Below are 57,671 nucleotides of genomic sequence, written 5' to 3'. Positions count from 1 at the left end.
ATGCCCCCAAGCCCGGCCAGCCCGAGATAAAGGAAAGGTTCGCGCAAAACTTTCAGGATGTCCTGACTTTGCGGGTTCATGCCCCGGCCATCAAGCGGGGCGACAGTTGTGCGCAGGAACGGATCGGCGTCAATCAGTGTGACAACACCAAGGATGGCAATCAGGAAACCGACAATGGAAAGAGTGTTTTGGCAAAATCGATTGTCATTGGCATCTGTCGGACCAGATGAGGCCAAGTAGCGCAATTGAACGGCAAGCAGAACATTCACCAGCGAAAGGGCCACAAGCCACAGCAGCATCGCGCCGCCATCTGGCGTAAAGGCCGCCCCGATCCGATAAAGCAACGGTGTGGAAGAATGGCTGACGCCTGAAACGATCGGCAGGGTGAAGTCGCTTACGATAAATGCGTTTAGCAGTGCGGCTTCAACAAACAACGCCAACAGCATAATGACAGCGGGCAGCAAAAACAGATTGGCCGGTTGTGGGACAGAGGGAAAACCGCTGTCCTCAACACTGTCTGAAAGGGCGGGGCCGGTTGCCGAGGCGGTTGCGTGTTTGGGGGCGATCATGCGCATGGACGACCGCAGCCAAAGCGGGCTGAACAAGACAGCCTGTCCAATCCCTGTGACTACCATCAGAAGCAGGGCAAAATGTCCTAACTCTGCAAGCATATGCGTCTAAGGCTTCCCCGATAAGTTTACCTGCAACCTATTGCCTGATCTGAGGGGGACAGATCAAGGGACAATGGTCGAAGTTAAGTTCTTCTTGTGCGTATGGTTGGGCTTTATGGCGGCAGAATGTGGCTTAATTACGCATTTGTTCTGCGTTTTTGGCTTCGATTTCTTCCCAATAACCACTTGCCTTAAGGGATGCTGCAACTTCGGGGGGCATGTAGTTCTCGTCATGTTTGGCAAGAACTTCGGATGCGATGAATGTGCCCTCGCTGCTCATATGGCCTTCGGCGACAACGCCCTGACCTTCGCGAAACAGATCGGGCAAAATGCCGCGATAGGACACCGGAACCGATTGCGCCATATCGGTCACAACAAAGGCGACTGTCTGACCGTCTTCAAGTTTGGCAACCGATCCTTCGACGACAAGTCCGCCTACGCGCAAACGCTGATCGGGGTCGATGGGGGATTTTTCGGCGATTTCGGTTGGGCTGAAGAAGAAGACCACTGAATCTTCAAAGGCCGTCAGCATCAGTGCCGCCGCACCACCAACCGCCAGTAAAATGGCACCAATGGCATACATGCGTTGACGTTTGCGGATTTTTGCGCGGGAAAGGGACACTGCAGTTCTCCGGTCAGGATGCCTTGTGGGTCTTTTGGCTGCGGCGTGGGCGACGTGATTGCAACACTGCTTCAAGCTGATCACGTTCAATACGGCTGCTGTGCAAGCCGCGCAAAGTGGCGATCAGCAAAACAATCATCGCAAGTGCAGTAATACCGTAGCTTGCCCAGATATAGCTGCCATACCCCCCCATTGAGAAGAATTCACTCATTCCTTGGCCTCCGCATTGTGACCCGCATCATAGCTTTGCTTGCCGGTGTTGGTTTGCGGGCTTCGGTCATCAAACATGCCTGACAGATGCAGGGCACGAATGCGCCGTTCATTCAGCTCAAGGCGAACGCGCAGGATCAAAACCACAAAGTAATAGGCGGTGAAACCAAGGATCATCAGGGCAAGTGGCAATTGCATGCTTGGATCAACGGCCGGACCGTCCATGCGCATGATGGAAGCTGGTTGATGGAGCGTATTCCACCAATCGACAGAGAATTTCACGATCGGCACATTGACCGCACCAACTAATGCCAATGCTGATCCGGCTTTTGATCCGCGTTCGGGATCGTCGAACGCATTCACAAGCGCAATATAGCCAAGATAAAGGAACAACAGGATCAACATGGATGTCAGGCGTGCATCCCACACCCACCATGTGCCCCACATCGGTTCACCCCAAAGCGATCCGGTAATCAGGCAAAGGGCGGTAAAAGTTGCGCCAATCGGGGCCGTTGCGCGTGCACAGATATCCGCCAGCGGATGTTTCCAGATCAGGCTCATCGCACCGCAAACCGCCATTCCGACATAACAGAACAACCCCATCCATGCGGCGGGCACGTGGATATACATGATCCGCACGGTATCGCCCTGTTGATAGTCAACCGGTGATCCGATCAGGGCAAAGTAAAGTCCCGCGGCAATAAGAATTGCGGTCAGAACCGACAGCCACGGCAGGATCGGGGCAGTCAGGTTCAGGAACACGCTTGGTTTGGCGAAACGATGCATCTTTTCTTATCCTCGGTGCGGGAACCCGCACTAGTTCATTCCATATTGTCGTTGCGTTGTCTTATTCCATGGCCTGTCTGACGGCATGGGCGGTGGCAAACGGTGTGGCCGTCAGGGCCAACAGCAATATCGCAGCCATGATTTGCAGTTGCGCGGTTGCCGATATGCCCAAAAGTGCTGCCTCAACCGCACCGGCACCAAAGATCAGAACCGGAATATAAAGCGGCAAGACCAGAAGCGATACCAGAACACCTCCGCGCCGCGCACCCAGAATAAGGGCCGCGCCAATTGCCCCGATCAGGCTAAGGGCCGGGGTGCCCAACAACATGGCAGTGATCAGGGTTATGAAACCATCCTGATCCATATTGAGCATGACGGCCATCAGCGGTGCGGCAATAATCAGGGGCAGGCCGGTTGTCAGCCAATGGGCAAGAACCTTGCCCAGGACAAGAAGTTCAAGCGATACCGGCGAGAGTGTTAAAAGTTCCAGCGTTCCGTCTTCGTAGTCGGTTTGAAACACCCGTTCGAGAGACAGCATTGCTGCCAGCAATGCCGACACCCAGATGACACCGGATGCAATGCGCGCCAGAATATTGGCTTCTGGCCCGACCCCGAAGGGAAACAGGGTTGTGGTGACGATAAAGAAGGCAACCACCATGACCGAATCAGCGCCCTGACGCAGGGCCAGACGCAAATCCCGTTGCAAAATGGCAAGGAAACCATTCATTGCGCGGCCTCCTTTGACGTCAAGCTGGCTTGTGTGTCGGCTTGTTCGTCTTCGAGTTCGGAATGTTCGGCCAACCATTCGATCATCGGAATGGCAAATTCATCAAGATCAAGAATGCTTGGGCTTTCGATATCAAGATCAGTATGGGTCGAATAGATCACGATGCCGCCGCGCGCCCGGAACGCAGCAATCAATTGGGTCAATTCAGCGCAGCTTTCGCGGTCCAGACCGACGGTTGGTTCATCAAGCAACCATAGATCGCTTGGCCCGATCAGGACACGGGCAAGGGCGGTGCGCCGTTTCTGTCCGCTTGAAAGATATCGTCCGTTCACGCGCGAAAGATGATGGATATCAAGGGCATCAAGGGCGTGATCAATTGCCGCGTCAAGATCGCGCACACCGCGCAGTTGCCCCCAAAGACGTAAATTGTCGCGTACCGAAAGAACCGGCTTGATGGCATCCTGATGTCCCAGATATTGGGTGCGTGTCTGATGGGCGTTGCGGTCATCAGCGATGTTTTCGCCGTTCCAGCAAAGGTTACCTGAACGCGGGCTTAACAGTCCGGCCATAAGCCGCAAGAGGCTGGATTTCCCGGCACCGTTGCGACCACGCAGCATAACGGCGTCACCGGATTTGGCCGTAAAGGACAGACCACCAAATACCAGTCTTTCGCCGCGCAGGCAGGTCAGATCAGAACCGCTAAAATCAGCCATGTAACCCGTTAGATTGTCTGAAATCCATTCCGTAACACGCCAACATATAACGCGTCACAACGCATTATCCACGCAATAACCGACATTTGCGCAGATGGCATTGTTTCAAATCAATCCAAATAACGTTTCCTGTGGTGTCGAAGGCGCGCATCGACCATCAGATATTTGGCGTTATTGAATGCGGTTTTGGCAGAATGGATGGGGGGGGGCCGCCTAAGCGACCTTAAAACCGGATCAAGGATGCAGCAACGATCGGGCCACCGCGCCCGTCCTGAACCAGAACGGCAATGCCGCCATCGGTGGGCGTCGTCATGGCAAAGGGAATTTCGCGGCGGGCCCCATCCCAATGACCAAGACCAATCATTTCGCGCACAACATTGGCATGCACCAGACGTTTTCCGGCATTTTCACCGGATAAAACATCGCGTTGGTGTTCGTTGTCAAAGCCAACCATCCAGACAAGAGATGTGCTGGCAGCTGATGATTTTTCCGACCGCACAAGTGTGACGGTTCCTTGCGCAGGTTTGGTGGTGTCGCTGTTGGACAGGTCTATGTCCACGACATCAGGCAGGGGCGCAAGCGACCTGCTGGTGGCCTCGATTCTTTGTTTTGCGGTTGCGCGTACGACGTGATCACCATTGATGATGACTTGTGGCGTATAGACATATCTTTCGCGCATATGGTTGGCATATTCGCGCTGCCGTGCGCTGTAAAAGGCATCAGAAAACGGGTCTGTCCAGCCAAGATAATTCCAGTAATCGACATGGTAGGATAGCAGCAACAGATCGTTATGTTCCTGATTTAACTCATGAAGAACACGATCGGCAGGCGGGCAGGAGTTGCAGCCCTGTGACGTATAAAGTTCGACCACTGCGTGCGGGACGATGCTTTGGCCCGCATTGAGGGGGCCTGAAACTGCGATTGTTGCAAGGGCAATGACGCCAAAAAGGGAAGCCGTGGTTTTCATGCTTCCATGATGCCTTATCGGTGTCATCAACCCCTAATCACAAGGCCTTGAAACCGTCGGGAGGCGCAAAAGGGTGGATTTTTGCGTTTAAGGCGGAATCTTCGATATGAGATTGCCAAAAATTGATGCTATTAGCAGCGCACCAATCGGAACCTATCTGAGGGAACGGTCCAGGGGCAAAGGTCTAGGGTCAGGCCCCATTAATTTGGTTTGAATGGCAGACGTTATATTTGTGAAGTCCAAGGAAAAGCCCGCCGGTCGGGCTGATATCCCCGGCCAAGGGGTTTGACGCGGGAGTTTGCAAATATAACGTCTGTCCTTCGGATTCACCGGATTTGCACGGGCTACTTTGTCGCAAATCCTTGAAAGATGTATATCTTCCTGCGGTTTTGCTTCGTGTATCCGCACAAATCCGGTGAACCATTCGAACTAAATTAATGGGTCCTGACCCTAATTCACCTTTGCGTTTAATGAAAAAACAGGAGCTGGCCTGTCGGCGGGAGCATTTTCCGGCAAGGTCGGTCCGAAATGAGGTTTACAGGTTAATGATAAAACGTGAACACTGGGGCTCACGCCTTGGCTTTATTCTGGCGGCTGCGGGGTCGGCTGTCGGTCTTGGGAACATTTGGAAGTTCCCATATATGGCAGGTGACAATGGCGGTGGTGCCTTCCTGGTCATCTATCTTGCGTTGGTCTTTACCATCGGTCTTTCAGTCATGCTGGCGGAATTCGTGATCGGGCGCATGTCCGAAAAAAATGCGATTGGCGCTTTTGTCAAACTCAAGGGTGGTCTTTGGCCTGTCGTTGGTATGTTTGGTGTGGCGGCTGCCTTCATCATTCTGTCGTTTTACAGTGTTGTTGCCGGTTGGACCTTGTCCTACATGATCAAGGCGATTACCGGTGCGCTGGCGATTGAGGACCCGGCCGCACTAGGCGACATTTTTGGCGGGTTCATTTCCGATACGACAACACCGCTGATCTTCCATGCCGTCTTTATGGCAATAACCGTCTTTGTGGTTCTTTCCGGTGTTGGTGCGGGCATTGAACGGGCTTCCAAAATCCTGATGCCTGCGTTGTTTGCGCTTCTGATCATTCTGATCGTGCGTTCGGTAACGCTTCCGGGCGGTATGGAAGGTGTTAACTTCCTGCTGTCGCCGGACTTCTCGAAAGTTACCTGGACGACGGTTTCCGATGCGTTGTCACAGGCGTTCTTCTCGCTCTCGCTTGGTATGGGGGCGATGATTACCTATGGTTCCTATCTGTCGAAGAAGGAAAATCTTCCGGGGTCGGCTGGCTGGGTGACCCTGCTTGATTCGTCCGTTGCCGTGATGGCAGGTCTTTTGATTTTGCCCGCTGTGTTTGCCTTCGGTTTTGATCCGAGTGCCGGTCCCGGCCTGACCTTTATCACGCTTCCGGCCGTATTCGCGCAGATGCCGCTTGGCTCGTTCTTTGGGTTCCTGTTCTTCCTGTTGCTGGCAATTGCGGCCCTGACGTCGGCGGTTTCCATTCTTGAAGTTGTGGTGGCCTACTTCGTTGATGATCGTGGGCTCAGCCGTAAAACGGCGGCCATGATTATCGGTTTTGTGATCTTCGTTCTTGGCATTCCCTCGTCACTTTCGATGGGTGTGATGGCCGATGTTGAGATCCTGTGGGGCAAGAACTTCTTCGACCTGATGGACTTTATCAGCTCAAGCCTGCTTTTGCCGATTGGCGGTCTTTTCATCTCGCTGTTTGTTGGCTGGGTTGTCTGGGGCCAGGCCAAAGAAGAAATCGCAGCTCACAACGGTGTTGCACCGGTGTGGCTTGGTGTCTGGGGATTGATCGTCAAGTTCATCGCGCCGCTTGCGATCGCCTTTATCCTGCTTAAAGGTCTTGGCGTTTTCTAAGCCAAATCCAAACAGACAGATCAAACACGAAGGGCGGGGATTTTCCCCGCCCTTTTTGCTTTAGACCAAAGCCGATTTTGCGATTTTGCTGATGTCTTCTGGTGCCATTGGGCGTCCCAGGAGATAGCCCTGTATCAACTCACAGCCCGCATCGCGCAGAACATCAAACTGATGGTTGGTTTCGACCCCTTCGGCAATACAGGTCTTGCCAAGGTTGTGCGCCATATTGAGGATGGTGATCGCAAGTGTTTTGCCCTCGGCGCCATCTTCAATGTCGGATACGAAACTGCGATCAAGTTTGATGACATCAAATGGCAATGTACGCAGATAGCTCAGACTCGAAAAACCGGTTCCAAAGTCATCAAGGGCGATCCGCACACCAAGATTACGCAAACGCTGCAACTTGGCCCGCATATCGTCAATGTTGCGCATGAACAGGCTTTCGGTGATTTCGATTTCCAGCCGGTCGGCGGCAACGCCCTTGTCGACGATGATGGTGCGCAGCTGTTCGGCAAAATCCATGGAGCCATAGAACTGCTGGACGGACACATTCACCGCCAGGCGCAGATTGTGCAAACCTTCCTGACGCCATGCGACCAACTGCTTGCAAGCCGTACGGATCACCCAGCGGCCAAGCTCGCCAATCACACCCATTTCCTCGGCAATCGGGATGAAGGTTGAAGGTGGGATCGTTTTTCCCTCGGCTGTGGTCCAGCGCAGCAATGCTTCAACACCGGCAATCTCACCTGTTTTGGCATCAAATTGCGGCTGATAGACCAGATGCAGATCTTCATTGTCAATTGCGCGGCGCAGAGCCGTTTCAAGTGCAAGGTCGGCACCCTTCTGGCTGTGCAGATTGACACTATAGAGCCCGACCCGGTTGCGTCCCTGTTCCTTGGCCTGGATCATCGCAAGTTCTGCACAACGCATGATGTTGCTGGTGTCGTTGGCATCCTCGGGGAAGGATGCAATGCCGATGCTGGCCGAAAGATAGACATCCTCGCTCCTGCGGGTCAGATGTGCTTCGCCCAGTCGGGTCAGCAATTTTTCGGCGATATCGAAGGCTTCCTGCTCGGTATTCACATGCGGCAGGATCGCGGCAAATTCATCGGCACCAACACGCGCAACAACGGCGTCCTGACCAAGTTCGCGACTGATCCTGCGGGCGACTTCAACAAGAACATCATCGCCCGTGTTATGCCCAAGAGCATTGTTCACGCGCTGGAAGTTATCGATATCAAGCATGGCAATGGTCAAAGGGCGTCCGACCCTGCGCGCGCGCCCGATATGAAGGGACAATAGTTCCGAGAACCGACGGCGGTTGGGCATGCCGGTCAGTTCGTCGGTAAAGGCAATCCGCAGGACATCCTCGCGGTTCTTTTCACGGCCGCTGATGTCGGTGAAAATTGATGCGTAGTGTGTGACGGCACCTTCTCCGTCACGCACGGCCATGATCGACAGCCATTCGGCATAAATCTCGCCCGACTTGCGGCGGTTCCAGATTTCACCTTCCCATTTTCCGGTACGGCTCAGATCCGTCCAGAGCTTGTCATAGAATGCCTTGTTCTGGCGCCCCGATTTCAGGATGGATGGCGTTTTGCCAATGACTTCCTCGGCCTGGTAGCCGGTCACACGCGTAAAGGCGGGGTTGACGGCCTCGATCTCGCCGGTGGCGTTGCAGATCATCACGCAATCTGGTGAATTTTCGATCAGCTTGTTGGCAAGAGCAAGCGATTGGAGCGCTTTGGTCAGTTCGTTGCTGCTGTCATTGGCCAGATTGCTGAGATGAACCAGATAGTCCTGTTCGATGAATTCCAGAAGGTCGGCAAATGACAAAACCCCAATGGTTTCGCCATGATGGTTATGCACAACGAGGTGACGGAAATTGTCACGCATCATCAGGTTGCGCGCATCATCAAGGTTCATGTCCTGCTGGATGAAAGTGACAGGGCGCGTGGCAATATCGCCCGCCGTCAGGTTTTCATGCTCATCTGCCAAATGACGCAGGATATCGCGTTCGGTAATGATGCCGGTTTGCAGCTCTGCCGGTAGATCTTCGGGGAAACCGGAAATGATCGCACTGTCACATTTTTCAGAATGCATGCGCTGGCGCAGTTCCCAGACGCGAATGTCCTTATGTGCAAATACCGTCGATTGGCGCACAGCATCGGCAACATCATTGGCGATGAACGGCTTTTTATCACCAACGTGCCGGATCAGGTCAGTCTGGCTGACGATCCCGACAAGGCAACCTTCGGCGTCAATGGTCACAAGGTGGCGCACGCCGCGATCACGCATACGCACGATCGCAGATTGCGGGGTAGCGTGGACTGAAATGGTGTGAACCGGTTCGGACATACGTGTCGAAACCGGTTCGGAAAGTGCTGCGGCAGTCGTGGCAGGCAAAGAGAGCAAATCATGTTCGGTAACAATACCCACAGGCTTGTTGGCGACCACAACGATGATGGAACTGCTGTTGGCGCGACGCATCTTGGTGATGGCTTCGCCAAGGGACGCCTGTGGGGAGCAGTTCAAAACTGTTCCGGGTGAGAGTGTACCGACCGTCAGACCAGACGGGCGTCCGTCCGTGGATGTGGGGCGCATCATAAGGGTTTGCTCTGCTGGATTGTTCTTGTTCGCGTCTATTCTTAAGGGCTGACTCGTGGGAGCACTCCTAACAGATTACGCGCTCTTAAGAATTGTTCTGGATCAAGTGTGCACGCGGTGATTGAACATCTCCGAGAGATGCAAATTGAAAGAAAATAACATCTCAACGGAACGCGGTGGGATGTCGAAATGTTAACCTGAAATTTCAGGAAGAAATCAGGCAGCTTTCATCAAAATGTCGTGCTTAACACGACGTGCGCCTTACGGGTTGAAGTCACGAACCGCAACGCCACTCGCCTTGAGGTATTTACATGCGGGACTTTGCTGTAATTGGGCAACGTGCTTAAAGTGCACCATGACTCAGCACACGATAAACACCGAGCGACTATTGCTACGAGGCTGGAAGCCTAGTGATCACGCACCATTTGCGGCAATGTGCGGTGATCCCGACGTCATGCGCTACATTGGTAATGGCAAGACGCGAACTGCGGACGACGCGGCACGATACATCGCATCATTTGAGAAAGAGTGGCGCGAACGGGGCTTCGGATTGTTCGCTGTCGAATCCAGAAAAACCGGTGAGCTCATTGGCTTTACAGGATTGTCTTGGCCGGACTTCTTGCCCGAAGTGTTTCCATCCGTCGAAATCGGTTGGAGATTTTCGAAGCTCAGCTGGGGGAAAGGTTACGCAAGCGAAGCAGCGGTCGCCGCTCTTTCATTCGGCGTCAATGAGCTTGGCATCACCGATATTGTGAGCATATACCAAATCGAGAACAGTCCATCGGCGCGCATCATGCGAAAGCTCGGCATGATCTTTGATCGAAGAACGATTGACCCAACCTGTGAACGCGAGGTCGAGGTTTATCGTCTACCTCGGCAATAAGTTTAGGTGTGGGCATTTCACCACATTGATAGGCAATGCTCTACATTTCCGACATTTCTGGTCGAGCTTGACAGTTTTCTCAAAACAGTTGTCCACATAAGAAACACCCCGCCAGAAATCCGGCGGGGTGTCAGCATTTAGCCAGTGAATTCAGATCGAAATCAGGCAGCTTTCATCATGTTACGCAGAACGAACTGCAGGATGCCGCCGTTCTGGTAGTAGAGAACTTCGTTCTCGGTATCGATACGGCAGGTGGCGGTGCACACTTCGGTGCTGCCATCTTTGCGCGTGATGCGAACCGTAACGTCCTGCTGCGGAGTGATGCCATCACCGATGCCCAGAACGTCAAAGGTCTCCGAACCATCCAGCTTATAGGTCTCGCGACCTTCGCCGTTTTTGAACTGCAGCGGCAGAACGCCCATGCAGACCAGGTTGGTACGGTGGATACGCTCGAAGCTTTCCGCGATCACAGCTTTGACGCCAAGAAGGTTGGTGCCTTTTGCTGCCCAGTCACGCGAAGAACCGGTGCCGTATTCCTTGCCGGCAATAACCACAAGCGGAGTGCCTTCGGCCTGATAACGCATTGCAACGTCATAGACCCAGCCCTGTTCGCCCGACGGATAATGGACCGAAATACCGCCTTCGGTGCCCGGTGCCATCTGGTTGCGGATACGAATGTTGGCAAAGGTACCGCGCATCATGATTTCGTGGTTACCACGACGTGCGCCATAGGAGTTGAAGTCACGAACAGCAACGCCGTTTGCCTTGAGGTATTCACCTGCCGGGCTTTCTTCCTTAATCGCGCCGGCCGGAGAAATGTGGTCGGTGGTGACAGAGTCACCCAGGATCAGGAGCGGACGTGCGCCATGAACTTCAGAGAAGTCACCCGGTTCTTTCGCCATGTTGACGAAGTACGGCGGGTTCTGAACGTAGGTGGACTTGCCATCCCACGCGAAGGTTTCGCCTTCGGTGACTTCAATTGCCTGCCAGGGCTTCGGACCTGCAAAGATGTTGTCATAACGATCTTTGTACATCGCAGCCGAGATTGAAGACGCAATGGTGTCTGCGATCTCTTTGTTGGTCGGCCAGATGTCTTTCATATAGACATCGTTGCCGTCTTTGTCGGTACCAAGCGGATCCTTGTCCAGATCGACCTTGAGGTTACCGGCAAGGGCATAGGCAACAACCAGCGGCGGGGAAGCAAGATAGTTTGCCTTCACGTGCGGGCTGATACGACCTTCGAAGTTACGGTTACCAGACAGAACAGCCGTTACCAGCATGTCCTTGTCTTCAATGGCACCGGCAATCGGGGCTGCAAGCGGACCGGAGTTGCCAATACACGTGGTGCAACCGAAACCAGCGATGTTAAAGCCAAGCTGATCCAGATAATCCTGAAGGCCTGCTTTTTCGAGATAGTCGGCAACAACCAGCGAACCCGGTGCGAGCGAGGTTTTCACCCACGGCTTGCTGGTCAGGCCAAGTTCGACAGCTTTTTTCGCCAGAAGACCTGCTGCGATCAGCACGCTCGGGTTCGAGGTGTTGGTGCATGAGGTGATCGCCGCGATAACGACGTTACCGTCTTTCATTTCGAAGTTTTCATTCGAAACCGGAACAGAACGATCGGCATCAACACCCGGAGCCATTTCAGCAAAGGTGTTGTTGAAGCTTGATACGGCATCTTTCAGCAGAACGCGGTCCTGCGGACGCTTCGGACCCGAAAGGGCCGGCTCGACGGTCGAGATGTCCAGCTCAAGCGTTGCGGTGTATTCGGCTTCGTGTGCCGGATCACCCCACATGCCCTGTTCTTTGGCATATGCCTCGACAAGGGCGATCTGTTCTTCGTCACGACCGGTCGAACGCATGTAGTTGAGCGTTTCGTCATCAATCGGGAAGAAACCACAGGTCGCGCCATATTCCGGGGCCATGTTACCGATGGTCGCACGGTCCGGCAGGCTCATGTGTGCCAGCGCATCGCCATAGAATTCGACGAATTTGCCAACAACGCCTTTTTCACGCAGCATCTGAACGACACGCAGAACAAGGTCAGTTGCGGTGATGCCTTCTTTCATGGAGCCGGTCAGCTTGAAGCCAACGACTTCCGGGATCAGCATCGAGATCGGCTGACCGAGCATTGCTGCTTCGGCTTCGAGACCGCCAACACCCCAACCAAGAACGGCAAGGCCGTTGACCATGGTGGTGTGAGAGTCGGTACCAACCAGCGTATCCGGATAGGCAACGGTTTTGCCGTCTTCGTCTTCGCCGGTCCAAACGACCTTTGCAAGATGCTCGACGTTCACCTGGTGGCAGATACCTGCCCCTGGCGGAACGATGCGGAAGTTGTTGAACGCATTCTGGCCCCAACGCAGGAAGCCATAACGTTCGCCGTTACGTTCGAACTCGACTTCCATGTTTTTGTCGAGTGCGTCGTCGGTACCAAAGAAGTCAATCATGACCGAGTGGTCAATGACCAGATCAACCGGTGAAAGCGGGTTCACCTTCTGGGCGTCGCCACCCATGTTGACGACGGCATCGCGCATGGCTGCAAGGTCAACGACGGCGGGAACGCCGGTGAAGTCCTGCATCAGAACGCGGGCCGGACGATAGTTGATCTCGTGGCTGCTCTTGCGCTCTTTGAGCCAATCAACAACAGCTTTGACATCGTCGGTTTTTACGGTGAAATCGTCTTCGTAACGCAGAAGGTTCTCAAGAACGACTTTCAGCGTGAAGGGAAGTTTAGAAACGTCGCCGAATTTCTCGGAAGCAACTTTGAGGCTGTAATAGTCGACGGACTTGTCCCCGACTTTCAGCGTGCGGCGCGTTTTCAGGTTGTCTTTGCCACAAATGGACATCAGACCCTCCTCAAGGTGGTTAAAGGGCTTGTCGTGACAAGACACCCCGACCGTCGGAGCGCCGAGCGGTGGGCTATCTGTGTTGCGTGACGCGGGTCACGGCTCATATCTATGTGCAACGGGGTTACACCACAAATCCCTTGGAAAGTCCAGACCCGGAAAAGGGGTATTCCCGAAAATCCGCTGATCACAGCATATTGCCAGCCCGAACAAATTTATGCGCCCTGACCCTAATCGATATGTGGGGGCACTTTTGACCTTTCAATGGGGGGCGGCGGATCCGAGTCTGTTTTTCCCGCAACATACGTGGCTGAGATCTTTCAGCACTTAGGTTGCCTGTCTTGCGGCGTCGTTCTTGCGATGTCGTTTGTTGATAGACGAACCCGACTCCAAGGCGGATTCGAGTGCCCGGATCGTTTGTTCAGGTTTCAGACCCCGGTGTAGAGCCAGAAATATTGTGCAGTGCGTAATTGCATGAATTTTTTGCGATGCGGTGATGTTCGGGCCGTGGAAACAGCCGCGCTGCCAGATAACGCTACGTAATCAAGGGTAGAAAGACAGGTGCTGTTTGCCGGGTATTAATTGTGCAGTGCGAATTTGTATAAAACAGCCAATCCCTTGTGGATCATTGCATTGACGGGATATGCTGAAATTGGTACTTAAATGCCTATTAAATGTACCAAGCCCGGTTTCCGTAAGGTCAGGGTGCGATAAAAATCAGGTACATCATCAGGGAAACTGAACAGCGGCTTGCAAAAATATTGCTCGATGAACCGAAAATGCGGTTCTGCGGCATTTGCGGTCCAAGTCAGGGAGGAATGCGACGCATGTCGTCACAGAGTCCTATTCTACAGATTAACGACGTGTCGCTTGTTTTTGGCGGTGTGCGGGCGCTGAGTGATGTCAGTTTTTCCGTTCAGCCCGGCGAGCTTTTTTCGATCATCGGTCCGAACGGTGCCGGTAAGACATCCATGCTGAACTGTGTGTCGGGGCGTTATACGCCGACAACGGGGTCGGTATCCTTCAACGGGCAGGATGTTACCGGGCTTAAACCCAATGACCGTGCGGAACTTGGTATTGGTCGCACGTTCCAGAACCTTGCGTTGTTCGGGCATATGACGGTGCTTGATAACATCATGGTTGGTCGTCACCACTTGCTTAAGAACAACTTCCTGAACGGACCGCTTTATTGGTTGGGCGGGGCGCAGAAGGAAGAGCTGGAGCATCGTCGCTTCTGCGAAGACGTCATCGATTTTCTTGAAATTTCCCATATCCGCAAGGCCACCGCCGGTACGCTTTCCTATGGCCTGCGTAAGCGGGTCGAGCTTGCCCGTGCCGTGGCACTGCGTCCGGATCTTATTCTGCTGGATGAGCCGATGGCGGGCATGAACCTTGAAGAAAAAGAGGACATGGCACGCTTCATCATCGATCTGAACGAGGAATGGGGCATGACCGTTGTCATGATCGAACATGACATGGGCGTGGTCATGGATATTTCCAACCGGGTGATGGTTCTGGATTTCGGTCGCAAGATTGCCGAAGGCTTGCCCGACGAGGTGATGGCCAACAAGCATGTGAAGAAAGCCTATCTCGGCGAAGAAGATGACGACAACGATGATGACGAGCAGGTAGCCTGAGCATGAGTAGCAATATCCCGGAATATGCCGACATCAAGTCGCTTGATAGCTTCCCGAAAGTGCTGGCCTACAATGCGCGCAACTGGCCCAAAGAAGTTGCCATGCGCGAAAAGGAATTCGGCATCTGGCAGGAATTTACCTGGCAGGACTATAACGACCGCGTCAAATGGATGACGCTTGGCATGCGCTCGCTTGGCCTTGGCGCGGGTGACGTTGTCGGCATCATCGGCGAAAACCGCCCGGAATGGGTCTGGGCCGAAATTGCGGCACATGCCCTTCGTGGGATGTCGGTTGGTCTGTATCAGGACAGCCTGCATGAAGAAGTCGCCTATCTGATCACCTATTCAGGTGCGCGCATTCTGATCGCCGAGGATGAAGAACAGTGCGACAAGCTGATCGAACTTGGCGATGACATTCCGACGGTTGAACACATTGTCTTTTGTGACCCGCGCGGCATGCGCAAATATGACGATCCGCGTTTGCTGGATGTCGAAAAGCTTTATGAGTTGGGGCGCGAGCTCGAAGAAAAGAATCCGGGCACCTACGATCAGATGGTTGCCGATACCCGTGGCGATGAATGCGCGATCCTGTGCACAACGTCGGGTACAACATCCAAGCCGAAAATGGCGATGCTTAATTCCGGTGATTTTCTGGATCACTGTGCAGCGTACCTTCGTGCCGATCCGAAATATCCCGGTGATAACTATGTCTCGGTCCTGCCTCTGCCCTGGATTATGGAGCAGGTCTATGTGGTCGGGCAGTCGCTGATCAGCCGCCAGATCGTCAATTTCGTCGAAGAGCAGGAAACCATGATGGCCGACCTGCGCGAAATTGGTCCGAACTTTGTACTGTTGGCACCGCGTGTTTGGGAAACCATCGCGGCCGATGTCCGCGCACGGATGATGGATTCAACACCATTCAAACAGAAGATGTTTGATTTCGGCATGGCATTGGCGCGCACCGCACTTGATAACGGTGGTCATTCAAAGATGGCGGATGTCATTTTGATGAATGCGCTTAAAGACCGGCTTGGTTTTTCCAATCTGCGCTCTGCGGCAACCGGTGGGGCGGCTATTGGCCCAGAAACCTTCAAGTTCTTCCATGCCATGGGCGTGCCGTTGCGTCAGCTTTATGGTCAGACTGAGCTTTGCGGGGCCTATACCATTCATCAGCCAGACGACATTGATTTTGATACCGTGGGCGTTGCCTTTGATAATTCCGAAATCAAGGTGATCAACACCGATGAAAATGGTGTGGGCGAAATTGTTGCCCGGACATCGGGCATGTTCACCAGTTACTTCAAAAATCAGGCGGCCTATGACGAGGACGTCCGCGATGGCTGGATGCATACCGGGGATGCCGGGTATTTCAAGGATGAAAACAAACATCTTGTCGTGATCGACCGCATGAAGGATCTGGCGGAAACCTCGACCGGGGTGCGTTATTCGCCGCAGTTCATCGAAAACAAGCTGAAATTCTCGCCGTTTATTGCCGAGGCAGTGATTTTGGGCAAGGACCTGCCGTTCCTGTCGACCATGATCTGTATTCGCTATTCGATCATGGCCAAATGGGCCGAACAGCGCGGGATTGCCTTTACCAACTATACCAACCTTTCTGCCCAGCCGCAGGTCTACGACATGATCACCGAGGAAATCCGTGAAGTGAACAAAACACTTCCGGAAGCCCAGCGCATCAAGCGGTTCTTGCTGCTCTATAAGGAACTTGATGCCGATGACGGTGAACTGACCCGCACGCGCAAAGTGCGCCGCGGTGTGGTTGCCGAAAAGTATGGTGACATCATTGAGGCGGTTTATGCCGGCAATGAGAAGGTTGATATCGATACCATGATCACTTTCCAGGACGGGTCAAAAACCCGCATCCAGACGAGTGTGAAGGTCGTCGATCTTGACGATGACAAGGCCGCACAGACGGCCCCGAAAGCCGCCGAATAAGGCAGCAGCAAAACTGTGGCCCCGATCAGGAGTGATCCGGATTGCGGGCCGCCATTACAGGGATGGCAACATGAATTTCGAACTTCTGTTCCAGCTTCTGCTGAACGGTTTGATTGTCGGGACACTTTATGGCGTTGTCGCCATGTGTTTTGTCCTGATCTACAAATCGACCCAGATTGTTAACTTTGCCCAGGGTGAGTTTCTGCTGATTGGCGCATGGGTTTGCTATGCGTTTCTGGTCGAAATGAGTATGCCATTCTGGCTGGGCTTCCTGTTTACGCTATTGTTCATGATGGCGTTTGGCATTGTCCTGCAGATGGTGGTTTTGCGCCCGATGATTGGCGAACCGATCATTTCCGTGATCATGGTGACCATCGGGCTTTCGATTTTCTTCCAGGCCGCAACCAAGTGGATTTTCGGGGCGACAACCGCGACCTATCCGCAGGTGTTTGAAACCCGATCTTTGAACGTGTTGGGGATGCAGATCGAGACGGCCTATATCATGAGCTTCGTGATTTCGCTGTTCATCATGGCCGGGTTCTACTGGTTCTTTAAATACTCCAAACTTGGCCTTGCCATGCGCGCCACCGCCTTTGATCAACAGGTTGCGCAAAGTCTTGGTATTTCCGTCAAAACCGTATTTGCCATGTCCTGGGCGATCTCGGCACTGGTGTCGGGGGTTGCTGGCATCGTGATCGGCATGGTCAACGGTGTGTCCTCGGCACTTTCCGTCATCGGGATCAAGGTGTTCCCGGCGGTCATTCTGGGTGGGCTTGATTCGATTGTCGGCGCCATCGTTGGCGGGGTGATCATCGGGCTTTTGGAAAACACTGCCGAGTTTGTCGATGGTCAGTATCTGCACTGGGGCAATCTGTTTTCGATAGCACCCTTCTATGTGCTGATCATCATCCTGTGCATCAAGCCTTATGGCCTGTTTGGCACCAAAGACATTGAACGTATTTAGGGCCTGTTGATGATCAGGATATCGCCGTGGTTGCCGCCTAAGGGCGCGAAATTAGGAGTGAGGACGCAGGACATGCTTGGCATATTCAAGGACGAGGGACGCGGGTTCGCGCCCTTAGGCAGCAATCCCTCTGGGACGGGGCGTGTTTTCCCATCTGCGGCGTCGCGGCTGGCTTTCGTGGGACCCGCCAGGTTGCGCCATCCACTTCTTGCTGGCGGAAAAATACGATCCCGCCACGACGGCATTCTGATTGTCAACAGGCCCTAAGGGACGAGGAAAAGAACTATGGCTGGATTTTCGCTACGTCCTTGCGGTGATTTCCGAACGACCTATCGGCAGGATACCCGCATTTTTGATACGACCTATATCCGCAATGCTGCGATGCTTGGCATCTTTGCGGTGGCTATGATCCCGTTTGTCCTTGATGGTTATTACGTCAATCTGTTCATTCAGATTTCGTACTTTGCCATCGCGGCACTTGGCCTGAACATACTTGTTGGCTTTACCGGGCAGATTTCGCTGGGTCATGCGGCGTTCTTTGGTTTTGGGGCCTTTGCATCAGCCTGGATCAACAATACCACCGGCATTCCGGTATTGCTGTCGATCCCGCTGGCCGGACTTATGACAGCTGCTGTTGGCATGCTGTTTGGATTGCCTGCCGCACGCATCAAGGGATTGTATCTTGCGATTGCCACGTTGGCGGCCCAGTTCATCCTTGAAGATTTCTTTGCCCGTGCAAACTGGTTTACGGGCGGGTCAAACGGTGCTGCAGCCAATCCGGTCAATGTGTTTGGCTATGAAGTCTATGATGATTTCAGCTTCTTTTATGTCTGCCTGTTCTTCTTGGTGGTGATGTATTTGCTGGGCACCAACCTGATGCGGACCCGTGACGGGCGCGCGTTCGTTGCTGTGCGTGACCATTATCTGTCCGCAGAAATCATGGGCATCAACCTGACAAAATATCGTCTGATGAGCTTTGCGATTTCATCGTTCTATGCGGGTATCGGCGGGGCACTTTATGGTCATTATCTTGGCTTCGTCTCGGCAGAAGGTTTCACCATTCTTCTGTCCATCCAGTTCCTTGGCATGATCATTATCGGGGGGCTTGGTTCGGTTAAAGGCACCCTGATGGGTACGGTCTTTATGGTGCTTTTGCCGGAAGTCATGGAAAGCGGTGTCAGCGCACTGAGCATTTTTGAATGGGCCAATTCGACGGCTGTGACCGACGGGCTGGCTTATATCAAGGAGATGGCAATTGGTCTGGCCATCATCCTGTTCCTGATCTTTGAACCGGATGGGCTTGCCCATCGCTGGCAACAGATCAGGGCGTACTGGAAGCTTTATCCCTTCTCGTACTGATAAATACCCCCGAACCCGGCCCGCTTATAAAAACAAAAGGGCCGGGATCAAAAACGGGGCGACCGGGAGGCTATCTTTGATGAAAACGTCCAAGGGAGACGTCGTTATGAAGAAATTGATTGCAGCAACCGCGATGGTTGCGACGGGGCTGTCGTTCTCGGCAGCGCAGGCAGATGACGATATGGTCTTTGTCGGCCATCTGATGGATATCACCGGCCCGACGGGCTTTATCGGGAAGTTCTATGCCGATGGTGTGCGTGACGCGCTGTCGTATATCAACATCAATGGCGGGATCGACGGCACAGTGATGGATTCAGAATCCGTCGATTATGCCTATAAAGTTCCCCAAGCGATTGCGAACTACAAGAAATGGCGTTCGCGCAATGAAATGGTCGCGATGCAGGGCTGGGGAACAGGTGATACCGAAGCCCTGATCAGCTTCGTTGCCCGTGACAAGGTTCCGGTCTATTCCGCATCCTATTCCGGTCACCTGACCGACCCGACGGCGAAGAACCCGAAAACGGCAAAGCCGGCACCCTATAACTTCTTCTATGGCGCATCCTATTCCGATGCCTGCCGGGCAATGGTTCAATGGGCCGCAGAAGACTGGAAACAGTCCGGTGGTTCTGGCAAGCCGATCTTCTCGCATATCGGGGATAACCACCCGTATCCGAATGCCCCGAAAGAGGCTTGCGCGGAATACGCAACAGAGCTTGGCTTTGAAGTAACCGCACCGGTTGTTGTTTCGATGAAGCCGGGTGACTTCAAGGCACAGTGCCTGACGATGAAAGAAGCCGGTACCAACTATGGTTACCTTGGCAATCTGGGCCCGTCGGTTGTGTCGTTGGTGAAATCCTGTGACACGGTTGGCGCAACCCCGAAATGGCTCGCCAATATCTGGGCGGGTGATTACGAAACGCTGAAAACCATTGGCGATGTGGAAAACTACATCTTCCCGGCCATGACCAGCTTCTGGTCGGACGAAGGCGTTCCGGGCATGGATTTGGTGCGCGAAATTTCCAAAGTGTCTGACAGCTCGGGTGAAGCGTTCCGTACGCATCACTACATCCGTGGCATTTGCTCGGCCTATTACATGAAAGAAGCCATGGAATGGGCAAAGGCAAATGGCGGGATCACTGGTGAAAACATCAAGGCTGGCATGTATGCCCGTCAGGATTGGGTGCCAGAAGGTCTGGACGGGGTGTGCATGGAAGCAACCTGGACGGCTGAAGACCATCGCGGCATCAACACCGTCAATATCTACAAAGGCAGTGCCAAAGGTGGCGAGGCAATGGTTGAAAAAGTAACAACCGTTACCCTGCCGCGCCGTGACGACTGGCTCGGCTACTAAGTCGGTCTGGTAAGACGAATGTCTCCCTGACTGTTCGGAGACAGGACATGAAACGCAAGATGCCCTGTCTTCGACAGCGGGAGATCAAAAAGAACTAATTCGAAAGGGACACCATGGCAGAGCCCGCCCGCAAAACTGATACTGCTGAACCGATGCTGTCGGTTAATAATATTGAAGTTGTTTACGACGAGGTGATCCTTGTTCTGCGCGGTGTATCGCTTGAGGTCCCGCAAGGCAAAATCGTCACCCTTCTGGGTCCGAACGGGGCCGGAAAGTCGACAACGCTTAAGGCAATTTCGGGACTGTTGAAGACCGAAGATGGCGAAGTGACCCGGGGCGACATCAATTTCATGGGCAACCAGATTGCCAATGGAAATCCCGAAGATATCGTGCGGTCCGGCCTGTTCCAGGTGATGGAAGGCCGTCGTATTATCGAAGACATGACCTGCATCGAAAATCTGCGCCTTGGTGCCTATACCCGCAAGGACAACAAGGTCAAAGAAGATATCGATATGGTCTTTGACTATTTCCCGCGCCTGAGAGAACGTACCGGTCTTGCCGGGTATCTTTCGGGTGGCGAGCAGCAAATGCTGGCGATTGGGCGTTCGCTGATGGCGCGTCCGAAAATGATCCTGCTGGATGAGCCGTCCATGGGGCTGTCGCCGCTTTTGGTCAAGGAAGTGTTCGGGATCATTGAAAAGATCAACCGCGAACAGGGCATCACCATGCTCATCGTCGAGCAGAACGCAAACTTTGCGCTTAAGGTTGCCGATTATGGTTACATCATGGAAAGCGGCAAGGTTGTGCTGGATGGTACGGCTGACGAGCTTTTGAATAACGAGGACGTCAAGGAATTCTATCTTGGCGGTGGATCGGAAGAACGCAAAAGCTTTAAGAACATTAAATCTTACAAACGGCGTAAACGCTGGTTGTAATACCGAGTGCCGATTTTGAATGAAGGGCGGGTAGGATGCTCACGACTTATTACGACGAACGCGAAACGCGCAAACCCGCAGACCGCGCAGCAGGCCTGATGGCGGCCTTGCCGCGCATTATCCATCATGCGAAATCCAGATCTCCGGCTTATGGCCGTTTGCTTGCCGATGTTGACCCGCAAATGGTCACGAGCCTTGATGACTTGGCCAAACTGCCGGTCACGCGCAAATCCGACCTGATTGACGCGCAAGCCAAAGAACCGCCGCTTGCGGGGCTGAATGCGACACCGGTTCCCGCAATGGCGCGCCTGTTCCAAAGCCCCGGCCCGATCTATGATCCGCAGGGCAAGGGCGATGACTGGTGGCGGATGGGGCGCGCATTTTTTGCCGCCGGGTTCCGTCCGGGCGATATCGTTCACAATTGCCTGTCCTATCACCTGACGCCGGGTGGCTTTATCTTTGACAGTGGGGCGCGTGCGTGTGGCTGTGTTGTTGTTCCGGCCGGTGTCGGCCAGAGCGAAGCGCAGGTTAAGGCAATCAGCGACCTGAAGCCGTCAGGCTACAGTGGTACGCCGTCGTTCCTGAAGATCCTTGTCGAAAAAGCCGATGAGCTGGGCGCGGATATTTCATCGATCAAACGCGCATTGGTGTCGGGCGAGCCGTTACCGGAAACCCTGCGCAGTTGGTTTGCTGAGCGCGGTATCGCCATGCTGCAATGCTATGCCAGTGCGGACCTTGGCCTGATTGCCTATGAAAGCGATGCCAAGGACGGCATGATCGTTGCCGAGGATATTATCCTTGAAATCGTCCGTTCGGGTACGGGGGAACCTGTTGAGGCCGGTGAAGTCGGCGAAGTGGTGGTCACCACGCTCAATATGGATTATCCGCTGATCCGATTTGCCACCGGTGACATGTCAGCAGTGGCGGTCGGGCAAAGCCCGTGCGGGCGCACCAACGACCGGATCAAGGGATGGATGGGGCGCGCCGATCAGACCACCAAAGTCAAAGGCATGTTTGTTCATCCCCGACAGGTTGCCGAAATCGTCAAACGCCATGACGAAATTACCAAGGCGCGTCTGGTTGTGACCCGTGAAAATGACAATGATGTCATGACGTTGTTATGCGAAGGCAATCGGGATGCAGCTGATAACGATGCGATTGTGGACTCCCTGAAAAGCGTCTGCAAGCTTAGTGGTGCCGTGTCATGGGACACGAATGGCGGATTGCCAAATGATGGCAAGGTTATCGATGATCAACGTGACCATGGGTAATTGAGTTAGCTTACTTAAGTTTCATTCCCGCTCGGGAAACTTGTGCCGCCTGGTTTTAACCGGCGGCACTTTTTTTACATCAAGCTTGCGATCTGAAGGGCAAGTCCACCAGCCAGCAGCATTAGGGCAGTAGCAACAATGATGTTTTTGGCTGATAGAAAAGACCCGCCGTCCTGATGATGGTGATGGCCATGATCATGGTTGCCGTGGGTATCATTGCTGTTGCCATTGTGGTCATGGTGCGTGGATTTTTGGCCTTCACGGCGCAGCCAAAGCAACCCGCCCGTCATTACAAAGGCAGCGATATTGAGAAACAGTGTGTAGTTGACGGCAAATGCACTGACCTCGGCAATGTCACGGCTGCTTTCGGGGATCGCGCCGAACGCGACAAAGACGTAGTGCAGGATCAGGGCTGTTGCCACGATGCTGGCATACATTATTCCTGCGATATAAAGCGCAGTTTTCCAGCCATAATAACGCGCATTCACTTTCACCAGTGGCGGGACCATCAAGTCGGAATAGATAAAGCCCATAATCCCGGCAAAACTAACACCCCCGGCACTTAGAACTGTTGCTAGCGGGATGTTGCCCATCGACCCGATAAAGGTCGCAGCAGCGACAAATGGCGCAATAAGAGCGTTTTCCAGAACGGTCAGGAATGGCAGATCAGATGCGCTGCCTGTGCCGTCCCCGGCAAGGAACAGGGTCTGCCAGAATTCTGCAGGTACAAAGACTGCAATAAACCCGGCAATCGTGAAACCGATAAGGATCTCGCGCCAGACCATTTGCCATTCCATGACAAAGCGGTTCCCGACCTGTTGCCAGCCTGATTTGGATTGAATGCGCCGCTTCCAGTCAAAATCGTCCTCTTCGCTGCCGGTTTCATCATCGGCGTGCTGTTTGGCCGCCTTGATCATGTCTTTGGGATAGGTCAGTCGGATCAGGAAAGCGGATATGGCAATCATCAGGATGCCACCGATGATTTCAGCGACGAGAAACTGCCAGCCAAGAAACAGGAAAATCAAAACACCCAGTTCAATGACCAGGTTGGTTGAGGCAAACATGAACGCAACGGTGGCAATGAAGTGTGCCCCTTTTTGAAACAGGGACCTTGCCGCAGACAGGGCCGCAAAGGAGCATGAGCTTGATATTGCGCCAAACAGCCCGGCAAGAGAAATACTGCCAACATCCCCATGCCCCATATGTGCTGTCAGGCGGGTTTTGGGCACGAACACCTGAATGGCTGCACTGATCGCGTAACCAAGTACAAATGCCCACAGTGCGTTCCAGAAGAACCCGAGCGCTGTGATGACGCCGTTCGAATATTGTTCAAGAAATTCCATTCTGTGCCCTCCTGCAAACTCAGATGCCGGGTAATCCCTAAACGACTGAAAGGGCAAAGAGTTCCAAGATAGGCTTTCGTCAGCATCTGTGTATGATGGGCCAAACTTTAGAAAACGCTGTGGGGAAAAATGGCACCTACCGGTAAAATATTTGCCGTTTCCATGATCACGATTTGCCAATTGATGGCGCTAGCCTTGTGGTTTTCCGCAACGGCCGTGCTGCCGCAATTGCGCAGCGAGTTCGGTATTGATGCGCTTCAATCATCGCTTTTTACCAGTGCCGTTTTGCTGGGATTTGTTTTGGGTACGGTTGCCAGTGCCATTCTTGGTTTGGCGGACCGGATTGAACCCCGGCGGTTCTGGGCGGCATCGGCGATCATTGCCGCAACCGCCAATATCCTGATCCTTGTTGTGCCGGTCGATGGTGTTGTCGTGATCTTGCTGCGCCTGATTACGGGTGTCTGCATGGCGGGCATTTACCCGATTGGCATGAAGATGGTCGCGACTTGGTCGCGCGGTGATACGGGATTTCTTGTCGGGTTGCTGGTCGGTGCGTTGACCATGGGGTCAGCGATGCCGCACCTGTTTTCAGTCGCAGTTCCCCTTGATTGGCGTTACGTCATCGTCACGGCGAGCATATGTGCCTATGTCGCGGCCTTTGCGGTACTGTTTGTGCATCTTGGCGGAACGCCGGGAAAATCACCGCGCTTTGATCCAAAAATGGTTGGCAGGATTTGGGCAAACAAACCTTTGCGCCATGCCTGCTATGGCTATTTCGGGCATATGTGGGAACTGTATGCCATGTGGGGGTGGATTGGTCTGTTCCTGTATGGCGCGTATTCCGGTCGGTTGGTGGATAATCCCGGTGTCTGGTCGGCATTGTCTACCTTTGCGATTGTCGGTATCGGCGCGTTTGGATCGTTGGCGGGGGGGTATTATGCTGACCGGATCGGGCGCACGACTGTTACCATCGCGGCCATGGTGGTCAGCGGTGCCTGTGCCATGATTGCCGGTGCACTTGGCGATGCGCCCTTCGCAGTTCTTTTGATCGTTTGCATTGTCTGGGGCATTTCGGTGGTTGCGGACTCAGCACAATTTTCATCCTGCGTTATTGAGCTTGCCGATCCGCATCAGGTCGGCACAGCCCTGACATTGCAAAATGCCATTGGCTTTCTGATCGCACTGATATCGATCCATCTTGTGCCGGTGATTGCAGATCATGCGGGCTGGTGGGGGGCTTTTGCGATGCTTGCTGCCGGGCCGGTTGCCGGGACGATTGCCATGGCAAGATTGCGCATGATGCCTGAAGCCAAGCAACTTGCAGGTGGGCGAAAATGAGTTTTTGCAGGCCAACGGTTGTAACCGGGGGTGATCGTCTTCACTTGACAGCGGTGTGGTAAAAAGCTGCGCTGTTTGGGTTTTCTTGACCATTCCTGGGTCAGGACCTATTAATTTGATTGGAGTGGCAGTGTTTGTATTGGCAAAATACAAGGAAAATCCCGTTAGGCGGGTTGGTGTCCCGGCAAAGAGCTTTGACGCCGGAGTTTTCCAATACAAACACTGTCTTTCGGATCGATCAGATTTGCACGGGCAACTTTGTCGCAAAGACTTGAAAGATACATATCTTCCTGTGTCTTTGCTTCGCGTATCCGCACAAATCGGATCGACCAGTCGAACCAAATTAGTAGGTTCTGACCCTAGGTACTAATATTAACTTCTGGCGGAATTTTCTTGCTGTCTCGCGTTGGGGGCGATGCGGCGAATATCCAAAAATAAGGGTCCTTCATGAGTCTCACCCTCATTGTTTTGCTTCCCTTCATTGGGGCGGTGTTACCCGCCATAATGATCCGGGCCGGGCGCAATGCATGTGCCACTGCTACCGGTTCTGTCACGCTGCTTGCCTTGATCCTTTTGATGGCAAAGGCCCCTGCGGTCATTGCTGGCGAGGTCTTTCAGGTCAGTTATAGTTGGTTGCCGGAACTCGGTCTGAATGTGACCTTTTTCCTAGATGGGCTGGGCTTGTTGTTCGCAACGCTCATTCTTGGCATAGGCCTTCTGATCATCATTTATGCGCGGTTCTATCTTTCAAAGAACGATCCCATGGGCAGGTTTTATGTGTTCCTGCTGTTGTTCCAGGGCGCCATGGTCGGCATCGTTCTTTCAGATAACATTCTGCTGCTGTTGATTTTCTGGGAGCTGACGTCGCTGTCATCGTTCCTGCTAATCGGGTATTGGAAGCATCTGCCCGAAGGCCGTCAGGGCGCGCGTATGGCGCTTGCCGTGACCGGGGCCGGTGGATTGGCGATGATTGCCGGGATGCTGATCCTTGGCGATATTGTCGGGTCCTATGATCTGAGCGTCATCCTGCAAAACGCCGATCTGATCCAGGCATCGCCGATGTATCTGCCGGCACTGATCCTGATTCTGTTAGGCTGCTTTACCAAATCGGCACAGTTCCCGTTCCATTTCTGGCTGCCGCACGCGATGGCGGCACCAACGCCGGTTTCGGCTTATCTGCACTCGGCCACAATGGTGAAGGCGGGCATCTTTTTGATGGCCCGCATGTGGCCGGTGCTGTCAGGTACGCCGGAGTGGTTCTATATCGTGGCAACAGCGGGTCTTGTGACCATGGTGGTTGGCGCGTGGATCGCGATCTTCAAGCACGACCTTAAAGGGTTGCTGGCCTATTCAACGGTCAGTCACCTTGGTCTGGTGACCATGTTGCTTGGGTTTGGCACACCGATGGCCGCTGTGGCCGGGGTTTTCCACATCATCAACCATGCAACCTTCAAGGCGGCGCTGTTTATGACAGCCGGTATCATTGATCATGAAACCGGCACCCGTGATATTCGACGTTTTGGTGGTTTGCTGAACCTGATGCCGATCGCCGGAACCATCGGGATTATTTCGGCGGCGTCAATGGCCGGGGTCATCCCGTTCAACGGTTTCATTTCCAAGGAAATGATGCTCGAAGAAGCATGGCACACCATGTGGCTGGATCAGAACTGGATCGTTCCGCTTCTGGCAACGGTTGGTGCGCTGTTCTCGGTGGCGTATTCGTTCCGCTTTATCTTCCATGTCTGGTTGGGCAAGCCACGCGATGAAAACCTGCCACATCATCCGCATGACCCGCCGTTTGGCATGTGGGCACCGCCCGCGTTTCTGACGGTTCTGGTGGTTCTGATCGGCCTGTTCCCGGCCACTATTGCCGGGCCGCTTGTAGCGGCAACATCGGGGGCTGTGATTGGGGGCGAGTTACCCGATTATTATCTGTCCCTTTGGCATGGTCTGACACCGGCGCTGGGCATGAGCGTGATTGCATTGATCGGTGGCGCGCTGTTGCTGATGCGCCATGGTGGATTGATGTCGGCAACCGCGAACCTGTCGCGTCCGGATGCCAAGTCGATGTTTGACTGCGCGATTGCCAAGTCTGTCGCCCTGAGCCGACTGGTTTCGGACAATCTGCATAACGGATCTTTGCAGCGCTATCTTGCGATCATGGTAATCGGTGCGATTGGCATCGGCCTTTCTGGCTTTTATGCGCAGCCGGACTTCCAGTCGGGATCGCGGGAACTTCTTGAAGTTTCGCCACCTGCGGCGATTGGCTGGTTGTTGCTGGTCGTGACTTCTGTGGCTGCGGTCTTTATGCATCACAACCGTTTGCTGACCTTGCTTCTGCTTGGTGTGGTGGGCCTGATTGTATCGCTTGGCTTTATCTATCTGTCGGCACCCGACCTTGCGTTGACGCAAATCTCGGTCGAGGTGGTAACCGTCATTCTGATGTTGCTGGCGCTTAATATCCTGCCAAAGGAAACGCCAAAGGAAAGCATGCCCGGACGCAAAATGCGTGATGGCATTGTTTCCATCGCAGCGGGCCTTGGCGTTGGCGGGGCGATCTGGGCGATCATGACACGCGATCTGCCAAATTCGATTTCGTCCTATCATCTGGCGAACTCCAAGATCGAAGGCGGCGGCACCAATGTTGTCAACGTCATCCTCGTTGACTTCCGTGGCTTTGATACCTTTGGCGAGATCATTGTCCTTGGTATTGCTGCGCTTTCGATCTTTGCGCTGATTGAAACCGTGACCCAGGGTGAGGCGGCAAAACGTCTGGCCAACTGGGTGGTGGATCGTCGCCGGTCGCCAAACCGTCACCCGATGATGATGGTTGTTGCCACGCGTGTGATGCTGCCGCTGTCCTTGATGGTGGGTGTTTACATCTTCCTGCGCGGTCATAACGAGCCGGGCGGTGGCTTTATTGCCGGTCTGGTCGTTTCGGTTGCGCTGGTTATGCAGTATATGGCGTCTGGCTTTGGCTGGACCCAGAACCGCATGAAGGTCAACTATCATGGCATGATTGGCCTTGGTGTGATTGCCGCGGCAATTACCGGGGTATCGGCCTGGGTTGCAGGCCTGCCGTTCCTGAGCAGCGGTTTCGTTCATGTTCATCTGCCGATTGTTGGCGAGTTCGAACTGGCATCTGCCATGGGCTTTGACCTTGGCGTGTTCCTGACGGTCGTCGGGGCGGTGATGCTGGCCCTTGCCAAGCTGTCACAGGTCGAACGTATGGCCGAACATGTCGACATTAATGCCGAACCGATGGATCACGACCCATCGGCACCGGTGGCAACGCCGGAAAAGGAGGCCTGATATGGAATTTCTGGTAGCAAGCAGTATTGGGCTTCTGACGACCTGCGGGACATATTTGTTGCTGCGCGGGCGCACCTTTCCGGTGGTTGTCGGCTTGGCGATGTTGTCCTATGCGGTGAATGTCTTTCTGTTCGCCATGGGGCGCCTGACCATCAATATGCCGCCGATCCTGCGTGAGGGCGTCACCGAATATACCGATCCTTTGCCACAGGCACTTGTTCTGACGGCAATTGTGATTTCGTTCGGTATGACGGCACTTATCGTTGTTTTGTCGATCCGGGCTTATCTTGAGATTGGCAATGATCATGTTGACGGTCGCCCGGTTGGCGCGCCATCCGAAGCAGGAGATAAAAACTGATGGGTGACTGGATTGTTGTTCCCATACTGCTGCCTGCGGTGATGGCAGCGCTGATCGTATTGGCCGTTCGTCACGACATTATCTTGCAGCGGGTTTTCTCAATTACGGCAACTGTTGCACTTGTCGCCGTTTCGCTGTGGCTGGTGATTTTTGCCAACGGTCATGCACCGGAAATGTATGCCTTGGGCGATTGGCCTGCACCGTTTGGTATTGTGCTGGTGCTGGACCGTTTGTCAGCGATGATGGTGTTGCTCACATCGCTTCTGGGACTTGGTGTTGTCTTGTTTGCTTCAAGCGAATGGGATCAGCGCGGCAAGCATTTCCATGCCCTGTTGCAGTTCCAGCTGATGGGGGTCAACGGTGCCTTCCTGACCGGCGACGTCTTTAACCTGTTTGTGTTCTTTGAAGTTTTGCTGATCGCGTCATATGGTTTGATGCTGCATGGTGCGGGCGCAGATCGTTTGAAAGCCGGCATGCAATATGTCGTCATCAATCTGACCGGTTCAACTTTGTTCCTGATTGGTGTCGGCATGATCTATTCCGTGACCGGCACATTGAACATGGCCGATCTTGCCATTCAGGTGCCCAATGTGGCGTCTGGTGATGCTGCCCTGTTGCGTGCAGGGGCGTTGATCCTGCTTCTGGTGTTCTGTGTTAAGGCTGCGTTGGTTCCGGTTCATTTCTGGTTGCCGGGCACCTATGCCAACGCACCGGCGCCGGTGGCGGCCCTGTTTGCCATCATGACCAAGGTCGGGGCCTATTCGGTTCTGCGTGTCTATTCGCTGGCCTTTGGTGATCTGGCCGGTGATATGGCGTGGCTGGCTGAACCTTATATCCTGCCGGCAGCACTGATTACGCTGGTGCTGGGCATGACCGGGGTTCTGGCGGCAAAACGCCTTAACAGTCTGATTGCCTTTTCGGTGATCGGGTCGATGGGGACCTTGTTGATTGCCATCGGATTGTTCACGCCAGAAGCCATTTCAGCAGGGCTTTATTATCTGTTGCATTCGACCTTCTCGGCAGCGGCCCTGTTTTTGATTGCCGATCTTGTGGTGTCACGCCGGGGCGAGTTTGGCGACAGCCTGCATACCGCACCGCGTTTCCATCAGTCGGGCTTCCTTGCCGTCCTGTTCTTTGTCGGGGCAATCGGCATGGCCGGGATGCCGCCACTTAGTGGCTTTGTCGGTAAGTTGCAAATCATGGATGCGGCACGTGACAGCGATGCCATGGTCTGGATCTGGTCGATCATTCTGGTAACGTCGCTGATGTGCATCATCGGTTTTGGCCGGGCAGGCAGTGTGCTTTTCTGGAAGAGTTCCTCTGTCGATGGCGAAATCACCGTCCAGGGTGCGAAATGGCCGGTTTTGCCGATCATTGCAAGTTGCGGCATGGTGGGCGCCCTGGTTGCGCTGACCGTCTTTGCCGGACCGATTTCCGAGTATCTGCAAGGTGCCGCCATGCAGTTGTTTGAACCGTCGCAATACATCGAAGCGGTGCTGGGTGAAAACGCCCTGTCACTGGTCGGTCAATAAGGGGAAAGGATAAAAAAGATGATGAAACGTTATCTGCCTCATCCGCTTTTGACCCTGGCACTGCTGATCGTATGGGTCTTTCTGGTCAATGAAATCTCGGCCGGTGTCGTGATCTTCGGTCTTGTACTGGCGATCATTATTCCATTGATCACGGCCAATTTCTGGCCCGCGCGCCCCAAAGTCCGCAATGCCTATGCGATTTGTGAATACGGGTTGATTGTGCTGTGGGATATTCTGGTTGCAAACGTGATTGTGGCCGGTTTGATCCTGTTTCGCAAAACCGAAAGTCTGGAATCAAAGTCGGTTGTTGTGCCGCTTGACCTGACCTCGCCCGAGGCAATCACGACCCTTGCGGGAACGATTACCATGACGCCCGGTACGGTGACGATTGATCTTAGTGCGGATGCCAAAAGCTTGCTGGTGCATTGCCTGCATGCGCCAGACCCGCAAGAAGTGGTCGATGATATCAAGCATCGCTACGAACGCCGTCTGAAGGAGATTTTCGAATGATCGAATATGCACTGAATTTCGGCTTTGTTTGTGTGGCGCTGGCACTTTTGATGAACCTGTACCGTTTGACCATGGGCCCGTCGACTGCGGATCGTGTTTTGGCGGTTGATACCATGGCGATCAATGCCATCGCGCTTTTGGTTCTGTATGGCATTGGACAGGCAACCGCGATGTATTTCGAAGGCGCGCTTTTGTTTGCCATGTTCGGCTTTGTTTCCACTGTGGCCTATTGCAAGTTCGTCTTGCGTGGCGACATCATTGAATAGGGGAGCGGACTGATGCCGTTTATTGTCGAACTCATCATTTCGCTTCTGATCGTGATTGGCGGGCTGTTCCTGCTGGTCGGATCATTCGGGATGATCAAGTTGCGTGATCTTCTGCCGCGCCTGCATGCGCCGACCAAGGCCAGTACCGTTGGTCTTGGAGGCATTCTGATCGCATCGATGCTGTTCTTCTGGATCGAACGAGGGCACTTTACGATCCATGAATTGCTGATCACGCTGTTCATCTTCCTGACCGCACCGATCACGGCCAACCTGATTGCCAAGGCCTATATGTTGCTGAACGTCGATCCGAATACGGAACTGCCACCCAGCAAGCAGAATGAGGGTTGGGCAACTTTCGATCCGGTTGGCCCCGAAGGGTACGACCCCAGCGAGGAATATCAGGATAAGGAAACCTGATTTCGCAGGCATTCCAGAGTAAAAACAAAAAACGGCACCGTGAAATCGGTGCCGTTTTTTTTGATGGGGAATGGTTCGCCCAGTCTGGTTAATCTGCTGTGTCAGACCGCAAGATCACGCATGACCGATATCAGATCGGATTTGCCTTCAAAACCAATTCCGGGCAGTTCTGGCATGGTGATATGACCGTCTTCGACTTTCACGCTGTCGGGGAACCCGCCATAGGGTTGAAACAGGTCGGGATAGCTTTCATTGCCACCAAGTCCGAGGCCAGCGGCAATATTCAATGACATCTGATGTCCGCCATGGGGAATACACCGTTTGGGGGACCATCCATGTGTTTTGAGCACCTCAAGCGTACGAAGATATTCGACAAGCCCATAGGACAGGGCACAGTCAAACTGCAACCAGTCCCGATCCGGGCGCATACCGCCGTGGCGTAAAAGGTTTCTGGCATCCTGATGGGAAAACAGATTCTCGCCCGTTGCCATGGCACCGGGATAAAGTTCCGCCAGTGCGGCCTGAAGCTGATAATCAAGTGGGTCACCGGCCTCTTCATACCAGAACAGCGGATAGTCACGCAGCATCTTGGCATAGGCGATCGCGGTTTCCAGATCAAATCGCCCATTGGCGTCGACAGCAAGCTGTGCCTGATCACCGATTTCATCGAGAACCGCGTCAATGCGGCGTTTGTCGTCTTCAATCGACGCACCGCCGATTTTCATTTTCACAACGTTATAGCCACGATCAAGATAACCGCGCATTTCATTGCGCAATGCGGTCAAATCCTTGCCGGGATAGTAATAGCCGCCTGCAGCATAGACAAATACCCGTGGGTCGGCGGTGCTGCCATATTGTTCGGCCAACAGACGGAATAACGGCTTCTCGGCAATTTTTGCGACAGCATCCCAGATGGCCATATCCAATGTTCCCACTGCGACGGAACGTTCGCCATGACCACCGGGTTTTTCATTTTGCATCATGCCCGCCCAGATGCGATGGGGGTCAAGGTTATCTCCTGCGTCATTCATCAGGCTATCTGGCTTGGCGGTCAGCACACGGTCGCGGAACCGTTCGCGAATGAGGCCCCCCTGACCGTAACGGCCATTGGAATTGAACCCATATCCCACCACCCGGCGGCCGTCGCGGACCACATCAGTCACAACCGCCACCAGACTTGCCGTCATTTTTGAAAAGTCGATATAGGCATTTCGGATCGGCGATGAGATGGGTTTGGTAACTTCGACAATATCAAGAATTTGCATATGTGATCGCCTTTCGCGATGGTCGTTATGGATCTCCTTATGCAAAATACTGCTTGCAAGCAGCCATTAACCAATGTGAATTGGCAATATGTTTATACGGATATGGCATAACCAATATGGAACTTCGCTGGCTTGAAGATTTTATCGCGCTAAGCGAAACGCTTAATTTTTCGCGTGCATCGGAAATGCGCAATATTACCCAACCGGCCTTCAGCCGCAGGATTCGTGCGCTTGAAAACTGGGTCGGGGTATCTTTGGTTGCGCGTACGACCCATTCGGTGCAACTCACGCCGTCCGGACAGCAGTTCTTGTCGCATGCGCGTGCAGTGTGTTTTTCGCTGACACAGGCCCGGCGCGAGGCCATGGAACTGGCGCGACTTTCCAACGGAACGCTCAATATTGCCGCCACCCATGCGCTGTCATTTACCTTTATGCCGGAATGGCTGAGATCGCGAAATGAACAGGTGTCGCTGGGACCATTGAACCTGATTTCTGACAGCATGCAGGCGTGTGAAAGCCTGATGCAGCGTGGGGAAATTGATTTTCTGATTGCTCATGCACATCCTGATGCGCCTGCAGATTTGCAACATCCCCTTTTCATGCGTCATATCATTGGATCAGATCGCCTGATTCCGGTAATCAGCCCGTCTCTTGCACGCAATCTGGTCAAAACGGGAAGCCCGGCACCCTATCTTGCCTATAGTGTGGAGTCCGGCCTAGGGCGGATTATTGCTGCCGCCAACGTAACATTGTCTGGACTGGACCCTTCAAATCCCGGGTTTACATCGCATCTCGCGGCAACCCTTCATTCAATGGCAAAGGGCGGTGCAGGTGTTGCTTGGTTACCCGAAAGTCTGGCACAGCGTGACATTGCCAATGGGCAACTTGAAGTGTTGGGCATGCAGGACAGAGCCATTCCCGTCGATATTGAAATCCTTCGTCCCCGTCGTCGGCTTAGCCCCCTTGCTGAAAAGCTCTGGGCTTCTTTGGAAAACGCATAGGGTCAAAAACACCTTATGACGGTGCCGGTGCTGTCGGAAAGATGGGACGGGAAAACGGGTCGATTGTTGTCCGGTGCAGTCTGGATTGCTATGACATCGGGCAGAGAGGGATCAGATAAACATGCCGGATTTCGCCATAGAAGATCAGTACCGCGGGCGCATTGCCGGGATTGATGAAGTTGGTCGCGGGCCGTTGGCAGGGCCTGTGGTGGCTGCTGCCGTCATCCTGCCGCGCAATGACCGTTTGCCCGTAACGTTGGTAGCCGAACTCAATGATTCCAAAAAGCTTTCGGCGAAAAAACGTGATCGGCTTTATGAAATCATCATGAGCTGCGCCGAAGTTGGCATTGGGGCGGCATCTGTCCGCGAAATTGATCAGATCAATATTCTGCAGGCGACATATGTTGCCATGCGTCGGGCGGTGGACCGTCTTGATGCTGTCCCCGATCAGGCATTGGTCGATGGCAATCGCGATCCCGGCTTGCCGTGCGCGGTGGAAACAGTCGTTAAGGGTGACAGCAAGTCGCTTTCGATTGCTGCGGCATCCATCGTTGCCAAGGTCGTTCGTGATCGCGCCATGGCGCGTTTGGCCGTGCGTTATCCCTTCTTTGGCTGGGAAGGTAATGCGGGATACGGCGTAAAAAAGCACATGGCTGGTCTGGCCGAGGTTGGCCCAACCGCGCATCATCGCAAAAGCTTCAAGCCGATTGCTGACTTGTTTGACGCCATGATAGACGGGCAATGAGACCGTGCCTTAGTACCTGTGCGGTTTAGATAAAACCGTTTTTGGGCGGGATATGGGCGCGTACAAGATCTGTCCCGTCCTCTTCACGTGTTACAGTGGCAAAGCCATCGGCATGCCGAATTTCCACGCGTTCGTGGACACGGCATTCTGTCCGGAACTGGATATCGAGACTTTCGGGGTGAAAGTCCGGGCAATTGTCGGGGCCTGACACGCCCAGAACCCAATGCATCAGACGTACATTGTTGACATGCCCGTAAAGATCGACGTCTGACGGGCGGGCCTTGATGTTGTCACAGGTGGGTAAAGCCTTCTTGGTGAAGGCCGGTCTCAGGGGGGCTTCTATTAGCTTGGGACCGGGCGGATTTGGCAGGCGTTCTTCAATCCAGTCCGGCCATTGCGCAGCACGCCGGGTGTTCAAATCAAACATCAACCAAAAGCTTTGTGCGACACCAAATACCTCGCCCTTGTTGTTGCTGAGGCGGAAGTCACGGGTCGCCACCCGGCGTGACACCCCCGACGGCCAGGTTTCGACCAGAATGTCTTCGCCGTTGCCGGGATAGTCACGGATGTGAATGACCATGCGGGCAAGAACCCAGGCGATCCCGTGATCAACAGTATCGTCATAGGCTAGTTTCAAGATGCGTGCGCCCCAACCGGCGGCATCCTGCATATAATCGGTCAGCGCGGGCATCATTACCTTGCCGTTGTCACCGATCTCGGAATAGCGCACGCGATAAGTTCCCTTCCAGCCGCAATTGTCCGGGCGAGGTGCGTTGGCAATTGAATTCCAGTCGATGGTCATATGGCAGTCATCTTACAACACGTGGTGGAGGATGCTTGAGTGGGAGTGGAAGTTAAGTGATCATTTATGTTCACTTAAAATCGAGGTTGTGTTACGGTTGATAAGGTGGCGTTCGATTGCCGGCACGGTTGGTGAATGCAAAAGGTAGCATGAACATGACAAGAGCGTATAACAAGACCAGACGCGCACGCAAGGAACAGGAAACCCATCAAAGAATCCTTGATGCCGCGATCTCGCTCTCTTGTTCGGTTGGTCCTGCAGCAACCACTATCAGTGCTGTCGCAACTAAGGCGTCGGTTCAACGGTTGACGGTTTATCGGCATTTCCCCGGGGAAACGGATATTCCAGTCCAGGCCGTGACGCACTGGTTTGATCACAATCCGCTTCCACACCGAAATGATTGGCGCAAGGACGTTGCGGCGGAAAACTGGCCGATTGCGATCCTGAGTATGCTTTACAGTTACTACGGCGACACACGGATGTTTTGGCCAGCCGTGCTTGCAGATCGTGATAAGCTGCCCGAGCTGAACGCAACCCTTGAGGTATATGACAGACAGTTACGCGACATGCAGGAAGACATCCTGCGGCACTTGCCTCATGACCGTCGAACCAGTTCACTTTGTCAATCAGTCACGCATCACGCTGTTCAGTTTTCGACTTGGCGGACACTGTCAGACAAAGGGCTTGATACGGTTGAGATCGCCGCATTGATGGAAGAGTGGATACAAAAGTGTCCGCTTGGGTGAAGTTTGCTGTTAAATTAAATGAACAGAAATGTTTGTTAATATGAAGGTTTCTGGCGCATCTTTTTGGTGTCGCCGCGCTTCTTTTTCGAGTCAATCCGTTTGCGTTTCGCCGACAGGCTTGGGCGGGTTTTAACCCGGTATTTTTTGCGCTCCGCAGCTTTGCGCAGCAAAGCCAGAAGTCGTTCAACTGCGTCCTGCTTGTTCCGTTCCTGCGTGCGGTGGCGCTGCGCATCAAAGATAATTTCACCATCATTGGTCAGCTTGCTGCCTGCCAGTTCACGCAGCCGGTTTCGCACGCGCAAGGGAAGCTCTGTCAGGTCATCAATACGCACACGCATCTGAACGGCACTTGATACCTTGTTGACGTTCTGCCCGCCCGGCCCAGAGGCACGGACAAACTGAAAATTCAGATGGCGTTCATCCAGATAGAGGCCATTTTCAATTTCAAGCATTGGAAACCGTGCAGATTAGCGTGGTGTTTCAAGGTGATAACTTAACTGAGTAAAATAGTCGGCTATTGATTGAATTTGCAAATTTTTATGCCTACATTACACGCGTCTAACCTGTCAGGGGTGTGGCTGACTGTAAACAGGAAATCAATGCTGCGTCTTTCGCATATTTATCTGGCCTTGGGATGGCTCTCTGTTGGGCTTGGTGTGATCGGCATTTTCTTGCCACTTCTGCCAACCACCCCGTTCATGTTGTTGGCCGCCTGGCTGTTTGCCAAAGGATCGCCAAGGTTGCATGACTGGATTTGTAATCATCCGCGCTTTGGCCTGTCGATCCGCCAATGGAACGACCATGGTGTGATCAACCGCCGGGCAAAGACGCTGGCGATGGTGGCATTTCTTGTTGTGATAACCGCATCGTTGGTTCTGATCGAAAATCGCTGGATTGTGCTGGTTCAGCTTCTTGTCGCAATACCGGTCAGCTGTTTCATTCTGTCACGTCCATCCGAGACCAGCTTGGCCAAGGTGGAAAATTCCGGCGGTTCTACGCAATAGAGGCCTTTGAGGTCGGCGAAGGCATTTAAACCGCATCACCCTGCTTTCTTGCGCGATAGTTCTTCCTGACAAGTCTCTTCGAGCTTGTCGAGCTCGTCGAGTGTTGCATCAATGTCTTCTCGCTGTTTGCGCAGCGTTTCACGTCTTTCATTGACCTTGTCGACCAGTGTTCTGAGCTGGGTGATCTCGCTGCGATCCCCGTCATACAGGTTAAGAAGGTCGCGAATTTCCTTAAGCGAAAAGCCAAGCCGTTTACCGCGCATAATCAGCCGCAGGCGGACACGATCCCGTTGACTGTAGATGCGTGTCTGACCTTGGCGGTCCGGAGAAATCAGTCCTTGATCCTCGTAAAACCGGATTGTTCGGGTGGTAACTTCGAACTCGCGGGCAAGGTCGGTAATGGTGTAGCTGTCGTTCATGCTGGCTCAATCATCTTTACGCTTACGTAAACTGAAAGCTACATGCTTTGCGAGGCGGCGACAATCGACAATTCTTTTGGAAGTTCGACGCTAAAGGTGCTGCCTTCGCCGGGGACACTGGTGACTTCGATGCTGCCACCGTGGCGTTCAACGATCTTTTTGCAGATCGCAAGGCCAATGCCCGTACCGGCATATTCCCCATAGCCATGCAGGCGTTTGAAAACTTCAAAGATCGTATCATGATATTGCGGATCGATGCCGATGCCGTTGTCGACAACACTAATTTGATAGCTGCCTGGTGTTTCGGATGCAAAAACCTTTACCAGACCGGATTGGGGGTCACTGTATTTCAAACCGTTCGAGATCAGATTTTGAAACAGCAAAAGCAATTGGCTGGCATCGCCGACCACCATGGGAAGTTTACCTTCGCGGATGATGTTGTCTTTGGGGGCAGACCCGGCGCGTTTGAAGTTGGTTACGATGGCGTCAAATAAGCTATCGAGCGGCACCGGACTGAACGGTTTGCCATGTCGCCCGACCCGTGACAGCGTCAGAAGATCGTCGATCATCCGTTGCATGCGTTGCGTTCCATCCACAGCATAATGGATGAACTCGTCGGCAGCCTCATCCAACTGACCTTGATAGCGCCGGGCAAGCAACTGGGTATAGCTTGATACCATACGCAAAGGTTCCTGCAGGTCATGCGAAGCGGCATAGGCGAATTGCTCAAGCTCTGCATTGGACCGTTCAAGTTCCTGCATCGTACGCTGGATTTCTTTTTCGTGGCGTTTGCGTTGGGAAATATCACGTAGCGTGATGATGTAGTGATAGCGCTCGTCGGCTGAAAAATGACTGATGGCAACTTCAAGCGGCACATTGCGGCCATTTAGTGTGGATGCCTGAACTTCGATAACCCCTGTTCCCAGATCGGTGATGATCTTGCTGGGGGATGGTGTGATGATCTCGGTGTGTTCGTTATCTGGAAGCAGAAAACGAATAAGGTCACGTAGTTCCGGATCGCCTGTTGGGCCGCAAAGTTCCTGGGCCCGGGCATTCAGGGGTTCGATATTGCCATCGTCCGATGCCACAAGAATAGCATCAACCGTATTTTGCAAGATGGCGCGTGTTCGGTCTTCACTGCGTTTTGTCTGTGTTACCAGATCGGCCAGTTCGGAGGCCTGCTGGCGCAGTAATCGGTCACGCTGCACGGCAAGCGTGACATCGCGAATAATCAGCGAACACAAAATGCCATTGCGCTTGGTCTTGATCGGATGAATGCGAATGGATTGTTCCATTCGGTCAAAACTGGCGGAAAATTGTGGCAGGGGCCGCAGTGGAAGCGCCCCCTGATTAAGTGAAGGTGATATAACCGCAGGCATGCCAAACTTCAGGCAGTCGTTAATCGCAAGTGCGACACGGCCAAGCTTTGTATCGGGGAAAACTTCATGTAATGCCTTGCCCAGCACATCGTTGGCTTCTTTGCCCGACCGGCTTTGTATCCACTGGTTCCAATGGCAAATCGTTCCATCAGGTGCAAGCGCAATCAAACCGGTATCCGCCGTATCAAGCAATGCGGCAAACAGGTCTGCGGCATCGCTTTCACGACTGAGATCAATGGCCGAAGCCTGTTCCTTTTCAGGTTTTGATCGCGACTGTGTCATTCACCTCACCGGTTACCCTAGGGAATTGTCCAGAAAACGGCGCACCAAATCGCGCAACATCTGGATGGATTCAAGATCCATGACAAACAGGACATATCCATCAATGTCATTCTGACGCAGCATGAACTGAACATGCAAAATCATTAAAACAGGATGGGATCCTGATGATGCCACTGATGTGTCATCGTCGAGCAATGCCTGCGTTTCACGTTTTCGAAATGTTGGCATCGCGCAATCGATCGGTTCACCCAAAACATTTGAAATGCTGCCAAGGCAGGCATTCAGAATGATATTGCCAACCTCCATCAACGCTTCTTGTTCCAGATCGGTCAGCGTATCGAGTGGCACGTCAACTTTCAGCAGGCTACGCACCAGTTCCAGGCTGCGCACTTCGGGGAAAACCAGCATGGCCTCGCCGGTAAATGGCCCCTCAAAGCGCTGACTGACAGCAGAAACAACTTCTGTTGGTGCTTTGGCAAGCTCGCTGTCTGAGAACCGCTCAACAAATGAGATCGTCGGCACGGTCAATTCAACAGGCTGACCAACCATTTCGGAAAGCGACGAGGCAGCACGGCCTACGCCAATGTTGATCAACTCGCTGATGGTATCATGTTCAAGTTCGCTCAGGTCAATCATCTGTCCGCTTCCCGTGACGCGAAATAGTCGCGAATTTTTTCTTCAGTCGGGGGCTTCGGAATGAAATCAAGACCAAGGCCTTCGGCTTTTTGCTGGATTTCCTGTTGGATATTGGCCGTCAAAAGGGCAATTACGGTCTGAGGGAAGCGCGCGCGGAGTTCCCTGCCAAGTTCAAGCCCGTTCATGCCTGGCATGTTGAAATCAATGATCATGTAGTCATAGCTTTTGTCTTCGACCATCGTAAGCGCCTTGTCGGCGTCTTCTGCCTCGTCGATTTTCCAATCCGTAAAGTTACTGGAAATAAAAGCCTTTACCAAAAGGCGGGCAAATTTGCTGTCATCAACAAGCAGGACGGATGTGGTCTGTGACATTTTCTTCTCGATCAATCGGGCCAAATTTAAAAAGATTGCGCAATGCGCGTTGTGCTGGCCTGGCGTTAGTTTTGGACTTCGGCAGATGGGCGCATAATATGGTCAACAATTTCGTCGGGTGGCAATGGGGTTGAGATCAGGAAGCCCTGAACTTCGTCGCAATCGCAATTTCGCAAGAAGTCCATCTGCTCATTGGTTTCGACCCCTTCGGCGACCACTTTAAGGCCAAGGTTGTGCCCCATCGCGATGATGGTTCGTGTGATGGCAGCGTCGTCGGCATCAATGGTGACATCGCGCACAAACGATCTATCAATCTTGATGGTATTGATGGGCAACCGTTTAAGATACGCCAGTGATGAATAGCCAGTGCCAAAATCATCAACAGCAATCTGCAAGCCAAGATGGCGCAGTTCTTCAAGTATCACAGCGGACTTCTTGATTTCCTGCATCATTGCCGTTTCGGTGACTTCAAGAACAATTCTTGCCGCTGACGTTTCTGTTTCGCTCAGGATGCGTGAAACAGTTTCGGTGATATGGCCTTCGATCAATTGCCGTGGAGACAGATTGATCGCAATGGCAAGTGGGGGGACTGATTGGGCGTCCCATTCTGAAATTTGCCGACAAACTTCTTTGAAGACCCATTCACCAATTTTACCGATAAGGCCGGTTTCTTCGGCAACCGGGATGAATTGCATTGGCGAGATATAACCACGACCGGGTTGCTTCCAGCGAATAAGGGCCTCAAGACCACAAACCCGATTGGTGCGCAGATCGACCTTGGGCTGGTAATGCAGTTCGAACTCATCCTTCACCAGCGCTTCGCGCAGATCATTTTCGATCACCAAACGTGCGACGGCACTTTCATTCATGGTCTTGGTGAAGAAATGATATGTGCCACCGCCGCTGGCCTTGGCACTGTACATTGCCGTATCGGCATTGCGCATCAGTGCCGGGAAATCTTCACCGTCTGATGGATACAGTGCAATTCCAATCGACGGCGTGACAAACAGGACCCGCCCCTTGATGTCAAAGGCGGGGGCAAGCACATCAAGCACAGCTTGCGACAGCTTTGCTGCGTCCTGCGTTTCCTTGAGGTTGGGAATAATGATCAGGAATTCATCCCCGCCCAGACGCCCCACAATTTCCTGACGGCCGATGACGCGTTGCAATCGCAGTCCAACCGCCTTGAGCAGCATATCTCCGACGTTATGACCAAGGCTGTCATTGATGAGCTTGAAACGGTCAAGGTCAATGAACAGGACTGCTGTTGCCCCCACCTGTTTACCGGAGTTTTCCTTATGGCTCTGCAAGGCTTCGGTCAGGCTGCGTTCCAGCATGCTGCGGTTGGGCAGGTTGGTCAACGTGTCATGATTGGCCATATAGAGCAGTTGCTCTTCATAGCGTTTGCGCACTGTGATGTCGGTTAGCACGGCCGTCATCAGTGGTGTACTGGCATCAGGTATCAGGCGCAGCGCAATCGATACATCGATCTCTTTTTGGTCAGCTCGCACGACGGGTATTGTCAGGCGCTTTTCGACCACATCGCCGTGCGGGGCATGATCTGCGAGTTCTTCAAGGCTGTGTTCAAGAACTGGTATCGCGCGCGGCATCAGGAATTCTTGAAGTGTTCGTCCCTTTGGCGTTTCATCGCGCAGCAGCCCCAGAAGCTGTTTGGTTGCCGCGTTGTATTCAACGATGCGGCCAGTCGGGGTAATGGTCAGGATCCCGTCGGCGACATTCTGGACAATGGCATTTAACTGGCTTTCACGGTCCCGCACCTGTTTTTCGGTTTCACGCAGTTTGTTCAGGGTGGAAGAAACGCGTCCGATCAGGGTGCGTGTGGTTTGCAGGATCATGCCCAGTTCGTTGTGCGTATGCTGTGGTGGGACGATGATTTCCGCACTGTCTGGTTTTGCCGGATCTATTTTACCGAGCTGCGCGGCGATGTTTAACAGCGGTTTGGTGAGCGTCGCATAGAAAAAAGTCACCAGAACCAGACCAAGCAGCAGGTTCCGTAAAATGCCCGACATCAGAATTCGGGTTGCACGGTTCAGGAAACCGTCTGCGATAAGGTCTGTATCGATCTTGACGCTCAGATGTCCAACCAGGCCGTTCGAGCCACCCGTATCAAGTTTGATTTCATATTCCTGATTCTCGCCAAACATCAACGTGGTCAGGAAGGTGCTGTTGGAACTGACCGGCGGCTCGGTTTTCTGGGCAAGGATATTATTGAAGTTATCGCGCAGAACGGCCTCATAGACCGGTTTATATTCGAAGACCCCTGAAACAACGCGTGATGCCAGTGTTTCGTCGAGTCCATAGGCCGCTTGTGTTGCAGAGTCGCGTAGTGTTGCCAAAACCTGATTGACGGTTCGGTCGATCAGGCTTTGTTCTTCGCGCAGGTCCCACAGAATTTGTATGCCACTGAACAGCAAGCCGATCAGCAACGTCAGGCCAACGGCAATCCGTGCTTGTCTGAAAGACAAACGATTTCGCCATCTAAGCCTTTGTTTATCAGGGCTTTCTTGTGGCACCCCGAACCCCGCAGTTTCTTATGTTGAATCCCCGATTGAGCAGACTATGGCTTTGCGGAGCCAAAAGCAATTATCTCAAGGATATAGAAACTGGATTAGCGGCAGGAAATATGTATGGTGTGCGCGGCTATGCAGGGCATTTGTAAAGCCCGTATCGGGCACGGTGACGCTGCAACGCACCAAAAATGCTATACTACGTAAAAAAATGGGATTTTATTGGAGTTGCACACAACGGTCGTGCGTGATAACCCAATCCCCCGAGAGAGAACAAGGCCGAACGCGGGTGCAGCCGCAATCTGGCCCCGCAACCTGTACGGAGTTACACCATGACCTATGTGGTGACGGAAAACTGCATCAAGTGTAAGTATCAGGACTGCGTCGAGGTTTGCCCCGTCGATTGCTTCTATGAAGGTGAGAACTTTCTTGTGATTCACCCTGATGAATGCATCGATTGCGGTGTCTGCGAACCGGAATGCCCCGCTGAGGCGATTATTCCCGATACCGAGCCGAATCTGGATAACTGGTTGGAAATCAACCGTAAATTTGCTGAAGTATGGCCGAATATTACCCGGAAGGGTGATGCGCCAGCGGATGCAGACGAATGGAACGGTAAAACGGGCAAGACCGAAATGCTGTCCGAAGCGCCAGGTGAAGGCGACTGATTTCTGGGTTAACTCCCGATATTTTATGCGTTTTTTGACCCACTGGCTCGTGCCAGTGGGTTTGACGCATGGCTGCATTGAACAGCATGTCGGGAAAATTTCTGTAAACTGGTGGCGTGTTGTGTTATTGTTCACAATTCGCGTTAAGGGCTCGGCAGGCTCATTCCGAAGTGTCGGATTTCCATTTTTGAAATTCCTGTCTGAACCGCGACTTTGCCAAAAAAGCTTGGTCGTGTGCAGCTCTTTGCGTCACTGGTTCTGAAGTGTTGCAGTTGAATGACCAGGCCTGATATGGCCGGAAGGATGCTTGATGTCGGATAAGTTGCCCTTTGCTGTTGGCGATTACGTTGTTTACCCCGCGCACGGCGTTGGCTGTGTTGATGGACTGGAAACCCAGGAAATCGCGGGACAGGAATTACGCCTTTATGTGATTACCTTTGAATCCAGCCGCATGACTTTGCGTGTGCCGGTGAACAAGGTTGGCAACTCTGGTCTGCGCAAGCTGTCTTCGAAAAAGCAGATGGACTCTGCACTTATTACCCTTAAGGGCCGTGCACGTGTCAAACGCACCATGTGGTCGCGTCGTGCGCAGGAATATGAAGCGAAAATCAATTCTGGCGACCCTGTTTCGATTGCCGAAGTTGTGCGCGATCTGCATCGCAGCGCAACCCAGCCCGAGCAATCCTTCTCGGAACGTCAGATTTACGAAGCTGCCTTTGAGCGCCTGGTAGATGAACTTGCCGCGATCGAGAAAATCGACAAGGACAAGGCATCAGGCAAGCTTGAGAAGCTTTTGTATAAAGCAGCCTGATTGCACAGGCACCACCATACAACTATTTATAAAAACCGGCCCGCAAGTTACTCTTGGGCCGGTTTTATTTTTGTTTTGGGCAGGTTACAGCGATGAGTACAGTTCTGGCACCGATCAAGCCGGCTAAGAAGATCTGGGTCGTCGGCGCGATCAATGGTGATTATGGCGCACTCCGCAGTGTTCATCAGAAGCTTGCGCAGCGTTTGATGCCTGGTGACCGGCTTGTCTATCTCGGTAATTACTGGGGTGACGGTGCCGCAGAGAATGTCATTGCGACAATCAACGAGCTGTTGATGTTTCGTCGCTATTTCCTTGCCAAGGATGGAGTGGATATCAGCGATATCGCTTTCCTGCGTGGTGCAGCCGAAGAAATGCTGTCGAAGTTGCAGCAGATCCAGTTCGCGCCAAATCCGGTCGAGGTCTTTGACTGGATGTTGACGCGCGGCATCGCCGGAACGGCCCGTGCGTACGGGTTTGATCCGGCAAATGTTCAAAGAACGATGCATCAGGGCGCACACGCAATTTCGCAATGGACCTCATTGTTTGCCGATGCTTTGCGTCGCCATGCAGGCCACAATGCGTTGTTGTCGGATCTCAAGCACGCGGCCTATTCAACAGACGGGCGTTTGATCTTTGTTCATGCCGGTCTTGACGGTTCGCGCCCCCTAACCGGGCAGACCGACACGTTTTGGTGGGGCGGGTCCATGTTCGAGGCGATTACCGAACGATACTATGACTGCGCACGGATTGTACGCGGTGCGTCCCAAGGGCAGGTTGGCCTGCAGGAGCGTGAATTTACCCTGTCATTGGACGGTGGTGCGGGACGTGGAGGTCAACTGATTGCAGTTGCCCTTGATGGTCAAGGCGCAATTACCGATCAGCTTACAAGCAGCTAATTGCTGCCAGAACGCCGGGCTCTATGATGAAAGGCAGCATGAAAATGCTGCCTTTCTGTGGTTACGGTTGGGATATCGGGCGTTTGCCTAACCTAATGGCGGATGACTTTCACCAGGGATCCGGCCGGGGGCAATTGCCCGTCGCGCAGGCCGTTGATTGTTGCAAAGACATCGGCAGGTGCTTTGTCGACATCCATGTCCTCGATAAAGGTTTCAAGCGTGTATTCCGGATTGACCGCCCGAACCTTTATGCGCAGAGGGGTATAGATTTTCTTTTCCTGCGCGCTTAGGGGTCGGAAGCTATAGGTCGTGCGTCGCAGCGGCAGGTTATAGCTATCCGCCATATCAAGGGGCACAACAAACAGGAATTGATAGGCAGAACTGCCATGGCGAATAACGACAATGCGCAACCGAGCAGGCCCGGAGCGCAATGAGATGTCCGCACTTCCTGTTGCGGCTTCCTGGCCTTCGATCTCAATCATTTCAATGTTGCGAATGGCAATTTCACGCGAAAAGCCGTTCTGCAAATATTGGTCGAGCCTGACGTCTTTTGCCCCGGGTGCCCCTTCGAAAATGATCTGAGCCCCTTTGTCGTCTTTGGCAACGACGGCGGTGGGTTGATTGATCATGCTAAAGCCATCAGGAACTTCGAACCGGAAATCCAGCGGGACATGAACGAACTCCTGCCCCCGGATATAACCCTGATCCGGGCCATCTCCGTACAAGATGCCGTCGATGGCAGTCATGTAGCGCACCGTCCCGCGTTCCGGGTTGGCGACTGCTGTGACATTGGCGCTTTGATGAGCCTGTTCGATACGATCAAGTGTTCGCGGATGGGTCGCCATAAAATCATATTGATCGACATCCTCTGGCGAACGGCCGGCAAGTTTCGCTTGCAGACGTGCGTGCGCGCGCAACTTTTCAAGGAATGTTGCCATTGCCTCGGGGTCGTATCCGGCCCGGGTAATGTAACGAATGCCAAGCATGTCTGCTTCAAACTCATGCTCGCGCGAGAAGGACTTCAAATAAGCACTGGCACCAGCACCAATCAGATCGCCTGCGCCATTTCCAATTGCAACCGAAAGACCACCGGCCAGAATTTGGGTCAGAACACCACGGCTGTAGCGTTGGGCGGAATGTCGGGCGACCACATGACCGATTTCATGTGCGACCACACCGGCCAATTCGGCTTCGTTGGTGGCCAGGGCCGCAAGGCCGCGTGTGATGTAAACATAGCCACCTGGCAGGGCAAAGGCATTGACGACCGGTGAATCAAGGACCGTAAAGGTGAATTTTTCATTGGGTGTTTCCGATACCGCCACCAGCTTTTCACCAATTTCGGTGACATAGGCCTGAAGGTCCTTTTCGGTGTATTCCCCGCCGAATTCCTTGACCATCTTCGGGTGTTCCTGAGACCCGATCTGTCTTTCTTCTTCAGGCGACATAAACGCCGTGAAGCTATCTTCGCCTGTGGCACGATTGGTCGAACACCCGGCAACAAGCATGCTCAGTGCAATTGCGGCAAGGACACCAGCAAAGGATTTTTGCGACCCGATCTTCAGCCAGCCCATTGATTTCTTTCCTCGTCTCGTTCTGCGGCGTAAGCTGCTAGGGTCATGGCCCTAGCCATCATTTTGCGAAACCAACCGGGAATTGGTCGCGCGTGTGTTGTGATTACTTAACATATTTGCATCCCCCATCAGGCAATCGAAATGGGGAGATTTTTTGACCAGCTTTACGCGGTATAAACGCGAACTTCTCGTCGTGGGAACCTTTGTTGCAACTTGTATGGCAAGTGCGCCTGTCATGGCAACGGCTTGGCATTGTGGGCAGGACATAAATCAGGCGACGGCAGGTTCATATGACAACCCACGCCATCATCAGGTTGATGTGGTACTTGAAGTCACGGCTGTCGATGCATTTGTTTCAGATGGTCTGCCGGGCAAAACTCTTCGACTGTCAGATGTTGCATTTGTTCCCGAATATGAACAAGCCGCAGTCTTATGGCTGCGACAAGCCAGCCAGGAAAAAATTCATGTGCAACTCCTGTCTGATCAACCCGATTACCTTGATCGAACGCCAGCGTTGATTGGCGCGACGGATCAGGGAAGCGCGTTTGGGCTTCCAGACGAAGACTGGCGTTATGGGCTTCTGTCCAAGGGGCTCGCATTGCTGTTACCCGAGACCGAACAGGGTTTGATGCCTTTGGTGCGTGCGGAGGATCAGGCAATTACCAACAGGCTCGGCATGTGGGCAGATCGGGACGGGCGAACCGCTTATTATACGATCGCAAACGGTGATGCGGGGGGAGCGGACCTGCCAACGGTGCAGGATGCTGTCGGCAGATTTGTGGTTGTCGATGGCACTGTAATGGCGATCGAACATCAAGAGTGGCGCAGTTATCTGAATTTCGGGACAAATTGGCGTGAAGACTTCACCGTTGCACTGGATGCCAAAACCAGAGACGCAATGGCGGAAAACGGCGACTATGAGCACAGCATGAAAAGCTGGATCGGCAGGAAAGTTCGGGTGCGCGGTGTGGTCGAATATCGTGGCGGGCCTTACATCGCGTTGCAAGATCCTGCCTGGTTATGTGTCGAACGCGAATAGGGGTTGTTCTTTGGTTCCCGTTCTGAGATTTCTTGGGATGCATCACCATTGGCGATCAGCAGGTTATTGCCTCCAAACCAAAAGGATATCCCCGTGTTGTATCCCGAAATTTTGCCCCGTCAGTCGGGTTGGCTATCTCGCGAAGATGGTCACGAAATCTACTGGGAGGAGGTCGGCAATCCGCAAGGTATCCCGGTGATCTTCCTGCATGGTGGTCCCGGGGCCGGTATTTCACCAAACAGCCGCAGATTTTTTGATCCGGACAAATATCGTGTTGTCCTGTTCGACCAGCGAGGTGCTGGCAGATCGCGCCCGTTTGGCAGTCTTGAAGACAACACAACAGATCATTTGATCAGTGATATTGAGGCCCTTCGCGAAGCTTGTGGCATTGAGCAATGGCTGGTGTTTGGTGGGTCATGGGGCTCGACATTGGCATTGGCCTATGGGCAGGCGCATCCGGATCGGGTTACTGGATTTGTTCTGCGTGGCATTTTCCTAGGCAGTACATCTGAAATTGCTTGGTTCATGGACGGGATGGGGCGCTTCTTTCCCGAAGCAGAACGTCGTTTCCTTGATGCAGCCGGGTTTGGGGAGCACCCCGGTTGGCAGGCGTTGTTGAAACGCTACGCCGAAATTTTTGCAGGAAACGACGGTGAACAGGCCGCGATAGACGCCGCACGTGTGTGGTCAGCCTATGAGGCGACCTGTTGCACGCTATTGCCAGATGATGGTTTTGTCGAAGATTTCGAAAGCGACCAGATCGCGCTGGCCTTGGCGAAACTTGAACATCATTACTTCGTGCACCGCTGCTTTTTTGAAGACGGTCAGTTGCTAAATAATATTGACCGCGTTGCTCACTTGCCGCTTGTGATCGTGCAGGGGCGATATGATGTCGTATGCCCGCCGGTTTCAGCGATGACGTTACATAATGCATGGGCGGGGTCGGAGCTTCTGATTGTTGACGACGCCGGACATGCCGCCAGCGAGCCGGGCATTATTCGCGAATTGGTTCGGGCCACAGAGCGATTTGACGGTGCTGGCTTTGTGCAAAAATGATTAGTACAGGAAATACACTGTTGAGTTTGAAGTGCGGGTGGGTAGTATAGCCCTTCAATTGATCTAGTGGGGACTTGATTAATGAAATTGGCTTTGGGGAAACTGCTTGCAGTTTGTGTCTTTTTCGGACTTTTAAATACGGCCTCTGCGCAGGAAATTCTTGGTAATAATAGCGATTCTGGATTGCTTGAATTCTCAACCGGTATGGTTGATATCACGCAGGATGAAGAAGCCGCTGAATTTCGTGTAAATTACCGTGCCCAGCACGCAATGTTTGATGTTGCCCGCCCGATTGGGGGTGTGATGGTAACGTCCGAAGGTGCGGCGCACGGTTATGGTGGCCTTGCGGTTGATGTGTTGTGGGGCGATCATTTTGTCTCAAGCGTCTATACCTCTGTCGGGGCATACCATCAGGGAAATGGCGAAGATCTTGGTCACTGGATCGAATTCCGTTCCGGCCTTGAGCTTGGTTTTCGCTTTGACAGTCACGAACGCCTGAGCCTTGGGATTGCACATATTTCCAATGCCAGCATCGGGGACGAAAACCCGGGTACGGAAATCCTGTCTCTGACCTATTCTTTCCCGATTGATCGAATTTTCGAATAATCTGATCGCAAGAACGCTTTATCATCGGCCACCTGTTTGCATGGGCATCATTGTGCAGTGGAAACAGGTGGCCGATGTGCGTTTGGGGAAAGGGCCGATCAGCCATTAAGGGCAATATCGGTGTGCTCGCGGATTGATCACACTTCGATTAGCTGCTAATGGAATGCTGCTTTCAAAGCAGTGCGCCCGTAGCTCAGCAGGATAGAGCACCAGATTCCTAATCTGGGGGCCACAGGTTCGAATCCTGTCGGGCGCACCATTCCTCCGTCTCTCATCGACTTCGCATATCTTCCCACCCAATTACCGGGCAGGATATTAGTTGAACTGTCAAAAGCGCAATCAGTCCTGTGGTTTCCACTGGATGCGGTATTGGCGTAATTGTTCCGTTTCGCTTGAAAGCCAAGGTCTTTCTTCTCATATCCATAAAAGGTGCATCTGGCGCAGATGCGGCACCAGCACGCGCCAAAAGAACCAATATGGGAGGCGGAAATGACAAACTGGATCAGACTTCCGAACAGCGAAGGCCAATGCGTTGCATCCCCCGACAAGCAAGGCGGCGTAAAAACCCATCAGCGTGAGGTGGGACGTGCAGGATTTCAGGGGCCGGCGGCGCAGATTTACCACCGTCATCCGCCCGCCAATTGGGCAACTTTCGAGGGGCCGTTGCGCCCGCGTGCCTTTTCATTGGAAAAACTATCGCCAGGGCCAGCATGCCCGCTTCAGGCGCGCCGGGTTCTGTACAACAACAATATGGAAATCCGGTACTGGAAAACCAAAGACAAGATGCATGCCCTTTCACGCAATGCCGATGGTGATACGCTATTGTTTGTCCATGCCGGCGCAGGGGCATTGTTCTGCGATTATGGGCATCTTCCCTATTGCGATGGCGATTATATCCTGTTGCCGCGCGGTACGGCTTGGCGGGTTGAGCCATCCGAAGACTGCGAGTTTCTGATGATAGAGGCAACTGCCGATGCCTTTGGTCTTCCGGACCCTGCATCGGTCGGCGCGGATGCCGCAATTGATCCGATGCTTTTTACCTTGCCGCAAATTGACGAGGTTTTTGTCGCGCAACAGGATGATGCATTTTGGGAAATTCATATCAAACGTGACGGGAAAGTCTCGACCCTGACCTATCCGTTTAATCCGCTTGATGCGCTTGGGTGGGAAGGCGATCTATGTGTCGTCAAACTCAATTGGCGTGATCTGGCCAGGGCGCGTTCGCAAGGTGCAAAAGTACCGCCAGCGGCTCACGGCACTTTCGTTGCCAGCACGTTTTCGATCAGTACCTTTATCCCCAAGATCGGGGAAGGCTCTTCCGGCGTCATGCGTGTGCCGTTCTATCATTCGAACGAAGATGCTGATGAGTTCATCTTCTATCACCGTGGAGAGTTCTTCAGCCGAGGCGAAATCAAGGCAGGAATGGCAACATTCCACCCAAGTGGCTTCCCGCACGGTCCACATCCAAGCTCCTATCAGAAGAAAATGGTCAAAGCCCCCGTCGAGACCGAAGAGGTCGCCGTAATGATCGACAGTCGGGTGTTTCTGAGAGTTGATGACTCCATTCCCGATGGTGCGGAATGGAAGGCCTATATCAAAACCTGGGAGACAGCCAAGGAGACGCTTTAAGCTTTAAAGGCAGCATGCATCAGGTGCATTTTTGTCAGAAAAGGTCATTCGGCGCGGCGAGTTGACTGTGGTAATTTCAAAGAAGCTTGTTAATGTTATCGTCAACATGTCGGAGTAGTTTATAAGGTTCCGGCCAACTAAGGCCGCAGAGATGCCCATCGATTCGCGCCGTTTGCCAAAGCATGCCATTTTGCAGTGCGTTGGCAGTCAAGGCGGCGTGCCAAACATTAGCGCCGGTACAGGTTGACCAAAGCCGAGAATGACCAAACAGAAGATTGTAAAGTCCGTAAGTCATAAGACCCCTGATCCGCAAAAGGCGCCAGAAGATCCTTTGGCATGTTTGCCTGCGACATTTTTTTCGCGCGGTGCCCGGGCGCCCTTTACGACCAAGTCCCTGCGTTACGCCCGGGTTTCTGCCGGGAAAAGCGGACGTTCAATGATCGTATTGCCCGGCCTTTCCGGTGGGTTGGGAACTTATGAGCTGCCGCTTGATACCCTGCGCGATGTGTTCGATCTGTCTGTGCACGACCGCATGTTGTATGACCGTTTGCTCGAACTTGAAGATATCCGTCCGCAAACTGTGCTTGAACATAGCCGTGCCGTCGGAAGTACCGGTGTTGGTGGTGTTGAACTGGCCCGGACCTGCTCAAAACGCAGCTGGAGCGAAAAAGCTTCGCGCGAACTTGGTCAGATGGCCGTTCTCCATCAGGCATTGCGCCAGCTTGGCGGTGCTGCGGTCAAGGACATGGAACGCAAAGAACTCTTGACGACCGAGGGCCAGATTCGCGCACGAAAGGCGTTGAACAGGTTTGCCTCCGAGCACAAGGTTGCCAACGACACCATCATTGATAACCTTGGTGAATGGAGCAAAATGATTGCCCCGGTCGGCCTTGACCTTGACGGATGTCAGGGGCAATTGCGTGTGCTGACCAACGGGCTGACCAAATTCGCCAGTGATATCGAAGAATGGGCAAATTCCGAGCAATCAGACTTCCGCTTTATGGCTGGCCGTGTGGCCAGTGCAACGCGTGAGACCTGCAAACATGCGCAAAAACGCGTTGCAGAAGTCGATAGCTGGAACGAAGAGCTTGGCAAGGTTCTGACAGACTGGGAACGCGCCAAAAAAGATATCGGTAAAACGATCGATTACATGTGGTGGCTGCTTGATGGCTGGCAGGAATTGATTGATGTCTGGGAAAAGCGGTCGCCATCGGATCGGGCCAAACAGCGCGAAACCATTGAAGAAATTGCAAGCTTTTCGCCAGTTCTTCCGGTATCAGAGATCGCAGTGACAGATCAGCAGTTCTGGGTGGATGTGCGCGTGAACCAGATGCTTTGGGCTGGTGAATTGCGTAAACTTGGCAGTGGGGAAATTGACGCCGATATGATGGATCGTCTCGAACGCTTCAGGAGACAGTCTGCATGAAGATTGAAGACGCCGGAAATCTTGGCGCCTCACAACTTGGTCAGCTGTTTGAGTCGCTCAGCGGAAGCGAAATTGCCCGTTTCACGCGCGCGATCGAAAGTGATCGTGCCGATCCCAAATTGCCATTACCACATGAAGCTATCCTGCAAATTTTGCGGCCCCGTCTTGCATCGCTAAAGCCGGAACGCTACCCGACCCCGATGCGCCAGTTTTGCGACCCGTTCGAAGACCTGTTGATGTCGGGTGAACCCAGCGAGAAAAGTATCCGCATCAGCCGTACGTCATTAATACCTATCTGGCGCGTGGTGACAGAATCCGGTGGACCCGAATTCCAAGCGGCGATGAAGGATATCGAAAAGGCAGCGGCGGCACGTAACAGCGAAAAGCTTGCTTTGGCTGAACGCAAGCTCTGGAAACTTGGTGCGCAGGTCATCGAAGAACAGATTGAAAATTCCGTCAATGGCGTAAAGCAGGAGCGTGCATTGGCGACCCGTCTGGGGTCGCGCGTGCATATGAAGGCCTTTGCCCAGGTCGGCAAAATTCTTACGGTGGGGGAAGAAATTGCACAAGTGCGTGATCGTTTCCCGTCTGCACCAATCAGGGCTCTTGATGCCAATGATGTAACCTGGTTGCGTGACCGGGTTATGTCGATCTCAGAAGAAAAACCGGGGTTCGAGCCAAACTTTCTGATGGCTGTTCTGGCGCGTCTGCTGCGCCCAAGTGAGCTGTTCAAACTGATCCGTGTCCTGTCAAACAAGGCGGATGACAGAACGATTGAAAAAACCAACCTTGCAGAAACGGGCGACCTGATTATCGATTTGCTGGCCGAAACCGTGACCGAGATCGAACAGGGTGTCGGGACCGGCAAGGATGAAGCGCATATTCTGTCACTTGCGCGTTGGTATGCATCCGAATTCACCCGGATTACCCGGGAATTCAAAATCCGCAAGGATGGCCGGTGGGGTGAGAAGCTTCTTGAAACCCGCCGTCGGGTATCGCGTGCCCTTGCTGATACGATGTTTGGTGCGACACCTGAACGCGTGATTGATGCGCTTCCGAAACTTGAAGTGACCCAAGGCCCCGGGTCGGGCCGTGGGCTTGCGCGTCCGGTTTTCGCTCAGGACTTTGATGAAGAAAAAGTCCTGGCTGCCGAGAAATCAGCAGAGGCCATCGCCGAAACAGCGCGAATTTCCGATGTTCTTGCTGCACAAAGTTCTGCTGCAAAAGCGGTGGTCGAGCTCAAGAAAAAGCTTAATCAGATCGGGCGCGCCGGTGTTGACGGCATGCGCAGGTTGACGCCGGAAGAAGCGCCAAATGCACAACGTAATCTGATGGCAACGGTACGCTTGCTTGAAATTGTTGATGGCCCGGAAGATGCGGATGTCTTGCGTCGGCGTGGCATGTCGGCGTTGCGTGCCTTAAGCGAACAAAGGGCAAGCTGATCTGATTAGTCTGTCTGCGTGCCTGATGGCATCGACAGATGCGCAACCGTATCGAGTTGATCCAGCCAACTCATGAATGCCCTGATTTTGGGAAGCCGTGCGCGGTTTCGTGGTGCGCAGGCATAATAATGAAACGGGCTTGCCTTTGGTTGGCCAAAGGGGGCGATGATCCGCCCGGTTTCCAGTTCGTCCTCAATCGCAAATGTTGGTAGCAGAGCGACGCCAAGTCCGGCGGCGGCCGCCTGCATGGCCATGGTGAAATGCTCAAATTTCGGGCCGTTTTCGCCATCAATATCACGCAGGCCGCTTGCGGATAGCCAGTCGGCCCAGCCGCGCGGGCGCGTTGCAATGTGAAGCAGCGGAAAGTTTCGTAAATCCTTTGCACGTGGGGTGCGTCCCAGATTTGCAATCAGTTGCGGACTGCAGATCGGGACCATTTCTTCGCCATGCAGAATATGGGCATCAAGTTCCGACCACTGTCCTTCGCCAAACAGAACGGCAATATCAATCTGTTCGCGATCGAAATCGGGGATGCCAATTCGGGAAATGAAGTTGATGGCAATTTCGGGATGCTTGCTGCGAAATTCAGGTAATAACGGAATAAGACAGCGGGACCCGAAAGTCGGCGGTGCTGCAAGTGTTAACACACCGCTTTCCGACCCGCCCGAAAGCAGTGTCAGTGTCGCACTTTCAAGCTGATCAAGGGCCGGGCGGATAGATTGCAGATAGCTTTCGCCTTCTGGGGTTAACACCAAACGTTGTTTCTCACGGGCAAAAAGCTTGCAATCAAGCCACGTCTCAAGCCCCTGGATTTGTCGGCTCACGGCACTTTGCGTCAGGTATAATTCCTCGGCCGCACGCGATGCATTGCCAAACCGGGCGGTCTGTTCGAAGCAACTAAGGGCTTTCAAGCTTGGAATTCGACGGGCCAAGGGTTGAGTCCTGTTGTGGTGATACAATGAAAGTTTATGAGTTTTTCGCATAAACTATGTCGCTTTTATCATTTGCAACTTGGTCTGCCAATTCCTAGCTTAAGAGCATAAGCAACTAAGCTTTTCAGGGGTGGCATCATCTCGCCCTTCTATGGTGCTACCCCTGCTTTCTGTACAAAAATTCATAAAAGGACCAGGCGAATGGCAAGCCGCGCACCGTTTCATTGGGAAGATCCGCTCCTGCTTGAAGAGCTGTTGAGCGAAGACGAACGCATGATCCGCGATGCGGCGCGTGCATACTGTCAGGAAAACCTGCAGACCCGTGTTCTTGAAGCCAACCGTCATGAGGTGTTCCACCGTGAAATCATGACCGAGATGGGTGAACTTGGTTTGCTTGGCCCGACCATCCCCGAAGAATACGGCGGACCGGGTGTGAACCACGTGGCCTATGGCCTGGTGGCCCGCGAAGTTGAACGCGTTGATTCCGGTTATCGTTCGGCGATGTCGGTGCAAAGCTCGCTTGTGATGCATCCGATCTTTGCCTATGGCAGCGAAGAACAGCGCAAAAAATATCTGCCGAAACTGGCAACTGGTGAATGGGTCGGTTGCTTTGGCCTGACCGAACCGGACCATGGTTCTGATCCGGGGGGCATGAAAACCCGCGCACGTAAAACCGATGGGGGCTTTAACCTTTCGGGTGCGAAAATGTGGATCACCAACAGCCCGATCGCCGACGTTTTTGTCGTCTGGGCCAAGGATGATGATGGTGTTATCCGTGGTTTCATCCTTGAAAAGGATATGAAGGGTCTGTCGGCACCGAAAATCGAAGGCAAGTTTTCCCTGCGTGCGTCGATCACCGGCGAAATCGTCATGGACAACGTCTTTGTGCCTGAAGAAAACATGCTGCCGAATGCCAAGGGTCTTGGCGGCCCGTTCGGGTGCCTGAACAAGGCACGCTACGGCATTGCCTGGGGTGCGATGGGGGCTGCTGAATTCTGCTGGCACGCTGCACGTCAGTATACGCTTGATCGCAAACAGTTCGGTCGCCCGCTTGCGGCCAATCAGTTGATCCAGCTTAAGCTGGCCAACATGCAGACCGAGATTGCCCTTGGCCTGCAGGGCGCGCTTCAGCTTGGCCGTCTGCTTGACGAAGGCAAAGGCGCACCTGAGGCGATTTCGCTGATGAAGCGGAACAACTGTGGTAAGGCGCTTGAGATTGCCCGTGTTGCCCGTGACATGCACGGCGGGAATGGTATTTCGGATGAATTCCACGTTATCCGTCATTCGATGAACCTTGAAGCGGTCAATACCTACGAAGGTACCCACGATGTTCATGCCCTGATCCTGGGCCGTGCACAGACGGGTCTTCAGGCCTTCTCAGCTGAGGGCTAATTACGTTTTCAGCGGGCGGCAGCAGAAATGCTGCCGCCCGAATTGATTCAGCAAGCTTTTTCCAATCGACTAAACCGGGGTAATTTGATGACTGGCGCGCTATCGGGACTTCGTGTGCTTGACCTTTCGCGTGTTCTGGCCGGGCCATGGGCCAGTCAGACGCTTGCCGATATGGGTGCGGAAGTCATCAAAATCGAACGTCCCGGTGCTGGCGATGATACCCGTGGCTGGGGCCCACCTTTTGCCAAGGATGCCAATGGGGATGACACGACCGAGGCGGCTTATTACCTGACAGCCAACCGGGGAAAGAAATCCCTGACGATTGATATCACCAAGCCCGAAGGCCAGGAGATTGTCCGCAATCTGGCAGCCGAAAGCGATGTGGTACTTGAAAACTTCAAGGTTGGCGGTCTTGCCAAATATGGTCTGGATTATGCAACCCTTTCAAAGCTGAATCCGAAGCTTGTCTATTGCTCGATCACCGGGTTCGGGCAGGATGGCCCGTATAAGGACCGTCCGGGGTATGATTTTATGATTCAGGGCATGGGTGGCTTGATGAGCATTACCGGTGCACCTGATAGTTTGCCCGGTGGTCAGCCGATGAAGGTTGGGGTGGCCGTTGCCGATATCTTTACCGGGCTTTATGCCACAATCGGTATTCTTGCTGCCCTGCGTCACCGCGATGCAACCGGCGAGGGCCAGCATATTGATCTTGCCTTGCTTGATGTGCAAACGGCTGTTCTTGCCAATCAGGCGATGAATTATCTTGCCACCGGAAACGCACCGGGTCGGCTTGGCAATGCGCATCCCAACATTGTGCCTTATGAAGCGTTCCCGACATCGGACGGCTATCTTATTCTGGCAGTTGGCAATGACAGCCAGTTCAAAAGCTTTTGTCACGTTGCGGGGCTGGAAAGCTTGCCGCTTGATGAACGTTATGCCACCAACCGCAAACGTGTCGCCAATCGCGATGATCTGGTGCCGCTGATCCGTCAGGCGATGGTCGCCCGGACAACCGATGAATGGATTGACGCGCTTGAAAAGGCCAACGTGCCTTGCGGTCCGATCAACACCATTGATCGTGTTTTTGATAATCCGCAAGTCAAACATCGCGGCATGGTCAAAAACCTTGATCATCCAACCGCCGGCACGGTTCCCACGGTTGCCAATCCGATCAAGTTTTCCAAAACGCCGATCAGTGATGAAAAGGCCCCGCCAATGTTGGGCCAGCACAGCGATGAAATCCTGCGTAAGGTTGCCAACCTCAGTGACGCGCAGATCGCGCAACTACGCAAAGCCGGGATCGTTTAACGATAACAATCCCTTGTCTGTCTGGGGGCTGTTATGGAAAAACTAAATCTGGTTTCCGAACAGCAACAGGGTTGTCATCATGAAAATCGCGGTAATGGGTGCAGGTGCGGTTGGGTGTTATTACGGGGCGATGCTGGCACGTGCCGGTCATGATGTCACTCTGATCGGGCGTGAAACCCATGTTGCGGCGATGAATCGTGATGGGTTGCTGCTTGATTTCGGCTCGTCGCAGGAATTTGTCCGGGTCA

Annotated in this window: 52 protein-coding genes and 1 tRNA gene (2 of these 53 cut by a window edge); 33 read left to right on the top strand and 20 right to left on the bottom strand. The window is 53.3% G+C overall.

The genetic code is table 11. From position 1 onward, the window contains the following. The 7 genes from JF44_RS0104755 to JF44_RS0104725 all read right to left on the bottom strand — a co-directional run. Nucleotides 1–671 carry the beginning of a heme lyase CcmF/NrfE family subunit gene (locus JF44_RS0104755; protein ID WP_033067807.1) on the bottom strand. It extends 1,405 nt beyond the left edge of the window, so only the first 671 of its 2,076 coding nucleotides appear in the window; it begins with the start codon at nt 669–671; its stop codon lies beyond the left edge, outside the window. 133 nt (nt 672–804) lie between these two features. Next, nucleotides 805–1,293 (bottom strand): cytochrome c maturation protein CcmE, encoded by a 489-nt coding sequence (ccmE, locus tag JF44_RS0104750; RefSeq protein WP_081944337.1) that lies wholly within the window; start codon nt 1,291–1,293, stop codon nt 805–807. Nucleotides 1,294–1,306: 13 nt separating this feature from the next. Then, nucleotides 1,307–1,504: a heme exporter protein CcmD gene (gene ccmD / locus JF44_RS0104745; protein ID WP_033067806.1), complete on the bottom strand. Its 198-nt coding sequence runs from the start codon at nt 1,502–1,504 to the stop codon at nt 1,307–1,309. Continuing rightward, on the bottom strand, nt 1,501–2,289 hold the full coding sequence (locus JF44_RS0104740; RefSeq protein WP_033067805.1) for a heme ABC transporter permease: 789 nt from the start codon (nt 2,287–2,289) through the stop codon (nt 1,501–1,503). Before JF44_RS0104740 ends, ccmD begins: the two co-directional genes overlap by 4 nt. A 61-nt stretch (nt 2,290–2,350) precedes the next feature. Then, nucleotides 2,351–3,016, bottom strand: coding sequence for a heme exporter protein CcmB (ccmB, locus tag JF44_RS0104735; protein WP_033067804.1), 666 nt, complete (start codon nt 3,014–3,016; stop codon nt 2,351–2,353). Continuing rightward, nucleotides 3,013–3,729 (bottom strand): heme ABC exporter ATP-binding protein CcmA, encoded by a 717-nt coding sequence (ccmA, locus tag JF44_RS0104730; protein WP_033067803.1) that lies wholly within the window; start codon nt 3,727–3,729, stop codon nt 3,013–3,015. Before ccmA ends, ccmB begins: the two co-directional genes overlap by 4 nt. A 223-nt stretch (nt 3,730–3,952) precedes the next feature. Next, nucleotides 3,953–4,696 carry a DUF1223 domain-containing protein gene (locus JF44_RS0104725; protein WP_033067802.1) on the bottom strand — a complete coding sequence of 248 codons (744 nt, stop codon included), beginning with the start codon at nt 4,694–4,696 and terminating at the stop codon, nt 3,953–3,955. A 545-nt stretch (nt 4,697–5,241) separates the two neighbouring features. Here JF44_RS0104725 and JF44_RS0104720 point away from each other — a divergent pair. Continuing rightward, nucleotides 5,242–6,582, top strand: a complete 1,341-nt coding sequence (locus JF44_RS0104720; protein WP_033067801.1) for a sodium-dependent transporter — start codon at nt 5,242–5,244, stop codon at nt 6,580–6,582. 60 nt (nt 6,583–6,642) lie between these two features. On the opposite strand, the gene JF44_RS0104715 is transcribed toward JF44_RS0104720, so the two are convergent. Then, nucleotides 6,643–9,189, bottom strand: a complete 2,547-nt coding sequence (locus JF44_RS0104715) for an EAL domain-containing protein (protein WP_081944335.1) — start codon at nt 9,187–9,189, stop codon at nt 6,643–6,645. 235 nt (nt 9,190–9,424) lie between these two features. On the opposite strand from JF44_RS0104715, the gene JF44_RS0104710 reads away from it, so the two are divergent. After that, nucleotides 9,425–10,072: a GNAT family N-acetyltransferase gene (locus tag JF44_RS0104710; protein ID WP_337587902.1), complete on the top strand. Its 648-nt coding sequence runs from the start codon at nt 9,425–9,427 to the stop codon at nt 10,070–10,072. Between the two features lie 161 nt (nt 10,073–10,233). Here the strand turns inward: JF44_RS0104710 and acnA are convergent, their stop codons facing one another. Further along, nucleotides 10,234–12,921 carry an aconitate hydratase AcnA gene (acnA, locus tag JF44_RS0104705; RefSeq protein ID WP_033067799.1) on the bottom strand — a complete coding sequence of 896 codons (2,688 nt, stop codon included), beginning with the start codon at nt 12,919–12,921 and terminating at the stop codon, nt 10,234–10,236. An 827-nt stretch (nt 12,922–13,748) separates the two neighbouring features. On the opposite strand from acnA, the gene JF44_RS0104700 reads away from it, so the two are divergent. From JF44_RS0104700 to JF44_RS0104665, 7 genes are all read left to right on the top strand, one after another. Further along, nucleotides 13,749–14,558, top strand: a complete 810-nt coding sequence (locus JF44_RS0104700) for an ABC transporter ATP-binding protein (protein ID WP_033067798.1) — start codon at nt 13,749–13,751, stop codon at nt 14,556–14,558. 2 nt (nt 14,559–14,560) lie between these two features. Continuing rightward, nucleotides 14,561–16,510 carry a long-chain fatty acid--CoA ligase gene (locus JF44_RS0104695; RefSeq protein WP_033067797.1) on the top strand — a complete coding sequence of 650 codons (1,950 nt, stop codon included), beginning with the start codon at nt 14,561–14,563 and terminating at the stop codon, nt 16,508–16,510. Between the two features lie 70 nt (nt 16,511–16,580). Continuing rightward, nucleotides 16,581–17,474 carry a branched-chain amino acid ABC transporter permease gene (locus JF44_RS0104690; RefSeq protein ID WP_033067796.1) on the top strand — a complete coding sequence of 298 codons (894 nt, stop codon included), beginning with the start codon at nt 16,581–16,583 and terminating at the stop codon, nt 17,472–17,474. Nucleotides 17,475–17,759: 285 nt separating this feature from the next. After that, a complete protein-coding gene (locus tag JF44_RS0104680; protein WP_033067794.1) occupies nt 17,760–18,833 on the top strand; it encodes a branched-chain amino acid ABC transporter permease in 1,074 nt (357 codons plus the stop codon). Nucleotides 18,834–18,939: 106 nt separating this feature from the next. Continuing rightward, nucleotides 18,940–20,184, top strand: a complete 1,245-nt coding sequence (locus JF44_RS0104675) for an ABC transporter substrate-binding protein (protein WP_033067793.1) — start codon at nt 18,940–18,942, stop codon at nt 20,182–20,184. A gap of 152 nt (nt 20,185–20,336) precedes the next feature. Beyond that, a complete protein-coding gene (locus tag JF44_RS0104670) occupies nt 20,337–21,119 on the top strand; it encodes an ATP-binding cassette domain-containing protein (protein WP_033067938.1) in 783 nt (260 codons plus the stop codon). A 35-nt stretch (nt 21,120–21,154) separates the two neighbouring features. Next, complete coding sequence (locus JF44_RS0104665; protein WP_033067792.1) at nt 21,155–22,390, top strand: phenylacetate--CoA ligase family protein; 1,236 nt, start codon at nt 21,155–21,157, stop codon at nt 22,388–22,390. Between the two features lie 74 nt (nt 22,391–22,464). Here the strand turns inward: JF44_RS0104665 and JF44_RS0104660 are convergent, their stop codons facing one another. After that, nucleotides 22,465–23,733 carry a permease gene (locus tag JF44_RS0104660; RefSeq protein WP_033067791.1) on the bottom strand — a complete coding sequence of 423 codons (1,269 nt, stop codon included), beginning with the start codon at nt 23,731–23,733 and terminating at the stop codon, nt 22,465–22,467. Between the two features lie 129 nt (nt 23,734–23,862). Here JF44_RS0104660 and JF44_RS0104655 point away from each other — a divergent pair, with 129 nt between their 5' ends. The 7 genes from JF44_RS0104655 (at nt 23,863) to JF44_RS0104625 (ending at nt 31,466) form a co-directional block, all read left to right on the top strand. Next, a complete protein-coding gene (locus JF44_RS0104655; protein WP_033067790.1) occupies nt 23,863–25,071 on the top strand; it encodes an MFS transporter in 1,209 nt (402 codons plus the stop codon). 447 nt (nt 25,072–25,518) lie between these two features. Beyond that, nucleotides 25,519–28,383, top strand: coding sequence for a monovalent cation/H+ antiporter subunit A (locus tag JF44_RS0104650; RefSeq protein WP_033067789.1), 2,865 nt, complete (start codon nt 25,519–25,521; stop codon nt 28,381–28,383). A gap of 1 nt (nt 28,384) precedes the next feature. Continuing rightward, complete coding sequence (locus JF44_RS0104645; protein ID WP_033067788.1) at nt 28,385–28,741, top strand: Na+/H+ antiporter subunit C; 357 nt, start codon at nt 28,385–28,387, stop codon at nt 28,739–28,741. Then, on the top strand, nt 28,741–30,273 hold the full coding sequence (locus JF44_RS0104640; protein WP_033067787.1) for a monovalent cation/H+ antiporter subunit D: 1,533 nt from the start codon (nt 28,741–28,743) through the stop codon (nt 30,271–30,273). Before JF44_RS0104645 ends, JF44_RS0104640 begins: the two co-directional genes overlap by 1 nt. 18 nt (nt 30,274–30,291) lie before the next feature. Next, nucleotides 30,292–30,783 carry a Na+/H+ antiporter subunit E gene (locus tag JF44_RS0104635; RefSeq protein WP_033067786.1) on the top strand — a complete coding sequence of 164 codons (492 nt, stop codon included), beginning with the start codon at nt 30,292–30,294 and terminating at the stop codon, nt 30,781–30,783. Continuing rightward, entirely contained in the window at nt 30,780–31,049 is a 270-nt protein-coding gene (locus JF44_RS0104630) for a K+/H+ antiporter subunit F (protein WP_033067785.1), read from the top strand. The genes JF44_RS0104635 and JF44_RS0104630 overlap by 4 nt, the downstream gene beginning before the upstream one ends. A gap of 12 nt (nt 31,050–31,061) precedes the next feature. Beyond that, complete coding sequence (locus tag JF44_RS0104625) at nt 31,062–31,466, top strand: Na+/H+ antiporter subunit G (RefSeq protein WP_033067784.1); 405 nt, start codon at nt 31,062–31,064, stop codon at nt 31,464–31,466. Nucleotides 31,467–31,567: 101 nt separating this feature from the next. Here JF44_RS0104625 and JF44_RS0104620 read toward each other — a convergent pair whose 3' ends face one another. Continuing rightward, nucleotides 31,568–32,731 carry a mandelate racemase/muconate lactonizing enzyme family protein gene (locus JF44_RS0104620; RefSeq protein ID WP_033067783.1) on the bottom strand — a complete coding sequence of 388 codons (1,164 nt, stop codon included), beginning with the start codon at nt 32,729–32,731 and terminating at the stop codon, nt 31,568–31,570. Between the two features lie 116 nt (nt 32,732–32,847). Here JF44_RS0104620 and JF44_RS0104615 point away from each other — a divergent pair, with 116 nt between their 5' ends. Together JF44_RS0104615 and JF44_RS0104610 are read left to right on the top strand one after the other, a co-directional pair. Continuing rightward, nucleotides 32,848–33,732 (top strand): LysR family transcriptional regulator, encoded by an 885-nt coding sequence (locus JF44_RS0104615; protein WP_033067782.1) that lies wholly within the window; start codon nt 32,848–32,850, stop codon nt 33,730–33,732. Between the two features lie 121 nt (nt 33,733–33,853). Beyond that, nucleotides 33,854–34,477 (top strand): ribonuclease HII, encoded by a 624-nt coding sequence (locus JF44_RS0104610; protein ID WP_033067781.1) that lies wholly within the window; start codon nt 33,854–33,856, stop codon nt 34,475–34,477. Nucleotides 34,478–34,502: 25 nt separating this feature from the next. On the opposite strand, the gene JF44_RS0104605 is transcribed toward JF44_RS0104610, so the two are convergent. Further along, nucleotides 34,503–35,279: an acyl-[acyl-carrier-protein] thioesterase gene (locus tag JF44_RS0104605; protein ID WP_033067780.1), complete on the bottom strand. Its 777-nt coding sequence runs from the start codon at nt 35,277–35,279 to the stop codon at nt 34,503–34,505. Nucleotides 35,280–35,434: 155 nt separating this feature from the next. On the opposite strand from JF44_RS0104605, the gene JF44_RS19855 reads away from it, so the two are divergent. Continuing rightward, nucleotides 35,435–36,025: a TetR/AcrR family transcriptional regulator gene (locus JF44_RS19855; protein ID WP_162181384.1), complete on the top strand. Its 591-nt coding sequence runs from the start codon at nt 35,435–35,437 to the stop codon at nt 36,023–36,025. 35 nt (nt 36,026–36,060) lie between these two features. On the opposite strand, the gene arfB is transcribed toward JF44_RS19855, so the two are convergent. Further along, nucleotides 36,061–36,477, bottom strand: coding sequence for an alternative ribosome rescue aminoacyl-tRNA hydrolase ArfB (arfB, locus tag JF44_RS0104595; protein ID WP_033067779.1), 417 nt, complete (start codon nt 36,475–36,477; stop codon nt 36,061–36,063). A 147-nt stretch (nt 36,478–36,624) separates the two neighbouring features. On the opposite strand from arfB, the gene JF44_RS0104590 reads away from it, so the two are divergent. Beyond that, nucleotides 36,625–37,029 (top strand): YbaN family protein, encoded by a 405-nt coding sequence (locus tag JF44_RS0104590; RefSeq protein WP_033067778.1) that lies wholly within the window; start codon nt 36,625–36,627, stop codon nt 37,027–37,029. Between the two features lie 35 nt (nt 37,030–37,064). Here JF44_RS0104590 and JF44_RS0104585 read toward each other — a convergent pair whose 3' ends face one another. The 5 genes from JF44_RS0104585 to JF44_RS0104565 form a co-directional block, all read right to left on the bottom strand. Beyond that, complete coding sequence (locus JF44_RS0104585; RefSeq protein WP_033067777.1) at nt 37,065–37,448, bottom strand: MerR family transcriptional regulator; 384 nt, start codon at nt 37,446–37,448, stop codon at nt 37,065–37,067. 38 nt (nt 37,449–37,486) lie between these two features. Continuing rightward, nucleotides 37,487–39,109: an ATP-binding protein gene (locus JF44_RS0104580; RefSeq protein ID WP_052065446.1), complete on the bottom strand. Its 1,623-nt coding sequence runs from the start codon at nt 39,107–39,109 to the stop codon at nt 37,487–37,489. 12 nt (nt 39,110–39,121) lie between these two features. Further along, on the bottom strand, nt 39,122–39,745 hold the full coding sequence (locus JF44_RS0104575) for a chemotaxis protein CheC (protein ID WP_033067776.1): 624 nt from the start codon (nt 39,743–39,745) through the stop codon (nt 39,122–39,124). Next, nucleotides 39,742–40,116 carry a response regulator transcription factor gene (locus JF44_RS0104570; protein ID WP_033067775.1) on the bottom strand — a complete coding sequence of 125 codons (375 nt, stop codon included), beginning with the start codon at nt 40,114–40,116 and terminating at the stop codon, nt 39,742–39,744. Before JF44_RS0104570 ends, JF44_RS0104575 begins: the two co-directional genes overlap by 4 nt. 65 nt (nt 40,117–40,181) lie before the next feature. After that, entirely contained in the window at nt 40,182–42,602 is a 2,421-nt protein-coding gene (locus JF44_RS0104565; RefSeq protein WP_052065445.1) for a putative bifunctional diguanylate cyclase/phosphodiesterase, read from the bottom strand. A 374-nt stretch (nt 42,603–42,976) separates the two neighbouring features. Here JF44_RS0104565 and fdxA point away from each other — a divergent pair, with 374 nt between their 5' ends. The 3 genes from fdxA to JF44_RS0104550 all read left to right on the top strand — a co-directional run bounded on the left by fdxA (nt 42,977) and on the right by JF44_RS0104550 (nt 45,019). Next, complete coding sequence (gene fdxA, locus JF44_RS0104560; RefSeq protein WP_033067773.1) at nt 42,977–43,312, top strand: ferredoxin FdxA; 336 nt, start codon at nt 42,977–42,979, stop codon at nt 43,310–43,312. A 310-nt stretch (nt 43,313–43,622) separates the two neighbouring features. Beyond that, nucleotides 43,623–44,123 (top strand): CarD family transcriptional regulator, encoded by a 501-nt coding sequence (locus JF44_RS0104555; RefSeq protein ID WP_033067772.1) that lies wholly within the window; start codon nt 43,623–43,625, stop codon nt 44,121–44,123. A 92-nt stretch (nt 44,124–44,215) separates the two neighbouring features. Next, a complete protein-coding gene (locus tag JF44_RS0104550; protein WP_033067771.1) occupies nt 44,216–45,019 on the top strand; it encodes a hypothetical protein in 804 nt (267 codons plus the stop codon). Nucleotides 45,020–45,111: 92 nt separating this feature from the next. Here JF44_RS0104550 and JF44_RS0104545 read toward each other — a convergent pair whose 3' ends face one another. Continuing rightward, complete coding sequence (locus JF44_RS0104545; RefSeq protein WP_033067770.1) at nt 45,112–46,590, bottom strand: M48 family metalloprotease; 1,479 nt, start codon at nt 46,588–46,590, stop codon at nt 45,112–45,114. 154 nt (nt 46,591–46,744) lie between these two features. Between JF44_RS0104545 and JF44_RS19850 the strand changes: the two genes are divergently transcribed. From JF44_RS19850 to JF44_RS0104510, 7 genes are all read left to right on the top strand, one after another. Next, nucleotides 46,745–47,629 (top strand): hypothetical protein, encoded by an 885-nt coding sequence (locus JF44_RS19850; protein WP_156111596.1) that lies wholly within the window; start codon nt 46,745–46,747, stop codon nt 47,627–47,629. A gap of 93 nt (nt 47,630–47,722) precedes the next feature. Next, nucleotides 47,723–48,685, top strand: a complete 963-nt coding sequence (gene pip / locus JF44_RS0104535; RefSeq protein ID WP_033067769.1) for a prolyl aminopeptidase — start codon at nt 47,723–47,725, stop codon at nt 48,683–48,685. Nucleotides 48,686–48,766: 81 nt separating this feature from the next. Continuing rightward, nucleotides 48,767–49,291: an acyloxyacyl hydrolase gene (locus tag JF44_RS0104530; protein WP_033067768.1), complete on the top strand. Its 525-nt coding sequence runs from the start codon at nt 48,767–48,769 to the stop codon at nt 49,289–49,291. Between the two features lie 182 nt (nt 49,292–49,473). Then, nucleotides 49,474–49,550: transfer RNA gene (locus JF44_RS0104525), tRNA-Arg, on the top strand. Between the two features lie 230 nt (nt 49,551–49,780). Further along, nucleotides 49,781–50,920, top strand: a complete 1,140-nt coding sequence (locus JF44_RS0104520; protein ID WP_033067934.1) for a homogentisate 1,2-dioxygenase — start codon at nt 49,781–49,783, stop codon at nt 50,918–50,920. 436 nt (nt 50,921–51,356) lie between these two features. Continuing rightward, nucleotides 51,357–52,346, top strand: a complete 990-nt coding sequence (locus tag JF44_RS0104515; protein WP_033067933.1) for a hypothetical protein — start codon at nt 51,357–51,359, stop codon at nt 52,344–52,346. Further along, nucleotides 52,343–53,788, top strand: a complete 1,446-nt coding sequence (locus JF44_RS0104510; RefSeq protein WP_033067767.1) for a hypothetical protein — start codon at nt 52,343–52,345, stop codon at nt 53,786–53,788. Before JF44_RS0104515 ends, JF44_RS0104510 begins: the two co-directional genes overlap by 4 nt. 5 nt (nt 53,789–53,793) lie before the next feature. Here JF44_RS0104510 and JF44_RS0104505 read toward each other — a convergent pair whose 3' ends face one another. Further along, nucleotides 53,794–54,720, bottom strand: a complete 927-nt coding sequence (locus tag JF44_RS0104505; RefSeq protein ID WP_033067766.1) for a LysR substrate-binding domain-containing protein — start codon at nt 54,718–54,720, stop codon at nt 53,794–53,796. 201 nt (nt 54,721–54,921) lie between these two features. Between JF44_RS0104505 and JF44_RS0104500 the strand changes: the two genes are divergently transcribed. The 3 genes from JF44_RS0104500 to JF44_RS0104490 all read left to right on the top strand — a co-directional run. Next, nucleotides 54,922–56,112, top strand: coding sequence for an acyl-CoA dehydrogenase (locus tag JF44_RS0104500; RefSeq protein ID WP_033067765.1), 1,191 nt, complete (start codon nt 54,922–54,924; stop codon nt 56,110–56,112). 87 nt (nt 56,113–56,199) lie between these two features. Then, a complete protein-coding gene (locus JF44_RS0104495; RefSeq protein ID WP_033067932.1) occupies nt 56,200–57,423 on the top strand; it encodes a CaiB/BaiF CoA transferase family protein in 1,224 nt (407 codons plus the stop codon). A 79-nt stretch (nt 57,424–57,502) separates the two neighbouring features. Continuing rightward, nucleotides 57,503–57,671, top strand: the start of a protein-coding gene (locus tag JF44_RS0104490) for a ketopantoate reductase family protein (RefSeq protein WP_033067764.1). It continues 725 nt past the right edge of the window; only the first 169 of its 894 coding nucleotides appear in the window; its start codon is at nt 57,503–57,505; its stop codon lies beyond the right edge, outside the window.

The sequence above is a fragment of the Thalassospira australica genome (assembly GCF_000763295.1).
GTDB classification, from domain to species: Bacteria; Pseudomonadota; Alphaproteobacteria; order Rhodospirillales; family Thalassospiraceae; genus Thalassospira; species Thalassospira australica.
The sequence above is the reverse complement of the archived record's forward strand: the minus strand, read 5'-3'. Positions and strand labels throughout refer to the sequence as shown.

Coding starts and splice junctions, on each gene's coding strand:
- ccmD (WP_033067806.1), bottom strand. CDS start 1,504: ATGAGTGAATTCTTCTCAATGGGGGGGTATGGCAGCTATATCTGGGCA.
- JF44_RS0104740 (WP_033067805.1), bottom strand. CDS start 2,289: ATGCATCGTTTCGCCAAACCAAGCGTGTTCCTGAACCTGACTGCCCCG.
- ccmB (WP_033067804.1), bottom strand. CDS start 3,016: ATGAATGGTTTCCTTGCCATTTTGCAACGGGATTTGCGTCTGGCCCTG.
- ccmA (WP_033067803.1), bottom strand. CDS start 3,729: ATGGCTGATTTTAGCGGTTCTGATCTGACCTGCCTGCGCGGCGAAAGA.
- JF44_RS0104725 (WP_033067802.1), bottom strand. CDS start 4,696: ATGAAAACCACGGCTTCCCTTTTTGGCGTCATTGCCCTTGCAACAATC.
- JF44_RS0104720 (WP_033067801.1), top strand. CDS start 5,242: ATGATAAAACGTGAACACTGGGGCTCACGCCTTGGCTTTATTCTGGCG.
- JF44_RS0104715 (WP_081944335.1), bottom strand. CDS start 9,189: ATGATGCGCCCCACATCCACGGACGGACGCCCGTCTGGTCTGACGGTC.
- JF44_RS0104710 (WP_337587902.1), top strand. CDS start 9,425: ATGTCGTGCTTAACACGACGTGCGCCTTACGGGTTGAAGTCACGAACC.
- acnA (WP_033067799.1), bottom strand. CDS start 12,921: ATGTCCATTTGTGGCAAAGACAACCTGAAAACGCGCCGCACGCTGAAA.
- JF44_RS0104700 (WP_033067798.1), top strand. CDS start 13,749: ATGTCGTCACAGAGTCCTATTCTACAGATTAACGACGTGTCGCTTGTT.
- JF44_RS0104695 (WP_033067797.1), top strand. CDS start 14,561: ATGAGTAGCAATATCCCGGAATATGCCGACATCAAGTCGCTTGATAGC.
- JF44_RS0104690 (WP_033067796.1), top strand. CDS start 16,581: ATGAATTTCGAACTTCTGTTCCAGCTTCTGCTGAACGGTTTGATTGTC.
- JF44_RS0104680 (WP_033067794.1), top strand. CDS start 17,760: ATGGCTGGATTTTCGCTACGTCCTTGCGGTGATTTCCGAACGACCTAT.
- JF44_RS0104675 (WP_033067793.1), top strand. CDS start 18,940: ATGAAGAAATTGATTGCAGCAACCGCGATGGTTGCGACGGGGCTGTCG.
- JF44_RS0104670 (WP_033067938.1), top strand. CDS start 20,337: ATGCTGTCGGTTAATAATATTGAAGTTGTTTACGACGAGGTGATCCTT.
- JF44_RS0104665 (WP_033067792.1), top strand. CDS start 21,155: ATGCTCACGACTTATTACGACGAACGCGAAACGCGCAAACCCGCAGAC.
- JF44_RS0104660 (WP_033067791.1), bottom strand. CDS start 23,733: ATGGAATTTCTTGAACAATATTCGAACGGCGTCATCACAGCGCTCGGG.
- JF44_RS0104655 (WP_033067790.1), top strand. CDS start 23,863: ATGGCACCTACCGGTAAAATATTTGCCGTTTCCATGATCACGATTTGC.
- JF44_RS0104650 (WP_033067789.1), top strand. CDS start 25,519: ATGAGTCTCACCCTCATTGTTTTGCTTCCCTTCATTGGGGCGGTGTTA.
- JF44_RS0104645 (WP_033067788.1), top strand. CDS start 28,385: ATGGAATTTCTGGTAGCAAGCAGTATTGGGCTTCTGACGACCTGCGGG.
- JF44_RS0104640 (WP_033067787.1), top strand. CDS start 28,741: ATGGGTGACTGGATTGTTGTTCCCATACTGCTGCCTGCGGTGATGGCA.
- JF44_RS0104635 (WP_033067786.1), top strand. CDS start 30,292: ATGATGAAACGTTATCTGCCTCATCCGCTTTTGACCCTGGCACTGCTG.
- JF44_RS0104630 (WP_033067785.1), top strand. CDS start 30,780: ATGATCGAATATGCACTGAATTTCGGCTTTGTTTGTGTGGCGCTGGCA.
- JF44_RS0104625 (WP_033067784.1), top strand. CDS start 31,062: ATGCCGTTTATTGTCGAACTCATCATTTCGCTTCTGATCGTGATTGGC.
- JF44_RS0104620 (WP_033067783.1), bottom strand. CDS start 32,731: ATGCAAATTCTTGATATTGTCGAAGTTACCAAACCCATCTCATCGCCG.
- JF44_RS0104615 (WP_033067782.1), top strand. CDS start 32,848: ATGGAACTTCGCTGGCTTGAAGATTTTATCGCGCTAAGCGAAACGCTT.
- JF44_RS0104610 (WP_033067781.1), top strand. CDS start 33,854: ATGCCGGATTTCGCCATAGAAGATCAGTACCGCGGGCGCATTGCCGGG.
- JF44_RS0104605 (WP_033067780.1), bottom strand. CDS start 35,279: ATGACCATCGACTGGAATTCAATTGCCAACGCACCTCGCCCGGACAAT.
- JF44_RS19855 (WP_162181384.1), top strand. CDS start 35,435: ATGACAAGAGCGTATAACAAGACCAGACGCGCACGCAAGGAACAGGAA.
- arfB (WP_033067779.1), bottom strand. CDS start 36,477: ATGCTTGAAATTGAAAATGGCCTCTATCTGGATGAACGCCATCTGAAT.
- JF44_RS0104590 (WP_033067778.1), top strand. CDS start 36,625: ATGCTGCGTCTTTCGCATATTTATCTGGCCTTGGGATGGCTCTCTGTT.
- JF44_RS0104585 (WP_033067777.1), bottom strand. CDS start 37,448: ATGAACGACAGCTACACCATTACCGACCTTGCCCGCGAGTTCGAAGTT.
- JF44_RS0104580 (WP_052065446.1), bottom strand. CDS start 39,109: ATGACACAGTCGCGATCAAAACCTGAAAAGGAACAGGCTTCGGCCATT.
- JF44_RS0104575 (WP_033067776.1), bottom strand. CDS start 39,745: ATGATTGACCTGAGCGAACTTGAACATGATACCATCAGCGAGTTGATC.
- JF44_RS0104570 (WP_033067775.1), bottom strand. CDS start 40,116: ATGTCACAGACCACATCCGTCCTGCTTGTTGATGACAGCAAATTTGCC.
- fdxA (WP_033067773.1), top strand. CDS start 42,977: ATGACCTATGTGGTGACGGAAAACTGCATCAAGTGTAAGTATCAGGAC.
- JF44_RS0104555 (WP_033067772.1), top strand. CDS start 43,623: ATGTCGGATAAGTTGCCCTTTGCTGTTGGCGATTACGTTGTTTACCCC.
- JF44_RS0104550 (WP_033067771.1), top strand. CDS start 44,216: ATGAGTACAGTTCTGGCACCGATCAAGCCGGCTAAGAAGATCTGGGTC.
- JF44_RS0104545 (WP_033067770.1), bottom strand. CDS start 46,590: ATGGGCTGGCTGAAGATCGGGTCGCAAAAATCCTTTGCTGGTGTCCTT.
- JF44_RS0104530 (WP_033067768.1), top strand. CDS start 48,767: ATGAAATTGGCTTTGGGGAAACTGCTTGCAGTTTGTGTCTTTTTCGGA.
- JF44_RS0104520 (WP_033067934.1), top strand. CDS start 49,781: ATGACAAACTGGATCAGACTTCCGAACAGCGAAGGCCAATGCGTTGCA.
- JF44_RS0104515 (WP_033067933.1), top strand. CDS start 51,357: ATGATCGTATTGCCCGGCCTTTCCGGTGGGTTGGGAACTTATGAGCTG.
- JF44_RS0104510 (WP_033067767.1), top strand. CDS start 52,343: ATGAAGATTGAAGACGCCGGAAATCTTGGCGCCTCACAACTTGGTCAG.
- JF44_RS0104500 (WP_033067765.1), top strand. CDS start 54,922: ATGGCAAGCCGCGCACCGTTTCATTGGGAAGATCCGCTCCTGCTTGAA.
- JF44_RS0104495 (WP_033067932.1), top strand. CDS start 56,200: ATGACTGGCGCGCTATCGGGACTTCGTGTGCTTGACCTTTCGCGTGTT.